General features: G+C 56.3%; 45 protein-coding genes, 2 tRNA genes, 2 pseudogenes and 1 riboswitch. Of the genes and pseudogenes, 35 read left to right on the forward strand and 14 right to left on the reverse strand.

Features of this window, described 5'->3' with window-relative positions; genetic code table 11:
* The first annotated feature begins 462 nt into the window (after positions 1-462).
* The 4 genes from ACR0A2_RS21590 (at position 463) to ACR0A2_RS21605 (ending at position 3,465) form a co-directional block, all read left to right on the forward strand.
* Positions 463-1,656, forward strand: coding sequence for a tyrosine-type recombinase/integrase (locus ACR0A2_RS21590; protein WP_480837233.1), 1,194 nt, complete (start codon positions 463-465; stop codon positions 1,654-1,656).
* 127 nt (positions 1,657-1,783) lie between these two features.
* The gene (locus tag ACR0A2_RS21595) at positions 1,784-2,479 is read left to right on the forward strand and encodes a hypothetical protein (RefSeq protein ID WP_480837235.1); all 696 of its coding nucleotides are present in this window, start codon (positions 1,784-1,786) and stop codon (positions 2,477-2,479) included.
* Positions 2,480-2,579: 100 nt separating this feature from the next.
* Positions 2,580-2,750, forward strand: a complete 171-nt coding sequence (locus ACR0A2_RS21600) for a helix-turn-helix transcriptional regulator (RefSeq protein WP_480837237.1) — start codon at positions 2,580-2,582, stop codon at positions 2,748-2,750.
* A gap of 82 nt (positions 2,751-2,832) precedes the next feature.
* Positions 2,833-3,465, forward strand: a complete 633-nt coding sequence (locus ACR0A2_RS21605) for a hypothetical protein (RefSeq protein WP_480837239.1) — start codon at positions 2,833-2,835, stop codon at positions 3,463-3,465.
* Positions 3,466-3,700: 235 nt separating this feature from the next.
* Here the strand turns inward: ACR0A2_RS21605 and ACR0A2_RS21610 are convergent, their stop codons facing one another.
* Positions 3,701-5,044: a metal-dependent hydrolase family protein gene (locus ACR0A2_RS21610; protein WP_480837241.1), complete on the reverse strand. Its 1,344-nt coding sequence runs from the start codon at positions 5,042-5,044 to the stop codon at positions 3,701-3,703.
* 405 nt (positions 5,045-5,449) lie between these two features.
* On the opposite strand from ACR0A2_RS21610, the gene ACR0A2_RS21615 reads away from it, so the two are divergent.
* The 7 genes and pseudogenes from ACR0A2_RS21615 (at position 5,450) to ACR0A2_RS21645 (ending at position 10,994) form a co-directional block, all read left to right on the forward strand.
* The gene (locus ACR0A2_RS21615; RefSeq protein WP_480837242.1) at positions 5,450-6,844 is read left to right on the forward strand and encodes an alpha/beta fold hydrolase; all 1,395 of its coding nucleotides are present in this window, start codon (positions 5,450-5,452) and stop codon (positions 6,842-6,844) included.
* Positions 6,845-7,179: 335 nt separating this feature from the next.
* Positions 7,180-8,067 carry a LysR family transcriptional regulator gene (locus ACR0A2_RS21620; protein WP_480837244.1) on the forward strand — a complete coding sequence of 296 codons (888 nt, stop codon included), beginning with the start codon at positions 7,180-7,182 and terminating at the stop codon, positions 8,065-8,067.
* A 107-nt stretch (positions 8,068-8,174) separates the two neighbouring features.
* Positions 8,175-8,798: an NAD(P)H:quinone oxidoreductase gene (gene wrbA, locus ACR0A2_RS21625; RefSeq protein WP_171169357.1), complete on the forward strand. Its 624-nt coding sequence runs from the start codon at positions 8,175-8,177 to the stop codon at positions 8,796-8,798.
* The gene (locus tag ACR0A2_RS21630) at positions 8,798-9,436 is read left to right on the forward strand and encodes a DsbA family oxidoreductase (RefSeq protein WP_480837246.1); all 639 of its coding nucleotides are present in this window, start codon (positions 8,798-8,800) and stop codon (positions 9,434-9,436) included. The genes wrbA and ACR0A2_RS21630 overlap by 1 nt, the downstream gene beginning before the upstream one ends.
* Positions 9,437-9,623: 187 nt before the next feature.
* Entirely contained in the window at positions 9,624-10,523 is a 900-nt protein-coding gene (locus tag ACR0A2_RS21635; RefSeq protein WP_480837248.1) for an EamA family transporter, read from the forward strand.
* A gap of 101 nt (positions 10,524-10,624) precedes the next feature.
* Positions 10,625-10,699: pseudogene (locus tag ACR0A2_RS21640) on the forward strand (hypothetical protein); the annotation flags it as partial.
* A 109-nt stretch (positions 10,700-10,808) separates the two neighbouring features.
* Positions 10,809-10,994 carry a hypothetical protein gene (locus ACR0A2_RS21645; protein WP_480837250.1) on the forward strand — a complete coding sequence of 62 codons (186 nt, stop codon included), beginning with the start codon at positions 10,809-10,811 and terminating at the stop codon, positions 10,992-10,994.
* A 496-nt stretch (positions 10,995-11,490) separates the two neighbouring features.
* On the opposite strand, the gene ACR0A2_RS21650 is transcribed toward ACR0A2_RS21645, so the two are convergent.
* Positions 11,491-13,989: a hypothetical protein gene (locus tag ACR0A2_RS21650; RefSeq protein ID WP_480837252.1), complete on the reverse strand. Its 2,499-nt coding sequence runs from the start codon at positions 13,987-13,989 to the stop codon at positions 11,491-11,493.
* A 286-nt stretch (positions 13,990-14,275) separates the two neighbouring features.
* The gene (locus ACR0A2_RS21655; protein WP_480837254.1) at positions 14,276-14,848 is read right to left on the reverse strand and encodes a carboxymuconolactone decarboxylase family protein; all 573 of its coding nucleotides are present in this window, start codon (positions 14,846-14,848) and stop codon (positions 14,276-14,278) included.
* A 461-nt stretch (positions 14,849-15,309) separates the two neighbouring features.
* On the opposite strand from ACR0A2_RS21655, the gene ACR0A2_RS21660 reads away from it, so the two are divergent.
* From ACR0A2_RS21660 to ACR0A2_RS21675, 4 genes are all read left to right on the forward strand, one after another.
* Positions 15,310-17,280, forward strand: coding sequence for an alpha/beta hydrolase (locus tag ACR0A2_RS21660; RefSeq protein WP_480837256.1), 1,971 nt, complete (start codon positions 15,310-15,312; stop codon positions 17,278-17,280).
* A gap of 27 nt (positions 17,281-17,307) precedes the next feature.
* Positions 17,308-17,604, forward strand: a complete 297-nt coding sequence (locus ACR0A2_RS21665; protein WP_171230200.1) for a hypothetical protein — start codon at positions 17,308-17,310, stop codon at positions 17,602-17,604.
* Between the two features lie 51 nt (positions 17,605-17,655).
* Complete coding sequence (locus ACR0A2_RS21670; RefSeq protein ID WP_171230201.1) at positions 17,656-18,681, forward strand: hypothetical protein; 1,026 nt, start codon at positions 17,656-17,658, stop codon at positions 18,679-18,681.
* A gap of 395 nt (positions 18,682-19,076) precedes the next feature.
* A complete protein-coding gene (locus ACR0A2_RS21675; protein WP_480837258.1) occupies positions 19,077-19,787 on the forward strand; it encodes a hypothetical protein in 711 nt (236 codons plus the stop codon).
* A 310-nt stretch (positions 19,788-20,097) separates the two neighbouring features.
* Here the strand turns inward: ACR0A2_RS21675 and ACR0A2_RS21680 are convergent, their stop codons facing one another.
* Positions 20,098-22,479, reverse strand: coding sequence for an autotransporter family protein (locus ACR0A2_RS21680; RefSeq protein ID WP_480837260.1), 2,382 nt, complete (start codon positions 22,477-22,479; stop codon positions 20,098-20,100).
* 189 nt (positions 22,480-22,668) lie between these two features.
* Here ACR0A2_RS21680 and ACR0A2_RS21685 point away from each other — a divergent pair, with 189 nt between their 5' ends.
* Positions 22,669-23,289 (forward strand): hypothetical protein, encoded by a 621-nt coding sequence (locus ACR0A2_RS21685; protein WP_480837262.1) that lies wholly within the window; start codon positions 22,669-22,671, stop codon positions 23,287-23,289.
* A 242-nt stretch (positions 23,290-23,531) separates the two neighbouring features.
* Here ACR0A2_RS21685 and ACR0A2_RS21690 read toward each other — a convergent pair.
* Positions 23,532-23,607: transfer RNA gene (locus ACR0A2_RS21690), tRNA-Thr, on the reverse strand.
* Between the two features lie 235 nt (positions 23,608-23,842).
* Between ACR0A2_RS21690 and ACR0A2_RS21695 the strand changes: the two genes are divergently transcribed.
* From ACR0A2_RS21695 to arsB, 4 genes are read left to right on the forward strand one after another with little or no spacing between them, the layout of a single operon-like run.
* Positions 23,843-24,670 carry an arsenate reductase/protein-tyrosine-phosphatase family protein gene (locus ACR0A2_RS21695; RefSeq protein ID WP_480837264.1) on the forward strand — a complete coding sequence of 276 codons (828 nt, stop codon included), beginning with the start codon at positions 23,843-23,845 and terminating at the stop codon, positions 24,668-24,670.
* The gene (locus tag ACR0A2_RS21700; RefSeq protein WP_480837266.1) at positions 24,667-25,665 is read left to right on the forward strand and encodes an ArsJ-associated glyceraldehyde-3-phosphate dehydrogenase; all 999 of its coding nucleotides are present in this window, start codon (positions 24,667-24,669) and stop codon (positions 25,663-25,665) included. The genes ACR0A2_RS21695 and ACR0A2_RS21700 overlap by 4 nt, the downstream gene beginning before the upstream one ends.
* Positions 25,662-26,927: an organoarsenical effux MFS transporter ArsJ gene (gene arsJ, locus ACR0A2_RS21705; RefSeq protein ID WP_480837268.1), complete on the forward strand. Its 1,266-nt coding sequence runs from the start codon at positions 25,662-25,664 to the stop codon at positions 26,925-26,927. The genes ACR0A2_RS21700 and arsJ overlap by 4 nt, the downstream gene beginning before the upstream one ends.
* On the forward strand, positions 26,924-27,943 hold the full coding sequence (arsB, locus tag ACR0A2_RS21710) for an ACR3 family arsenite efflux transporter (protein ID WP_480837270.1): 1,020 nt from the start codon (positions 26,924-26,926) through the stop codon (positions 27,941-27,943). The genes arsJ and arsB overlap by 4 nt, the downstream gene beginning before the upstream one ends.
* Before the next feature lie 74 nt (positions 27,944-28,017).
* On the opposite strand, the gene cobO is transcribed toward arsB, so the two are convergent.
* The 5 genes from cobO to ACR0A2_RS21735 form a co-directional block, all read right to left on the reverse strand.
* Positions 28,018-28,617: a cob(I)yrinic acid a,c-diamide adenosyltransferase gene (gene cobO / locus ACR0A2_RS21715; RefSeq protein ID WP_480837271.1), complete on the reverse strand. Its 600-nt coding sequence runs from the start codon at positions 28,615-28,617 to the stop codon at positions 28,018-28,020.
* A gap of 56 nt (positions 28,618-28,673) precedes the next feature.
* On the reverse strand, positions 28,674-29,609 hold the full coding sequence (locus ACR0A2_RS21720) for a DMT family transporter (RefSeq protein ID WP_480837273.1): 936 nt from the start codon (positions 29,607-29,609) through the stop codon (positions 28,674-28,676).
* 45 nt (positions 29,610-29,654) lie between these two features.
* Positions 29,655-30,317, reverse strand: coding sequence for an HD domain-containing protein (locus tag ACR0A2_RS21725; RefSeq protein ID WP_480837275.1), 663 nt, complete (start codon positions 30,315-30,317; stop codon positions 29,655-29,657).
* Entirely contained in the window at positions 30,301-31,401 is a 1,101-nt protein-coding gene (gene aroC / locus ACR0A2_RS21730) for a chorismate synthase (protein WP_480837277.1), read from the reverse strand. Before aroC ends, ACR0A2_RS21725 begins: the two co-directional genes overlap by 17 nt.
* A 118-nt stretch (positions 31,402-31,519) precedes the next feature.
* Positions 31,520-31,960 carry a 6,7-dimethyl-8-ribityllumazine synthase gene (locus ACR0A2_RS21735; RefSeq protein ID WP_171640293.1) on the reverse strand — a complete coding sequence of 147 codons (441 nt, stop codon included), beginning with the start codon at positions 31,958-31,960 and terminating at the stop codon, positions 31,520-31,522.
* A gap of 119 nt (positions 31,961-32,079) precedes the next feature.
* Positions 32,080-32,279: riboswitch (FMN riboswitch) on the reverse strand.
* A 54-nt stretch (positions 32,280-32,333) separates the two neighbouring features.
* On the opposite strand from ACR0A2_RS21735, the gene ACR0A2_RS21740 reads away from it, so the two are divergent.
* Entirely contained in the window at positions 32,334-32,945 is a 612-nt protein-coding gene (locus ACR0A2_RS21740) for an FMN-binding negative transcriptional regulator (protein ID WP_480837280.1), read from the forward strand.
* A gap of 19 nt (positions 32,946-32,964) precedes the next feature.
* On the opposite strand, the gene ACR0A2_RS21745 is transcribed toward ACR0A2_RS21740, so the two are convergent.
* Positions 32,965-33,411, reverse strand: a complete 447-nt coding sequence (locus ACR0A2_RS21745; RefSeq protein WP_171640289.1) for a c-type cytochrome — start codon at positions 33,409-33,411, stop codon at positions 32,965-32,967.
* A 462-nt stretch (positions 33,412-33,873) separates the two neighbouring features.
* Here ACR0A2_RS21745 and petA point away from each other — a divergent pair, with 462 nt between their 5' ends.
* The 3 genes from petA to ACR0A2_RS21760 are packed head-to-tail and all read left to right on the forward strand — an operon-like array spanning position 33,874 to position 36,614.
* Positions 33,874-34,458 (forward strand): ubiquinol-cytochrome c reductase iron-sulfur subunit, encoded by a 585-nt coding sequence (petA, locus tag ACR0A2_RS21750; RefSeq protein ID WP_152459513.1) that lies wholly within the window; start codon positions 33,874-33,876, stop codon positions 34,456-34,458.
* 15 nt (positions 34,459-34,473) lie between these two features.
* Positions 34,474-35,805: a cytochrome b gene (gene petB / locus ACR0A2_RS21755; protein WP_152459512.1), complete on the forward strand. Its 1,332-nt coding sequence runs from the start codon at positions 34,474-34,476 to the stop codon at positions 35,803-35,805.
* A 17-nt stretch (positions 35,806-35,822) separates the two neighbouring features.
* A complete protein-coding gene (locus ACR0A2_RS21760) occupies positions 35,823-36,614 on the forward strand; it encodes a cytochrome c1 (protein ID WP_171233949.1) in 792 nt (263 codons plus the stop codon).
* 146 nt (positions 36,615-36,760) lie between these two features.
* Here the strand turns inward: ACR0A2_RS21760 and mtaB are convergent, their stop codons facing one another.
* Entirely contained in the window at positions 36,761-38,017 is a 1,257-nt protein-coding gene (gene mtaB / locus ACR0A2_RS21765; protein WP_480837283.1) for a tRNA (N(6)-L-threonylcarbamoyladenosine(37)-C(2))-methylthiotransferase MtaB, read from the reverse strand.
* Entirely contained in the window at positions 38,014-38,856 is an 843-nt protein-coding gene (dapF, locus tag ACR0A2_RS21770) for a diaminopimelate epimerase (RefSeq protein ID WP_480837285.1), read from the reverse strand. Before dapF ends, mtaB begins: the two co-directional genes overlap by 4 nt.
* Positions 38,857-39,066: 210 nt before the next feature.
* On the opposite strand from dapF, the gene ACR0A2_RS21775 reads away from it, so the two are divergent.
* The 11 genes from ACR0A2_RS21775 to ACR0A2_RS21825 all read left to right on the forward strand — a co-directional run bounded on the left by ACR0A2_RS21775 (position 39,067) and on the right by ACR0A2_RS21825 (position 46,745).
* Positions 39,067-39,142 (forward strand) — tRNA-Lys (locus tag ACR0A2_RS21775).
* Positions 39,143-39,354: 212 nt separating this feature from the next.
* A complete protein-coding gene (locus tag ACR0A2_RS21780; RefSeq protein ID WP_480837287.1) occupies positions 39,355-40,713 on the forward strand; it encodes a tyrosine-type recombinase/integrase in 1,359 nt (452 codons plus the stop codon).
* Positions 40,710-41,174, forward strand: a complete 465-nt coding sequence (locus ACR0A2_RS21785) for a hypothetical protein (protein WP_480837289.1) — start codon at positions 40,710-40,712, stop codon at positions 41,172-41,174. The genes ACR0A2_RS21780 and ACR0A2_RS21785 overlap by 4 nt, the downstream gene beginning before the upstream one ends.
* Positions 41,175-41,317: 143 nt before the next feature.
* On the forward strand, positions 41,318-41,521 hold the full coding sequence (locus ACR0A2_RS21790; RefSeq protein ID WP_170340876.1) for a helix-turn-helix domain-containing protein: 204 nt from the start codon (positions 41,318-41,320) through the stop codon (positions 41,519-41,521).
* Positions 41,518-41,676 carry a hypothetical protein gene (locus ACR0A2_RS21795; protein ID WP_480837291.1) on the forward strand — a complete coding sequence of 53 codons (159 nt, stop codon included), beginning with the start codon at positions 41,518-41,520 and terminating at the stop codon, positions 41,674-41,676. The genes ACR0A2_RS21790 and ACR0A2_RS21795 overlap by 4 nt, the downstream gene beginning before the upstream one ends.
* A complete protein-coding gene (locus ACR0A2_RS21800) occupies positions 41,673-42,248 on the forward strand; it encodes a hypothetical protein (RefSeq protein WP_480837293.1) in 576 nt (191 codons plus the stop codon). Before ACR0A2_RS21795 ends, ACR0A2_RS21800 begins: the two co-directional genes overlap by 4 nt.
* Positions 42,245-42,616 (forward strand): hypothetical protein, encoded by a 372-nt coding sequence (locus ACR0A2_RS21805; RefSeq protein ID WP_480837295.1) that lies wholly within the window; start codon positions 42,245-42,247, stop codon positions 42,614-42,616. The genes ACR0A2_RS21800 and ACR0A2_RS21805 overlap by 4 nt, the downstream gene beginning before the upstream one ends.
* 108 nt (positions 42,617-42,724) lie before the next feature.
* The gene (locus ACR0A2_RS21810; RefSeq protein WP_480837297.1) at positions 42,725-43,660 is read left to right on the forward strand and encodes a bifunctional DNA primase/polymerase; all 936 of its coding nucleotides are present in this window, start codon (positions 42,725-42,727) and stop codon (positions 43,658-43,660) included.
* Positions 43,660-45,090 carry a DUF5906 domain-containing protein gene (locus ACR0A2_RS21815; protein WP_480837299.1) on the forward strand — a complete coding sequence of 477 codons (1,431 nt, stop codon included), beginning with the start codon at positions 43,660-43,662 and terminating at the stop codon, positions 45,088-45,090. The genes ACR0A2_RS21810 and ACR0A2_RS21815 overlap by 1 nt, the downstream gene beginning before the upstream one ends.
* 374 nt (positions 45,091-45,464) lie before the next feature.
* Positions 45,465-45,896 (forward strand): hypothetical protein, encoded by a 432-nt coding sequence (locus tag ACR0A2_RS21820; RefSeq protein ID WP_480837301.1) that lies wholly within the window; start codon positions 45,465-45,467, stop codon positions 45,894-45,896.
* A 258-nt stretch (positions 45,897-46,154) separates the two neighbouring features.
* Positions 46,155-46,745, forward strand: a complete 591-nt coding sequence (locus ACR0A2_RS21825; RefSeq protein ID WP_480837303.1) for a hypothetical protein — start codon at positions 46,155-46,157, stop codon at positions 46,743-46,745.
* Between the two features lie 702 nt (positions 46,746-47,447).
* On the opposite strand, the pseudogene ACR0A2_RS21830 reads toward ACR0A2_RS21825, so the two are convergent.
* A pseudogene (locus ACR0A2_RS21830) lies at positions 47,448-47,695 on the reverse strand (hypothetical protein); the annotation flags it as partial.

Here is a 47,695-nt window from a genome sequence, read left to right on the forward strand (position 1 = left end):
TCTTCCGTCGCACTGGCTGCCGTCGTGGAAATTGATAGAAGGAGAGTTGAGACTAACGCCAGTGATCGCTGCATCTATGACCTCATAGGACAAACTAGTGCTCTGAATACCAGCATCTGCATCCACCGGCCACTGAGGGGCAATAAAGATGCCCTTTCAAACATCCGCTATGGGCTCGAAGCGATCATTCGCTACAGAGCGTGCGGATGTCCGTTTTAACTGCGTTATATAAATCCCGGCATAAGAACATAGTGGGAACATTTTTTCTTAGCAGAAGTTTTTCCATACGATTTCGATGAAATCTGATGCCGCTGAAGGGCATCCTAAACTAAAATCTTGGAGCACCACGGAGCACTCATCTTGTTCTAACCATATCTGAAATAGACCTTTATTTGTTTCACGCTATACCATTCTGTACCACCATACCCCATATCCAGGGGTGGATAGAAAGGTGGATACAGAATGGCACGGCCAAAACACAAACTTTCCAGCGCTGAACTCAAGGCTAAAGTCCCAGGCAAATATTCGGACGGGGGCGGTCTATGGTTTCACAAGCGGCCCGATGGCGGCGCGCAATGGTTTCTGCGCTACACCCTGTTCGGGCGGCGGCATGAAATGGGGCTTGGCAGCTTCCCGGCGGTTTCGTTGAAAGCAGCGCGGCAAGAAGCCGAGAAATGGCAGGCCGTGGTACGTGACGGTAAAGACGCCATCAAGGAGCGGGAACGCCAGAGCCGTGAAGCTCAACGCAATCTGAACATTCTGACCGATATCGCCAAGGACGCCTTTGACAGCCGCAAAGCCGAACTGAAAGGCGACGGAAAGGCCGGGCGGTGGTTCAGCCTCTTGGAACTGCACGTACTGCCAAAGCTGGGCAAAATGCCAGTATCGCAGATCGATCAGCGTGATATCCGAGACACCCTTGCCCCCATCTGGCACACCAAGGCCGATACGGCGCGCAAAGCCATGAACCGTCTGTCTATCTGTATGCGCCATGCGGCGGCGCTGGGCTTGGATGTGGATCTGCAAGCGACGGATAAGGCCAAGGCCCTACTGGGTAAGCAGCGGCACACGGCAACTCATATCCCGGCCCTACCGTGGCAAGAGGTGCCAGCATTCTATCAGTCTCTTGATTGCGGAAACACTGTGGAACTCGCACTACGCCTTTTGATACTGACGGCGGTGCGTAGCTATCCCCTGCGTTACCTGCACCTTGACCAGATCGACGGCGATATCTGGACAATCCCCGCAGAGGCCATGAAGGGCCGCAAGGGCGCGACAAGTGATTTCCGAGTGCCGTTGTCGAAAGAAGCCCAAAGAGTAATTGCTGAGGCCACTCCGTTTGCGAGAGATGGCTTCCTATTCCCCGGTATCCGCAAGGGCGTGATATCGGAAATTACCATGAGCAAGCTTATGGAGCGGCGCGGCATGGTGGAGCGTCCGCACGGGTTTCGATCCAGCTTCCGCGATTGGGTTGCCGAGGCGACCAATACCCCGCACGATGTTGCAGAGACGGCGCTAGGCCATGTTGTCGGCGGAGCTGTGGAGCGGAGTTATCGACGAACGGATTTTCTTGAGCAAAGGAGTGCAATAATGGAACGCTGGGCGAAACACTTGTGCAGAAGTGATTTTCACACTTCGAGAGTGGTGCAAATGTAAAAGAAACCGTTTACGAAATACAATTTGAAAGCGTAAGTACCTAATGTTCAGCCCTCCCGGTTATGTTCCTTTTTCCAGAGTCGCATCACATTTTCACGAATGGGTTTTCCATCTAGTCAAAGAAAGTTTGGAGCATGGCGACCCTCTGTCCGTTGGCAGCTACGGGGCGGAGGGTATCAACTTTAACCGTTATTGCACCAACTTGGCCTATCGACACTCGGCAAACTTCCTGACTGATTGCCAGTCAACAGTTATGTGTGGTTTTGATGGTACTCTGCTCCAACCTGATAGCCTCGGTATACTTCAGCGAATAGACAGCTATTGGGACTTGGATTGGTTTCGACAAGAATTGATTTTCTCCGATATTCGGTTTCTTTTCGTAGATCCGGACTATTTTACAATCACACTTGGTCACTGGGAAAAAATCTACTCCGAGATATTTGAACTCAATGTCCGTGACGACTGGTTCGACTATCAGTTTTGCGCAAATTCGGCGTCGAATTTTGAGGGGTGGGCGTTATGCATTTCCGAAAAGGACAACGAAAGTGTTCCTGACTATATCGTTGAGCAGTTTGGGTTGCCTTCGGCGGTGCTGAACAAGGACATGGAAGAATTGGGAATACAAGGACGTCATAAAGGCGGCGGGCGTCCACCATTGAGCAAGGCGAAGGCGGAGTTCTCAAATATGAACTTCGACAAAGGCGATAGATCTTGGGAACAATTGTCACGCCTATTGGAACAAAAGACCGGCGAGAAACCTTCGCCTCGAACTCTAAGAACTTGGATGGAAGAAGGCAGAAGAGACCTACCCCCTAGGGAATAATGGGGGGGAAGTGCGGGGAAATAGTCGTAGGTTTCCCCTCGATTGTGCGCGTGTTTTGAAGTGCTTAGCAATACCCCATCGAACACAGATGAGGTAGAAAATGAAGTATTTAACCTTCCGCGACCTGCAAGAAAAACTCGGTGGCCGAGGCCGCACCACGATCTACCGCGACGTGGAAATGGGCCGATTACCCAAGCCCGTGAAAATCGGTTCGCGCCTGTATTGGGCCGAAGCTGATATAGACGCTGCAATCGCGGCACATAGGCAATAAGACCCACCCCACCCAGACCTGGCGCCTGGGCGTGGGGCGGGAATGTTCTTTGCGGGAACGTCTGCACCATACGCCCAGCGCCTTGTTTGCTCAACAACGAAGGGCACACGGTTTTGAGCAGCAATCAATGGTATTCAAACCAGAGACGGGTTCTCTGGACGTGCAAGGCGCTATCGGACGGGCGCATAATTTCACACAAGACCGAAATCCGCGAAGTGAGCGTTTGGCTGGTCCTGATGGCCCAGCAAGTTTGCAAGTAATGGCAAGGCCGTACAAACGTCAGAAAAAGGGGACTGGGCGTCATGTCCAGCTTCCTGAGTGGCTGCAAGCGTCTGAAGCCTGGGCAACCCTGCCACCGGGTCCAAGGGCGCTCTACGTCGAACTGAAACGCCGCTACAACGGATCAAACAACGGCGATATCATTCTAAGCCATCGCGACGCGGCAACGGCGTTAAACGTTCACCGCAACACGGTTGGCCCTTGGTTTCGTGAACTTCAGGAACGCGGGTTCATTACCATGACAAAAGCCCCGCATCTTGGTCCGTCTGGTATCGGCAAGGCATCAGTCTGGGCGCTGGGCGAAGTGCCGACACGCGACGGAAAACCAGCAACGAAGCGTTTCGTGTCTTGGCGGCAAAAAAAGAAGCCCCGCACAAAAAACAGGACACTCCGTCCCAATGGTTGTGACGGTTGGGTGGTGGTTGAGCCAGTTTAAATTGAGGCCGTCCTAAATACTGTGATGCCAAACCGGAAATTGATCCGAAAGGTGTCACAAGAAACAGGACACATATACATATAGCCATGGGGCTCAGCACGGGGGCAGCGTCTGCTTTGACGTCCCTCTGACTGCTTATGTGGGGAACCGGACTTTGGTTTGAACAGGACCATGGTCCGAGTAGCGGGACTTATCAGTCATTAGTCGCAATCGCTCTATGCAGCTACCAAATGGCTCAAGCCAGATTGTTCTTATGAACTTTGCCGTTCTTCATAATCACATCGAAATTGTCCGCAGAGGCCATGACCGTAAGGTCCGCAATCGGGTCTCCGTCCACGAGCAGAATATCGGCGTAGGCTCCGGGTTGGATGACACCGACTGGACCAGCCTGATAGGGATTTCGCGGGCCGGTCAGGGCCCAAAGCTGACCATTCAAACCTGTCGCCTGCCGCAGAATCTCGGCGTTGCTGAACCATGGCGTCCTGAGCTGCAATTCATCCAATTGCGTTGCTTTCGTTTGCCTCGATCCGACGAAGTCTGTTCCGAGTGCAATCTTGGCGCCAAACTCTCGCGCTAGTCGAAGCATAGCGTCGAGACCATCAAACGCCATCTGTTGGCGCTCTGCTTGGGCGGGCGTGAACCCTGCCGGAATGTCTGCCGCGAAAAAGCCAACCTGGGTTGAAAGCCAAACCCCTTTTTCCACGGCCAACTCCATCGACTCAGGCGTCATGAGGTTGCAATGTTCGATGCATTGATAACCTGCCTCAATGGCAGCCCGAACTGATGTGTCCATGTATGCGTGAGAGGTCGCGTAAGTGTTCCAACGTTTGGCCTCGTCTACTGCCGCTTCGAGTTCTGCCGGCGAATACTCGTTGATATCCAATGGGTCGTAGAGGCCGGTCACGGCGCCACCTGAAAAGACTTTGATGAAGTGCGCACCCTGCCGAAACTGCTCACGTGCAGCCGCCAGAACTTCAGGAACTCCGTCTGCAAAAAGTGTGATCCCAAGTCGCTCCGCTTCTGTGAACGGCGGCCCGCCGAAGGCTCTCGGACGCACGGATCGCGGCCGAAGGTCGCCATGACCGGCGGTCATTGAAATCGCAGCGTTTGACGCCTGAATGCGCGGACCGGGGTGAAGGCCCTCGTCTATGGCGCGCGCCAAACCGAGAATGCCGCCACCAGTATCACGGACACTGGTAAAGCCACGCATCAGGGTGGCTTCACTTTCGCTCAATGCCAATGCAGAAATGTAATCTGGACGTGCTGTCAGGAAGCCAGCTGGGTCCTGGTTCCACTGCAGGTGCACATGCATGTCGAGGAGCCCCGGCATCAAGGTCCGTCCATCTCCATCGATGCGCGGCACCTCTTGCGCGGCATCGGCAGCGGGTGAGACATCTTTGATCATCTCCCCTTCGACAAGGACGTTCGTGAGTTCGGTCAATTCATCGGACATCCCGTCATAAACACGCACGTTCGTGAAGAGTGTGGCATCTGGGGCTTGAGCACGAACTCGCGCCGGGACCAGCGCCAGCGCAGTGGTCGATGCGAGACCGGATAAAAATACGCGTTTGGAGATCATATCTTAACCCTCAAGATGACGAAGATGTTGTTGGAAGATGTTGTTGAAGGCTAACTCACGCGCGCGTGTAAAACCATCCGGTAAACCCGATGAAGAGGGTGACGTAAGGTATAGAGTTTTTAGGGCGTTGAACTGCAGGTCATCCTGCTTTACGAGAACGCCCGCTTCGGGCTCGATTTGGAAATTCGACACAATGCCGCGAGTGTCCACTCTACGGACAAACCCGCCGTTCTCTACGAAAACGGATAGGCATACCTTTTGAATAATCGCTTCCACGGTCTTTGGTCAATTCGAGATCTTAGTTAACGATCATTCCACGGCACGTTTACAGGTATTAGGCAAGTTGCCGGTTCTAACAATCTATGAACGTGGTAGTGTTTTCGAGCCAACTTGCGGGAAGTAAACATGAGCCAACGTCGCCTTGCTGCAATCATGTCTCTGGATGTCGTCGGCTTCAGTCGGATGATGCAGGGCGGCTCCAAGCTACTTCTCAAAACACTGAACGCCTTGTACCGCGATCTGGTAACGCCGATCGTTGAACAAAAATCTGGCCGGTTGGTCAAACTGTTGGGCGACGGAGCATTGATTGAATTTCCGTCAGCAGGGAACGCTCTAGAAGCGGCAATTGCGATTCAAACCAAGTTAAGAGAGCCAGACCATCCCTATCTGGTTCCAGAACGTATCCAGCTTAGAGCGGGTTTGCATGTCGGCGACGTCACCGTCGATGGGGGCGATATCTTCGGAGACGGCGTAAACATCGCTGCGCGGCTCCAATCGGCAGCTGAACCCGGGGGCATTCTGGCTTCAAAGGTACTTTGTGATCTTGCCGGAGCGGATTATGCCAAACGTTTGCGCCGAGAAGGGCTGCATACGTTCAAAGGCATTGAACAGCCGATCGAAGTGCTGTCGTTCAACTTCACCGATGAACATGTGTCCAAATCGCGCGCTAACTTCGCCAAAACACAGGAAATTCGTTACTGCAAAACTGACGACAACATTAGTCTGGCCTGGAGCTCAGTTGGAGACGGTCCTCCGGTAGTAAAGGCGCCAAGCTGGATTGGACACTTGGAACTTGACTGGCGCAATCCGGGGAAAGCTCCAATTTACACATCCATCGCTAATCGACATCGTTTGGTCCGTTTTGACGCCAGGCTCAACGGTCTATCCGACTGGGACGCCGAAACTTGTACGTTCGAACGGTTCGTTGATGACTTGGGAACTGTTTTCGACGCAGCGGATATAAGGCGCGCGCCGATCCTTGCGATATCGCAGGGGTCCGCAGTGGCAGCCGCCTTCGCAGCGCGCCGACCTGACCGCGTGTCTGCGATCGTAATGATAGGTGGGTTCCCCGTTGGTCGGGCAAAAAGAACATCGCAAAAAGATGTGGAACGCGCCAACGCAATTAAGCAAATGATGACTGCCGGGTGGGACGATGATTATCCGTCTCTGCGTGACTTAATGGCGCAAATCATCGTGCCGGGCGCAAGCCAAGAAGAACGGCGGCAATATGCCGAAGATATGCGAAAGATGATTTCACCCGAAAACATGGGGCGGTATCGCAGCGTGATTGATAACATCGATATCTCACCGATATTGTCCAAGGTCGAGGTCCCATGCCTTGTTTGCCATGGGACCGGCGACAGGATGCAACCGGTCGAACAAGGACGATTGTTTGCAAAGGGATTGCCCAACGCGAAGTTCATCGCCTACGAAAGCTCGAACCATACCATCCCTGACAACGACCCGGAATGGCCACGTTTTGAGAGGGACGCCTTGGCTTTCTTGGCTGAACACAGCTGACTTATTGCTCCAAGTGCCTTCGGGTTTGGCGCTCTATCTCTCAAAACAAATGCTACAAGAATACTTCGCCAGAATAATGGAACACAGAGTTGCGATAAATGCAGTCAGGCTATCCTACGCACAATACGCCGAAGGTGAGCCTGTGGTCTTTGTTCATGGTTCGAATGCGGATCATGGGATTGGCGGGTTTTGCAGATATGGTATCCTTTTAGAGGGAGGCGAATTGACAGCCGAGCAGTCTTGCGGCCTGTTCGCACGAGATCCGCATTCATGGTATTCCTCGACTTGATCGCTCGCACAAGGCAGCGTTTCAGTTGGACTGGTCGAAAGCAACAATGGACAAGCTCTCTGTCATGAACGCCTTCCGCCGCATTGTCGAGCGAGGTAGCTTTGCGCGTGCAGCGGAGGATCTCGGGGTTTCTCCCGCTCTTCTAAGCCGCGAGATAAAGCTTTTGGAGGAGAGCCTTGGCACGGTATTGCTCACCCGCACAACGCGTTCAATGTCACTCACCGATGCTGGCCAACTCTTCTACGAGGAAGCATCAGGTATCCTTGATGCCGTGTCCCAGGTCGAGACGCGCATCCGTGACGGCGCCGGGGTGATACGCGGCCATCTCAAGGTGAACGCCTCCAGTTCCTTCGGTCAGACCGTCATTGCGCCGATCCTGCCGGAGTTTTTCGACGCCTATCCCGATCTGCGCCTAACGCTTTCGATGGATGACCGGGTGATCGACATGGTGGAGGGAGGCTTCGATGTGTCGATCCGGATCCGGGCGGCGATGCCGGATTCCGCGCTTGTGGCCCGCAAGCTGGGGACGATGCGGCAACAGGTCTTTGCCGCGCCGTCCTACTTGGACAGCGTCGGTGCTCCAGAAACGCCGCTGGACGTTGCCGATCACCGTGTCATCGGCTTTTTGCTGGCCGATCACCTCATCGCCTGGACCCTTCACGGTCCGTCCGAAACGGTGACCGTGGACCTTGATCCGCCCATCCGCGTCGGCAACAGCCTTGTCCTACGCGATCTGCTGATTGCCGGCCAGGGCATCGGCACCTTGCCGGATTTCGTGTCAAAGGATGCGGTCGCGCGCGGCGAGCTGGTCCGCGTACTGCCCGATTGGGAACTGCCAGCGCCTGAAATCTACGCATTGACGGCCTCGCGCCTCGGCATGGATGCGAAAGTGACGGCGTTTCTCGATCACCTGCGCGCTGCGCTGTGCCCCTGATATTCTTCAATCCACGTAAAGAGTGAATTGAGAGCGGTCCGGTTATTCAGGGCCGCCTCATCGCCGATCTTCTCAGGTGACGAAACCCGAAACACTGAGAGGATCCCATGACCCGTGTTCTTGTTCTCTACTATTCCAGCTATGGCCATGTCCGCGCGCTTGCCGAGGCCGAGGCCGAAGGCGCGCGCTCGGTGCCCGGCACCCATGTCGATCTGCGGCGCGTGCCCGAAACCGTCCCCGAGGAGATCCGGCAGAAGGCCGGGTTCGCGGCCGACGAGACCCCGGTTGCGTCTCCCGCCGATCTGGAAAGCTACGACGCCATCATCTTCGGCACCCCAACGCTGTTCGGGATGATGGCCGGGCAGATGAAGTCTTTTCTCGACCAAGCGGGCGGCCTCTGGGCGCGGAACGCGCTGGTCGGCAAGGTCGCGGCCGTCTTCGCCTCTACCGGCTCGCAGCATGGCGGGCACGAGGCGACGCTGCTCTCGACCCAGATCCCGTTGCAGCATTTCGGAATGCTGATCGCGGGCATGCCCTATACCTTTGCTGGTCAGAAGGCGGGCGAGGAAATCGTGGGCGGCGCGCCCTATGGCGCGGGCACCATCGCCGGAGCCGACGGGTCGCGTGCACCATCCGGGACCGATCTTGCCGGGGCGCGCTTCCAGGGCGCGCATGTCGCTCGGATCGCCGTGCGCCTTGCCGGGGCGGATTGGCAAGAGGAGGCCGCGTGATGCCGTCCCTTACAGTAGATTTCTTTCACGACGTCGTCTGCTGCTGGTGCTTCAACATCTCGTCGCGGATGCGCGGGCTTGCGGAGGAGTTCGATCTCGATATCCGGCACCGGACCTTCGTCCTGCAGGCCAGCCGCGCCGAGATGGCCGCACGCTGGGGCGCACCCGAAGACGCCCGCGAGACCATCCTTGGCCACTGGGACGCCTGCCGCCAGGTCGGCGACCGGCCGGAGCTTGTCGATATCGACGCCATGCGGGCAGCGCCCTTCGACTATCCCCACGGTATGATCGCCGCCCTCGGCTGCAAGGCCGCCGAACGCATTGGCGGGCAAGCCGCACATTGGGACATGTTCGACTGCCTGCAACGAGCTCATCTGGGCGAAGCCCGCAATATTGCCGACCCCGAAACCGTTCTGGCAGTGGCACGGGATCTCGGGTTCGAGGCGACTGTCTTTGGCGATGCGTTCGACGATCCACACACGGCCCGGGTTGTCGAAGCCGATAGGCAACTGGCCCGCGCTCTTCAGGTCCACTCCATTCCCACGCTCATCGTGCGCGAAACAGGCGCGCGCCTCGTCAACGGACCGCGGGAAGACCTTGCGGCACAGCTCCGCGCCGCCCTCCGCCTTGTCGCCTGAAAGGAGACCCTTATGACCTCTTTCGCCCGTCTTTCGCGCGGCCGGACCCACCGCCGCAGGTTGTGCGAATTGGCTCAGGATCTCTCGCCGCACATGCGGCGCGATATCGGCCTTGATGCCTGCTCCAGACCACCCCGGCTGCCCCGTCACCTGCTCTGGTGAGTCCCGAACAAGGAGATACGAATCCATGTCACGCACCAGCGACATTCTTCTCACGGCGCTCGCCCCGGCGATCTGGGGCAGCACCTATATTGTCACCACCGAGGCGCTGCCGGTGGGCTATCCCGTGACCCTTGCCGCGCTGCGTGCGCTGCCCGCCGGCCTGCTCCTGCTTGCCCTCACGCGCTGCCTGCCGCCACGCGCATGGCTTGGCCGCGCTTTCCTGCTCGGCAGCTTCAACTTCGCCCTGTTCTGGGTGCTTCTGTTCGTGGCCGCCTATCGGCTGCCGGGCGGGGTCGCGGCGACGCTCGGATCGCTGCAGGCGATGATGGTCATTCTCATGGCGCGCGGCTGGCTCGACACACCGATCCGGGCTGGCGCGGTCGCCGCGGCGGCAACCGGCATACTGGGCGTCGCACTGCTGTTGATCGGACCCGAGGCCGTATTCGATCCCATCGGTGTCGCCGCGGGTCTGGGCGGTGCCGCCTCCATGGCGGCGGGTACCGTGCTCAGCCGCAAGTGGCAGCCGCCCGTCTCGGCGCTGAGCTTCACTGCGTGGCAGCTGACCGCCGGGGGGCTTGTCCTGTTGCCGTTCGCACTGATCATCGAACCGCCCTTGCCGCCGCTGACGGCAACGAACCTGGCCGGGCTGGTCTGGCTTGGCCTCATCGGCGCGGCAGCCACCTATGCGCTCTGGTTCCGGGGTGTCGCCCGGATCGAGCCCGGTGCCGTCGCCATGTTGGGCATGATGAGCCCCGTTACTGCGGTTTTCCTGGGCTGGGTGGTGCTTGGGCAGTCGCTCTCACCCCTGCAGGGCTTGGGCGCGGTCATCGTCCTTGCCTCCGTCTGGGCGGGGCAGCGCGCGAACCGGACCAGCGCCCGTGCTACATTCGCGCGGCACAGGCCGGTGCTTGCAAGAAATGTCTGACCAGGTGTCAATAAAGGACGGTCCCAATGCCCAAGCTTAACCTCACCCCCGATCTTGCGTGCGAGATACGGCTCGCCGGGCTGTTTTACCTCGCGATCATCATGAAGGGCCTTGGTGCCGAACTCGGCCTACGCGCGCCCCTGATCGATCTCGGCGATGCCGGGGCCACGGGCGAGGCGATCCTAGCCGCGCCGGGGCGGTTCCGGCTGGCCATCGCCGCCGATCTCGTGATGGTGCATCAGCGATGTCGCTCTGGCCATTCTGCTCTACCGGATCTTTCGCGCCATGGCGCCGGGCCTGGCGCTTTCGGCCATGGTCTTCCGGCTGATCCAGACCGTGTTGATCGCTGTCAGTCTCATGGGGCTCATGACCGGGTGGCTGGTTTTGGTCCGCGGCCGATGCGTCCGCGCTCGCCTTTCTTTTGATGATAGTCTCCAAAGCCTGCCGCGGGTTGTATTTGGTTCTTCTTAAGAAATGGCGCATGCACCCTAAGCCAGATGAAGATTTATTCGTGATTTTCGTTGTTGGCATTGTCGTCCTGCTGCCGTTCATTGTGATAAATGAAACTGGTACATCTCAGCCATTGGACTACTCTTGGCGGGTTTAGGGATCGATCCTGTTCATTGATGTTGGCATGAGTGCTATCTACCTCCACCTGATAAATTTTTGTGCAAACGAAGTCGGTGCTTCGACAGCTTCTATATTTGCCTATCTCGTGCCGATATTCGTTGCGGTCGAAGCCGTGGCTGCAAAGGGCATGGACATTCAGACCTATCAAGGCGTTGGTGGTGCGTTAATTGTCAGTGGTGTTTTGATCGCAACCCGTTTGCACCATCGGCCAACGGCTGCGGACCATCCGCCTCATTGGTACATGCGTTGCCAGAGGCACGGGGCCTGGCGTCTTATCTGGCTGAACGATTCGAAAGAAGTGCTCTTGCGGCACCTGGCAGACCGAAAAGGACCAAGCTCAATCCGGCAACCCAGCTTCCCGAAGATCTTCAACGAACCTGTCAATATCGCGTTGTTGCAGGTTTTCGAATGCCAGACGGACGCGGGAACAGGTCATGTCGGGGCGTTTTTCTTGGCTCTGACGAATCATTCGTCTCGCGGCGCCTATGGCTTTCTGCCGAATCAGTATTGCCGCCAGTACATAGCGACCGAACGGATCAACCGATTTTCCCTCCAATGCTGTTCTCGCACAGCTTTCGGCGTGGCCAAAACTGTCGAGAACATAAAGGCAAAAGGCTTTAGCCAACAATTTCACCTTGAAATAAGGACCCGATGGCCCAAACCGGGTAGCGGTCTCGAAATGCGATAACGCGAGCTTTGCCTGCCCGTTTGCGAGACGCGCATACCCAAGAACCAAATGAGCGTTTGCCGCGCTTGGATTTAGACTGACCGCGAGCTGAGCCTCTGCAATCGCGGTATCGTGTTTGTTGAACTGAGTGTAGGCACGGGCAAGACTTGCGTGCGCAAAACTACTTTGTTCATCCAATGCCACGGCCCGCTCTGCGTGATATAGCGCGCGTTCCTTCGCCTCTTCCCGATCATCGACCTGGACGAAGAACAGTTTCCGAAGCTCGGCGTTCGCAATCACCGCGTGCGCAAGTGCATAGTCTGGCGCGATGTCGATAGTTCTGGTTAGAATGTCCTTTGCCTTCTGTGTATCTTCATCTGTGAATTTGAAGAGATGCCATAGCGCTTTTTGAACCCTGTCCCAAACGTTGACCTCACCACGTTTCAACCGGGCTTGTTCGCGCAAGTCGAATCGTAACTCCCAATCTATGTGCCCGACAACGGCTGACGCGATCTCCTCCTGCAAGGAAAAGACATCTTCTGTCTTGTGATCCAGGCGATCAGCCCAAAGATCATGCCCGGTTGATGTATCTACCAGATGGGCAGTCACGCGAACACGCTGATCGTCATAACGCACGGAACCCTCTACCAAATAGTGGGCCCCGAGACGTTGTGCGATCTCTTCTCCAACCAAAGAAGCATCCTTGAGGAGCTGGGTGGAGGTTGGTGAGACGACTGACAGCCAATCCACTTTGGCAAGTTCGGTTACAAGTTCATGGTTGATGCCAGCCACAAACCCGTTGGTGTCGCTTTGCCCACTAAGGCAGTCGAAAGGTAGCACTGCGATTACTGGTTTTTGCGGCGCTGGAAGCTGAGTGATCATCTGATCAAACAGACGGTCTTTTTCGGGTGGAGGCTCGGTTATTGGTGCAAGCGTTTCGGCCTTAGATTGAGAATCAGACATAGCTCCCCGTGTCGCTGGAAAACGGAACACTGGACCGTGTCTGGGCCATTCAACATTGTTGAGTGTCATGTAGTCTTTGAGATTGTGAGCTGCATACAAGAATGCGTGGCTGCGTGCGCCGACGTTGAGGTTCTTGTGTGCAAAATTCAGGCCCACGGCGACACGGGCCAGCAAGTATTGGCTTTCCATAAAGCTTAGCCGATGGCTTTCGTGGCGCTCGACCCAACTCATAGCGCCTCGCCGAAGAGTTCTGACGAACTCGACGAGGCCGACGTCATCCTGCCAAAGCCCCATTGTGTGGTGTTTCGAATGAAAGAGGCCTAAGTCATCTAGTATGGCATCCCATTGGGCAGGTATGCAGTTTCCGCGCCGCGCCAGAAGGTACGCCATCTCGAAATACGCATGATCGTAAAACAAGAATTGCTTGTCTTCGTACAAGGCCAAATCGATCAGAAAATAATCAGGATCGCGGGACTGGTGCGATCGAACCAGTACATTGTAGCCATGGAGGTCCCCATGCACCCGTCCCTTTGCCGCTCTTACGCTCAACCGGCCCGGCAGGTTCTTTTCACAGGCAAAGGCCAGCGGGTTTGGGTACCAATGCCCTTCAAACATAAGACAACGCTCGTGCGGGTCATGTCCGCAAACATCCAAAAGAAAGTGATGTAGCCGGCCTGGCTCAGGATCCAACCTGTAGCCGAGCCATCCAGCAAGCAGATCCTGAGGCGAGTGCAAGCCAGGCGCCATCTTGTAATCGATATTCCAGTCATCAAGCAGGCTTCTCGACAGCCGCTCTAGAACGTTCAAGGCCGGCTCATAGCCGCAATCGTTCCAGGGAAGTGAGTATTCAAGCCCTTGCGCCACAACGGTGGAAAGGATCGCAATCTTACCCTCGTGTTCCAAAGAGTGGACGACGCGCGCCAGGTGCTTTGATCCAAACGCGGGAACCGCTTCAAACGCTTCCAGATGCCTTTGGTTTTCGGCCTTTTCATTCCATTCCGGATCGGGCAGGGCGTCGAACTTAAGAATGGCCTGGCCGCTGAACGTGTCGCATGTAATGTCGACAATATAAACTAGAGCTCCGGACTTACCGGCACTTAGCTGCCGGTGAAAATAAATCTCATCCTTTACCAACCAGCGGTCAGTTATCAGCGGCAGAAGCTCAATGTACGCTTCGGGCCATCCGAGATCATCGATGGCGTGCATTAACGACACTCCGCAGATAGGCGATTTCAAGAAATCTCGCTGTTTCAGCGTCAAACTTAAGCACCTCTCCCCCCCCTTGCAAAGCCCACAAGTCTCCAAACCTTATCAGAAAATGGGCCATCTACGAAAAGCAGGCGGATCATTAAGGCTTGAACATGGATCTACCAAAATAACTGAAGTTGCCGACTGGTATCGACGAATGATTTAACCCCGAGAGCGAAGGACGCATCTGCCGTTTTATCGGACCAGCTTTTTGTCGTCGTTTGAAAGTTCGAACAACATCAATTCAAGGGATGTCCAGGCCGTTCTCGCGTCCAAAATCGGTATAGAAGCTGTCACTGCGGCATTGGCTTAGCGTGGCCTCGTCCGCATCTCTTGGATCGGTGCCAGGGCTTTGAACACCTGTTCCCTCTATGAAGCGGTTCACGAGATTAAAGACACCACAGACCTGGATAGCATCAAACAATGCGCTCTCTGACCAGCCTGCCGCGTAGACTGCTTTCGCGTCGGCTTCCGTCATTCGTGATGGCGAGACAGTGAGCTTTTCAATGTACGCCAGCAACGGTTTGAGATGATCCTCAACGGGTGCCGTATTGCGGTCTGCCATCAGCGCCTCGATTGTCTCGACCTCGATGCCATAGGCTTTGGCGAAAACGATGTGCGCCCCATGGCAATACGCACAAGCATTCAAGCCCGAAACATAGGCTGCAATTAATTCACGTTCCGCAACCGAGAGGTCGCTTTCACCCCTCATCACAAGGCTTTCGTATGCACAAAGCGGAGAAAGCTTGTCTGGAAAGGCTTGATAGACACTTCCAAGTGTCGCGTCCTCCGGCAGAGATGGAAAAAGACGTTTCATTCAGTTTTCTTTCAATCTTGCTATGGATAGCTTGGCCTCAAAGTGAGGAAGCAACGATGTGTACGCTACCTTAAAGCAATTCCGGGTTCCGCACAGAGATTCCGCTGGAATACTGCGAACGGCAGGTTTGCCTGACGACACCCCAGGACGTTCGTCGTTTGGAGAAGGGAGATTTCGTTTGAGCCGCTCTCGTAAGTCTGCAATGTCCGGCTTGATCCCAATCCGGAGCTTCAAATCCAAGCGTGGCGATTTCTGTGTTACGGACAAAGCTGTCGTTGGTTGTTTAGTTTTCGATCTCCGGATTCTACAGGGTGGTGCCCTTTGCAAAGATGCTCTGACACAACCTCTCAATCCCTAGTGTTTGGATTTGAAGCGACGGAAGGACAACTTCCAATCGGTTCGCAAATGCAGCCCACTGATCTAAGGTTATAGAAAAATCAACAGCCTTATGCGGTGTGACCATGACTCCCGAACAAATTCTTGCCGTCCTATCTGCTTTGCTTGGAGAGCCTTCTGATCCGATGGCTTTTGAAGCTCAATTCGCGGGTGGAGCAGATACGCGCTATCCGGTCGAAGTCACTCCGTGCACGCGCCCCGTCGTCCCCGATGAGATTGACGGAGAAACTGTAATCTGCGGTATCGTGGCAGTACCTGACGACCACAGAGATGCTCAAAGCAGGACCCTGGACCTGAGCTTCATCGTTTTCAAGGCTCATTCACTGGCACCCGTGGCAGACCCGGTTGTTTACCTTCACGGTGGGCCGGGCGGCGGCTCAGTTGAATCTGTGCGCTCGCTCAGTCTGTTTTTTGAACATTTGCGGGGGCGAAGGGACGTCGTGGCGTTCGATCAACGCGGCGTCGATGCAAGCGCCCCGGATATGGATTGCTTCGGGACTCTGGCAAAAAATCTGGAGCCAATCGTCGATCAATTGGGCGGCGCAGACCTACCTCAGCTGGAGACGGCACTTGTTCGCGACTGCATTTCGGAATTGACCGAACGAGGCTTCGATCTTCCGCAGTTCAACACGACCCAAAATGCTTTAGATGTGCGAGCCGTAATGTCGGCTCTTGGCTACGCTGAGTACAATATTTATGGCGTTTCATATGGCACCAAGCTCGCGCTAGAAGTTATGCGCTCTGCGCCAGAAGGCGTGCGTGCAGTCGTTTTGGACAGCGTCGCTCCACCCCAAATCGCGCTTTACGACACTTTGTTCGTCCCACACACCGAGGCCATTTTTAATACGTTCGCACCGTGTGAAGCGGATCCTATCTGTGCGAAGGCGTATCCCGATATAACGCAGCGGTATTTTGACCTCCTTGAAGACTTAGAGGCACGTCCATTGGAGGCTGCGGGGATCGAGATATCCGGGCAAGTGCTATTCAGCATTTTTTCCGGCAGAAACGATTGGTCCGACCCAACGATCCGGGGCTTCACCACTTACGCGCCGGCACTGGTCAGAGAGCTTGAGGAGGGAACGGTCGACCTCATTACGCAAATCATCAACGGTGACCTTCCACCCCAGCCCTCCGCAGAGGCGTTGTTGGCGGGTACGTTGGACCTGAGCGCCGATGAAAAGGCTCTGGCGCAAGCTGCAATCAACGCCATGTCGCAAATTGAAATTGCTTCCGACACTGCGTCCTTGGCTTTGGAGCAGCTTGAAGCGGATCGCGACCGAGATCTAGAACCGGCTTCGTTGGGAGAGTTCTTTGACGATGCTCTTGAAGATGCTCTGGCCGGGTTGCCTGAACGGGCGGATCGCTTGATGTTTGCGCAAGATTATCTAAACCTCCGGTTTGAAACGCCGCGTGCTGGAGCGTTGCTGGATCTAGTCCGCGCCCATTTCAATGAGGCGACAGCAGGACGGTTGGCCTCATTGATCGCTTTGCTCAGCCCCGAAGATATCGAGCGTGTTTTCAGCTTGATCGCGACAGATAACGCAGCTTTGCAAACCATTATGGAGGGTGAGTTCGAGCTCTTACTTTACGCATGTCAGGAAGATTTTGTAGACGGTTTCAACTCAGCGGCGGGGTTTGGCGCTTTAGTAGCAGAGTTGGGGTACGGTCCATTGATGACAGCGGCTCTAGCTGAAATACCGAGCCTATTTGCAGATTGCAGCGAGTTCACACCGGTACCGCGAGACAACTACCTTGAAGCCGTAGTTTCCGACATCGCGGTATTGATCCTGTCTGGCGAGATTGACACACAGACCGCATCTTCTTGGGGTAGGCTAGCAGCAGGTACTTTGCCCAACAGTCAGTCGCTCCTGTTCCCGGAGACCGGGCACGGGGCCCTTGTGTTCAGCCAGTGCGCCCGCGATATTGGCGAAGCGTTTCTGGAAAACCCCGGGGCAGGCATCGATGGCTCATGCGTCTTGGATCTACGGCTACCGTATTTGATGCCGGACGGCAGCCTGCATAGTGTCGAGAATTGAAGACCGCTTAAGCAAATGGAGAGTCCAATGAAAGCCCTGCTCACGGCAACGATTTTGGCGATTGGCTTTGCATCGTCTGCCCATGCATTCGACCGTCAAACGACTGACGCGCTCCAACTGTGCCACGACTATTTGTGGGACGTACCCGAATATTCTGACCTGCCAAACGCCGCGATTTCCGTGTTTCCAGGCATTTTGAACGACCAAAGTATCGTCGTTTTCTGGAATGTGTATTGGGACGACCCAACAATGCGCGCGGCAGGTAACTGCACGATCATTGACGGCGCCGTGAAGGGTTTTGAAGATTATCTGGCGCAGGAATAGGACAAGACGCGTGACGTCTTCTGAAAAAACGTGGCGCGGGTCGGAAACTTCATGAAGCGGTCAGCGTTTCTTTGGCTAGCGGCTGCGCTTCTTATCGCGGCGGGCATGACGTGGCTTGTATCTCGCCCACTGTTAACGATTGAAACACTAAGGGACGTGGCGGAGACAACGCCGCCTGAACCGACGCTCCTGAGCGCATCAGAGTTGGAGCAACGCCTTCTGGCAGTCGGCCTTCACCCGACCGGTCAGCTAAGCGATCTCGGTATCGATGACCACTTGTCTCGACTGAAAGCAGGCGAGGTCGACGCGGCTACACTGAGCGCGTATGCCAATGCCATAGAGGTATTGTCGGCAGCCAGCGCGGATCGCGGTCAAGCCTTGCCACCGACGCTTTGGGATGTGAGCACGCCAGCGCTTCGTGAGGCGGGCTGGACTGTGTATACACTCACCGAAGCAATGGCATCAGATGCTGGAGCAATTCACGTCGCTCTTCTATCCGATGCTTACGCGGCTTTTCTTGAGCACAGGCCCAATGCCTTGGAAGGCGCATTGGCGCTGCTGCCGCTTTCGCGTAACTATATCGAAACGCTGCCAGAGAGTACGCGGGCAGAGCGCGAACGCCATGCCCAGACGGAGGGACAGGCCACTCTGTTGATCTGGCAAGCTCTGTTATCAGGCACAAGCAGGCACAATCCCTTAACGCATCGCCCCCTGTGGAGCCACGGCTACATCGGCCACTTTAGCGTGCCGCACATCCATCAATACGCAACGGGCGAAGGCCTTACCGCGAGCCAGGTCTGGGGAGTTGACGGGTTCAATCCCGTATTCGTCGGCCCCCCTACTAATAGCAATCAAGTGGAACATTTGGGCATTAGCGCATTGCTGCAGGGCGTGGCGCATGTGCCGGGCGCAGTCTTAACCGCCACTGAAGCATTCGAAGTCTTCGTCGATCACGATGACCCAGCCGCTGCCCAAGCGGATAGGGCATTGAACGACGTCGTGAGAACAGTACTTCTCCCCCGCATGGAGGAAGATCCGAACGCGCTGGTCTCTGCATTGACTAAAGCACTCCAATAGCATTGCCACTTTGTCAGGCGGACTTTGATGCCGTTCGCCGCATTGTCGAGATAGTCTGTTTCTTAACCCTGGGCGGCAGTCCGGAAGCGGATATTCGAAGTGGGTGCTGCAATCTGCTGGTTTGGGCTCAAAGCAGTCGTTCGCTGCGTTCCGTCTGAATGACCGCTCTGCGGGACCAAGCCGACGTTTACGGCGGCGCTCTATCAAACTGAAAGTGATTGAAAAACGATTCTCTTTAGAAGCCGGATAAAATGACTCCGACCACAACCAATAGCCGCCGCAACCACATCCGCAACCGACGATCTGCTGGCAATGGCGGATGCGGGCTATCCACGTTTCTGCCCAACTCAGGACACATAGACATGGGAACGAGGAGAAAATGCGGGGGTATGAATATGAATACGGCACAATTCAAGAGACTGACAATTGTACTGGCGTTTCCGCTGTTTCTGTGCGGTGTCGCTTTCTACCACACAGTCCTGCCGTCTTCCGGTTTTACTTTCATGATCTGCTCTCCAGATGGGTCGTGCCGCGAGATGCGCTACATGGAGCGTGAAAGAGTCGAAAGCGACCGCAAACACTACCTAGACATCTGGTTTTTCGAACAGAAAGCGCCGGTGGACTTCTACATGGAACCCATCAGCACCGAGGGCAGAATCATCTCCACCACCCCCTTGTTCGGCGTCGACACCGACTTTGAATTTGAAGACCGCATGGCACAACGCCTTCTCGGTCAGGACGCAGCCTTTCTCTTGGGCGGCAACAGGGATGCCCTTTCATCCATTCACGGGCAGGACATCTATCGTCGGTGCAACAACATGTCTTTCGAGCAAGGAGCTGAGGTGATCTCCGCGCGTTGCAGCGGTGACGGGTGGCAAAAGATCGTTCATTTCACGCCGGTCAGCGATCAGACGACTTTCTTTACGAACCTGTATGCGAACATAAAAGCCACCACTCGAGCCAAACAGGCCACTGAAATGGCCATTCAAGTCGCAACTTATTTCAGCGTCTTGCTAATTTACGGCCTACTCTCTGCGGTCACTGCCGCCGCGATTCTCGGCTATAGATACGTGCGGCACGGCGTAGTTTTTCAAGACCTGCCGTGACAGAACACACTCTTGCAGTATGACGGTTAGCCGGCCAACTCGGACGTCCGTATCCCATAGTTCGCTGCGCTTTGAATTAACGTCCGCTTTTCTTTCTGCGGCGCAGCCACGGGCCTTTATGAAAGGTCTGCTGCGTCCGCGAAGGACTGTATGACAGCACTTCCGCTTCGGGCTCGAAGCAACCGTGCGCCCAAATTCGTTGAATGCCTACTTTTGGACAAAGCGGACGTCCAACGGGCTCGTTTGTGAAGGCCCAACAACGATTGTCGGTGTGTGTGATCCCTAATTTTGAAACAACCGTACTGCCAATTCAGAACCGAACACTTAAGTTTGCACCGAGGCCGTGTTCTTGGCCATTGGAGCGAACCGAATAGCCATATCCAGCCGTTAGTCTGGCCAGCTCAGATAATTGATAGCCCAGTCCTAGCCCAAGAACGAAGCCGTTTGCTCCTCGGTTTTGTCCGACTTGTGTAAATGTTCCGAATAAGGGGCTTGTAACTGTGATTTCGTGCTCACGGTCTTTGTTGGCAAAGAAGTCATACTCGTAACGAGCAAAGGCAATTGGGGTTAGCACACCGTTCTCTGTCAAGAAGTCCCGTTGGTAGTCAACTCCAATGGAAGCGACCAGAGACTCCGCGTTCGCTTTTCCTATCGAGTAATTGAAATCACCACCGCCGGTCTCTGTGCCTGAACCTTGTTGGATACGCCCGTAGTTCAATCCAAAAACCGTAGAAACCCTTGCACCGTTGTCCATGTTAACCAGCTTCCGGGCTTGGACGCCGGCATGAATTCCCTCTTGGTCCAAATCCGATTTTGCCTCGCCTCCCGTAAAGCCATCAACAGAAGGGTTATTCCGTTTGGCGTCAGTTTCACCGAACATGTAACCGATCAGCCCGGAAAACTCCCACGTTCCTGTTGTTGTACGCCCATAGACGCCCACGTGATAGCTATCGGTCGAAAAGTCCTGATCGACTTGATCGTGCTCATCCATGGAGGATGTCCCAAAGCCTGCGTACACTCCGACCACACCTCTATCGGTACTTGCGACATCCGCTCCGACCAAAATAGTGCCGAGCGAATAGTCGAATGTCCCAAGACCATTACTTCCATCAACGTCCCCGCTCACATATGCCGTGTCGATCCACCAACGCCGATCTGAGCAGTCGATTGCGCCACTAGGGCTGCGGACCGTGTCGATGTCACCTGATGCAACGGGTTGATCTTCATTGCTGAAGCCGACCGCTTGATACTTGCGGCAGTCAGCGTGGCTCAGCACTGTGTTGGTTATCAGGTCTAGTTGTTCAAGACCAACGGTCAGGTTGGATGAATAGGGCTCGGCGTGCACACGGTTAAACCCAGCCAACCCTGAATTGGTAAGCGTGTTAACGGTATTGCCCAAGGTTGAGCCGTTGGACAGACTGGTTCCGGGTGACATGATTGTGGTGTTGGCCACCGCACCAGCGAGATTGCTGGCATTTGGCGAATTGGTAACTGCGGGGTTCTGGGGTAAGCTTGAGACAGGTTGAGCGGTGAATGCGATATCAATCTGACCATCTGTAGTCGGCGTGTTTGAGATACTCAGACTGGAAAGAGCAGGCAGCGATCCCCCAGCGACAAGAGTCGGGGAGTTTCCATCAAAGCTCGAAGCTTGAAAAACCGTGTAGTCGTTGCCAGAAACATAGTCCTGCGCAGTCAGGCCGGGACGAGCGGCTTCGACTTGTATGGTAGCGCTGTTAATCCCTGTTACCGGCCCGCTGGATGAAACCAAGTCAGCCTTCTGTCCGGCCGTCGGATCGACTTCACTTAAGAGCCTTGACCCGGCTTCGAAGGCGATTCCGCCACTATTGTCGAGTGTACCAATTGAAAAGCCCGGCGAAAGCACCCCCCCGTTCTTAACCTTGAAGTTGAATGCGTTAACGGTTCCCGTTCCGGCCAACGTGCCAAAATTCTCAAAGTTTACGGTGTTTAAACTGCTTGTCGCATCAAGCCGAACAGTCGTGCCAGCCGCTATTGTCATGTCACTGGTTGAAGAAATCGAACTACTCGTCAGTGTGAAATCAGAAGCCTCAGTAACTCGGGTCTGGATATAGTACGCTCCGAAAACCACTTCGGTGGCCCCCATAACAGTCAGATTGTCGTAAGTTAACGGTCGGTCTGACTGGAAGTAAACTTCAGTGGGGTCAATATTCGCGCCGTTGAATGGAGCGAACGTCATTGATCTGCCAGAACCAATCGAAGTTCCAATCAGGTTCACCCTGAGCTTCCCGTTGATGTTTGTTGCTAAGGCTCTCCGGGAAACAAAGTCTCCGCTACCCGCCGCGACATCAACGTTCAGAAGAGTTAATACTGAAGCATTACTTGGAACAGTATTTTGGCCAGGAACATACAGTTCGATTTCACCAGTGGACGTGATTGAGGAGTTTCCAATTGTAAGTCCAGTAATGGGTCCGTTTGGAATCGGTAGGCACGTACGTTCAGTAGTTGAAATTGTTTGATTAACGCGAGTGCTCTGAGATCCAGATGAATACTCAATTCGAGGAGAACCCAATTCTACGCAACCCTGTGCGGTTTGGGCTTGTGCGTGGTCCACCACCAACACATAAACCAAGACCCCCAGTGTTAACTTAATGAAAACTGGGCACTGAGCATACTGAGCATATAGTGCAGCAAGTGCCGGGCCTTTTGTTTCCATCAGCTTCCTCCTCTTACTCCATAAGCGAGAGTAAACCCACTTGTGATACACGGTAAGTTTTTTGGAGTGCTCAAGAAAAGTAAAACGATTGACTGCGTTATATATATCCCGACATCAGAACATAGTAAGAACATCTATTTCTTAGCGGAAGTTTCTCCCTTATGATTTCGATAAAATCTGGAGAAGCAAATGGGCGGTATTGGAAGTGGAAGGCACTGGCATTGGGGAGCAAAGAACACGACTTCCGATTATCGCAGCATCGATGCGCGGCGCTGGGCGCGTGAGGGCTTTCTGATGCCTGGACGCCGCTTTTCTTGGCAATGGTCTATCGAAGGCAAAAAAGTCGCCAGCATCGACGTACTGGCCGAGCATGGGTGTGTGAGACTAATCTATCGCAGCCGGGACCACGGCGACGAGTGGGAGAGCCTCGACTACCCGGTGCGACTGCTTTCTCAGCCATGTCATTACGGGGGTCATCGCGATTGGTTCGCTTGCCCAGCGCGCGGTTGCGGTCGACGTGTCGCTAAGCTCTATGGTGGGCGTATTTTTGCGTGTCGTCATTGCCACCAACTCTCATATCCGTCCCAGCGAGAAACTACTTTTCAACGTAACCAAAGGCGTGCAGAAAAAATACGCGAACGCCTGGGTTGGTTGAACGATCCGGATCTGATGGAAGGAACGAAGCCGAAGGGGATGCACTGGCGCACGTATTATCGCCTTGTTGCGGAGTTGGAGCATTGGGAGGAAATGCCGAACAAATCGCTGCTGCGATACTTGGGCAGGCTGACAGCTAACTTCAAGGCAATGTGAACTCAGAGCACTTCGGGGGCGGTGAATTCTTCACCGTGCTTCTTTCGCTAGACCCGCCGTTCAGGCTTTCGCGTGCTTCCGCAATTTAACATTTATTTACACCAACAGTTACCAACCTTCGGAGTCCCTAAATATCCATCGGAAAACGCGGACACGGTGTTTCAAAGGGTGGATATCGGGGTGTATAAAAAGGGAAGGAAAGCTGAAAATATCAGTTAAATCAAATACTTAAATCTGATATGTGGTGCCGCTGAAGGGACTCGAACCCCCGACCCCATCATTACGAATGACGTGCTCTACCAGCTGAGCTACAGCGGCACCGTAGGTCATACCGAACACATTATGACCGGATGCGAAGCTTCGTTTAAACTGTCAGTCTGGCGCCTGCAAGCCCGGTTGTAACCGTTTTGGCGTTGCTCAGTGCGGCCGGGCCTCAAGTTGTGAACCGAAATCCTGCGGCCAATCTTTCAAATTGGCGCTCTGATCCGTGAATTTTTTGTGACGACGCGGAATGAAATTGACTCACTCTCTATATTTCAATATTTCATGAAATATGATAGAACAGATAACCGATCAATTGACCACCCTTGGCCACCCGCAGCGCATCACCGTGTTTCGTATGTTGACGCGACGGTTTCCTGACAGGGTTCCCGCGGGCGAGCTGGCGGCGGAGCTGGATATCAAACCCAGCACCATGTCAAACTACCTGAATGCTTTGCAACGGTCGGGGCTGGTGAAACAGGAACGATCCGGGACGTCTCTGCTCTATTCGATTGAAATGAAAACTGTGCAGCAAATGCTCGATTTCCTGATCTTGGATTGCTGCCGCGGCCGCCCGGATATTTGCATGCCCTTTCCCAAAGACACCGCGACGAACCGAAAGTTCAATGTGCTGTTCATTTGTTCCGGCAACTCAGCCCGTTCGATTTTTGCCGAATCCTTGCTGCGACAGATCGGCGGCGACCGGTTCAACGTTTATTCAGCCGGGACGCGGCCCAGTTCAGAACTCAATCCCTTTGCTGTGCAGGTTCTGCGCGACAAGGGGCACGATATCTCGGTCCTGCGGCCGAAGAATCTGTCCGAGTTTTCGGCGCCGGACGCGCCCGTCATGGATTTTGTCTTTACTGTCTGCAATCAGGCCGCCAACGAGGAATGCCCGGCTTGGGAGGGTCAACCGATAAGTGGCCATTGGGGCGTGGAAGATCCGGTCAAGGCCGAAGGTACCGACGCCGAGAAAAGCCTGGCCTTTCAAACCGCCTACGGCGCACTGAAGCGCCGGATTCAGGCCTTTTCGTCATTGCCGGTCGAAAGCCTTGACCGGATCGCATTGCAATCCGCCGTTGATGAAATCGGGCGCACGCCTACCGAGGAAACGAAATGACCACCTACGCACTGAACGGCCTTGGCCGTACGGGAAAACTGGCCCTGAAGCCCTTGCTTGAAAAAGGCGCAAAGATAGCCTGGATCAACGATGCCGTCGGTGATCCCGAGATGCATGCGCATCTGCTGGAGTTCGACACAGTCCATGGGCGCTGGGACGCGGAATTCGACCATGATGCAGACAGCATCACGGTCAACGGTACCCGCCTGCCGTTCGTTGGCACAAAAGACCTGAGCGCGTTGCCGCTGGACGGTGTTGATGTGGTGATCGACTGCACCGGCGTGTTCAAGACCGAAGCGAAGCTGGCACCGTATTTTGACGCTGGGGTGAAGAAGGTTGTTGTCTCTGCTCCGGTCAAGGACGGGTCGACGGCCAATATCGTCATGGGTGTGAATGACGGAACCTACGACCCCGCGGCGCAAAAGATCGTGACGGCGGCCTCGTGCACGACAAACTGTCTTGCGCCTGTCGTGAAGGTCATTCACGAAAACCTGGGCATCCGCCATGGATCGATGACGACGATTCACGACGTAACCAATACGCAGACAATCGTGGATCGGCCTGCCAAGGATCTCAGGCGCGCACGCTCGGCCCTGAACTCTTTGATCCCGACCACGACCGGGTCGGCCACGGCCATCACTCTGATCTATCCGGAACTCAAAGGTCGTCTGAACGGCCATGCGGTTCGGGTGCCGTTGCTGAACGCCTCGCTGACCGATTGCGTGTTCGAGGTTGAGCGTGAAACCACCGTTGAAGAGGTCAACGCCTTCTTCAAAGCCGCTGCCGAGGGCGAACTGAAGGGCATTCTGGGCTATGAGAGCCGCCCGCTGGTGTCCGCCGATTATACCGATGACGAACGCTCTTCGATCGTCGATGCGCCCTCGACCATGGTTGTGAACGGGACGCAGGTGAAGATCTATGCCTGGTACGACAACGAGATGGGCTATGCGCATCGGCTGGTGGATGTCGCGCTGATGGTCGGGTCATCATTGTGACGCAACGCCCCGAAGGACTGTCGGCCTATATCGCGGTCACGGCTGCCTATTGGGCCTTCATGCTGACCGACGGGGCGCTCAGGATGCTGGTGCTGTTGCACTTCCACACCCTGGGATTCTCGCCGGTGCAGCTTGCCTATCTGTTTGTACTCTATGAGATCGCCGGGATTGTCACCAACCTGTCCGCCGGCTGGATCGCCGCACGATTCGGGCTGACCTCGACCCTCTATGCTGGGCTGGGGGTGCAGATTGTCGCGTTGCTCGCCATGACGCAGCTTGACCCGAACTGGACGGTCGCGGCTTCGGTCACTTTTGTCATGATCGTGCAAGGGGCCAGCGGAGTGGCCAAGGATCTGGCCAAGATGTCTTCGAAATCGGCGGTCAAATTGCTGGCTCCTTCCGAAGGAGGCGCGTTGTTTCGATGGGTTGCGGTTCTGACGGGTTCGAAAAACGCGGTCAAAGGGCTGGGATTCCTGTTGGGTGCCGCCATGCTTGCAACACTGGGCTTCATTCCGGCAGTGCTTGCCATGGCCGCCGCTCTGGCGGTGATCCTGGTCGCGGTGATGTTGTTCATGCCAGCGGGCCTGCCGAAGGGGCGCAAGGGCGCAAAGTTCTCTGAGGTTTTTTCAAAATCCGCAAATGTGAACTGGTTGTCCGCGGCGCGTGTCTTCCTGTTCGGTGCGCGGGACGTCTGGTTCGTGGTCGGCATCCCGATCTATTTCTATGCTGTTCTTTCAGATGGCACCGAAGAGGGCAATCGGGCCGCGTTCTTCATGATCGGAACATTCATGGCGGTGTGGATCATCCTCTATGGCGCCGTGCAAGCCAACGCGCCAAGGATTCTTCGTGCGTCGGATCGAACCGAAGGTGATCTGATCCGTGCCGCACGCAGCTGGGCGGCGATCCTGTTCTGCGTTCCTGCGGCGCTGACACTGGCAGTTTTGCTGTCAAATGGGCCCGAGACCTGGCTGACCCTGACGCTGGTCGCCGGGCTTTTGGTCTTTGGTGCGATCTTCGCGGTCAACTCATCGCTGCATTCCTATCTGATTCTTGCCTTCACCCGGTCCGAGCGTGTGACGATGGATGTCGGCTTTTATTACATGGCAAACGCGACGGGGCGGTTGGCCGGCACCATCTTGTCTGGCCTGACCTATCAGGTCGGGGGGCTGCCCATGGTGCTGGGCACGGCGGCCGTGATGGTCGGGCTTGCCGCGCTGACCTCTGGCAGACTTACGGATCAAACGGCTGAGGCGCTGTCATGAGCATTTTTGAACGATATCTCACGATCTGGGTTGCACTTGCGATGATCGGTGGCGTCCTGATCGGGCTGGCCGCGCCGGGGCTGGTGCAGCAGGTGGCAAGCGCCGAAATTGCCAGCGTCAACCTGGTGGTGGCAGTGCTGATCTGGGCAATGGTCTACCCGATGATGGTCAACGTCGATTTCGGTGCAGTCGCCGGAGTCGCCCGCCAGCCACGTGGTCTGATTGTGACGCTGGTGGTGAACTGGCTGATAAAGCCTTTCACCATGGCACTGCTGGCCGTCCTGTTTTTCGACTATGTCTTCGCACCCTGGATCGTGCCCGAAGATGCCGCGCAATACACTGCCGGTCTGATCCTGCTGGGGGCCGCCCCTTGCACCGCCATGGTGTTTGTATGGTCGCAGCTAACCAGAGGCGACGCGACATACACGCTGGTTCAGGTCTCGGTCAATGATCTGATCATGGTCGTGGCATTTGCGCCGATCGTGGCCTTTTTGCTGGGTGTCACCGACATCGAAGTGCCGTGGCAGACTTTGGTTTTGGCCACGGTCCTTTATGTGGTGCTGCCGCTTGTCGCCGGGTTGATCACGCGCCGCAGATTAGGCTCTAAACAAGCGATAGAAGCCTTCTCTTCGCGGGTGAAACCGTGGTCTGTCATGGGATTGATTGCAACCGTGGTCATCCTGTTCGGCCTGCAAGGTGAGACCATTCTGGCGAAACCTACGGTCATCATTCTGATCGCCGTTCCCATTCTGATCCAAAGCTATGGTATTTTTGCCATTGCCTATGGTGCCGCTTATGCGCTGAAGGTTCCCCACCGGATCGCAGCGCCCTGTGCCATGATCGGGACATCGAATTTCTTCGAATTGGCCGTTGCCGTCGCAATCAGCTTGTTCGGTCTTCATTCCGGCGCGGCACTGGCGACGGTTGTGGGGGTCCTGGTCGAAGTGCCGGTGATGCTGTCGCTTGTGGCTTTCGCCAACCGAACACGCCAGCGTTTCCCGGAACCTGCAACATGACAGAACCGGTCAACGCGGTAGGGCGATGACCGGAATTGGCGGCTATGCACCGCCAGCCTTGCAGCAACGTTGCTTCAGAAATCCACGCCGCGCTGTGCTTTGATGCCCGCTTGGAACGGGTGTTTCTCCTCGGTCATTTCCGTGACCAGATCAGCATAGTCACGCAGCGCGTTCGGCGCATCGCGGCCAGTCAGGAAAACGCTGGTCTTTTCCGAACGCGCGTTCAAACCTTCGATGACCTGTTCGACCGACAGGTATTCGTAACGCAGGGCGATGTTGATCTCGTCCAGCACAACCAGATCGTATTCGCCGCTGGACATCAGGGCGCAGGCCTTGTCGAAGGCGGCATTGGCAGCTGCAATATCGCGTTCCCGGTCCTGTGTGTCCCAGGTAAAACCTTCGCCCATCGTATGCCATGTCACCAGATCACGCTCTTCGAAGAAACGGCGCTCGCCGGTTTTCCATTTGCCCTTGATGAACTGCACCACGACAACCTTCTGGCCCCAGCCCAGGGCGCGAATGACCACGCCGAACGCGGCCGAGGACTTGCCTTTGCCCTTGCCGGTATTGATCAGGACCAGACCGCGGCCTGGATCCACGGCCTCGGATACTTTCTTGCGGTGCTGGGCCTGCACCTTCTGCATCTTTTCCTTGTGATCCTGCGCGTCGCTCATTTGGGCACCTCTTTGACTGTTCGGCCCAACCTAGGGGAAGATTGCAAAAGGTAAAGTCATGCTTTGGGGTCTGTAACCGATCGGGCCTTGCCGCGCTCCAGCCCCAACTGGTGTTCGCGCCAGATGACGACAACATTGCCTGCAATCACCAGCGCGGCCCCGATCAGGATTGCAAGCGTTGGCAGTTCGTCGAACCAGACATAGCCGATCACGATCGCAAAAAGCATGGTTGCATAGTCATAAGGTGCCAGCATCGAGGCCTGGCCAAACCGATAGGAAGATGTGACCAAAATCTGCGCGACGCCGCCGATCAGGCCCATCATGACCATGATCAGAGCCTGATTCCAGGTGGGCATCGTCCATCCCCAGAATGCTGTCAAAGCGGACAGAAGCGTCGCGGTCATCGAGAAATAGAACACGATGGCCGCAGGGTGATCGACCTTGACCAATTGCCGGATATGGATCTGAACGAAGGCACGGGCGAGGGTTGCGCCCAACACGCACAACGCGCCGATGGTGGCGGCGACCTCCATCTCGGTGGTGCCAAGACGTGGCCAGATCATGATCAGGACGCCCAGCAGACCCAAAGCCACAGCGCCGATACGGATAAGCCGAATCCGTTCGCCCAGCATGACGGCGGCCAGAATTAGGGTGAAGATCGGTGTCGCGTAGCCGATGGCAGTGACTTCCGGCAGGGGCAACAGGCTGAGGCCGGTAAAGGTAAGCCCCATGGCGCTTGTCCCCAGAACACCGCGCCAGAAATGGCCCATGGGTTTCTTGACCACAAAGCCTTTCGACAACTCCCCCCGCGCGATGAGCCAAAGAATGATCACAGGGATTGCGAACAGGGACCGAAAAAACACCAATTGGCCCGGCGGGAATTCATCTGAAAGTGCTTTGACCAGCGCGGACATCGACGTGAACAGAAACAAGGCGCACAGCTTCAGCGCTACGGCAAGCAGAGGTCGATGCGAAGTTAAGGGTTTTGTCATCGGCGCGAACCTGCGTCTTTGACGGGCAAAGATCAACGGGTGGATTCAGCAATTCGCCCAGGATTGCGGCAAGGAACAGCCGATCTCGTCGGCGAATTCTTCAAGAAAGCGGATCATGCGCGCGGTGCGTTGTTCTGCAATCCGCCTTCCGGTCTCGGTCAACATGTCACCTGGCAGGCGCAGCAGTTTCACCTTCCAGTGGTCGAGCGAGAAATGAAGGTCATCCAGGGGCCGGGCTTGGGCAAAAGGGTCCGCCGGATCGTAAAGAGTACGCCCCAAGGCTCCGGAAACGGAAAAGTTGCGGGCGATACCGATGGCGCCCAGGGCATCAAGGCGGTCCGCATCGCGCAGAATGCGCGCCTCGATGGTTTCAGGGGGGATATCGGCCGAAAAACTATGGGCTTCGATCGCGTGCTGGATCGCGCGGACCTGATCGGCCTCAAACCCGATTTCCTTAAGAATAGGCTCTGATTCAGCTGCGGATCTGCGCGAGGCAAGATGCCGGTCGGGATCGTCCTTGGGCAGATTCACAAGATCGTGCAGGTAACTTGCGGCCAGCAGCACGGACATATCGGTTTGATCATCTGCGATGGCCCGGGCGTTGGTCCAGACACGATCCAGATGGGCCAGATCATGGGCCGGATCCGTTTCCATGCGATGTGCGACCACAGCCCGCAGGCGGGTGAGCAGATCAGCCGATCCGTCCACGGTTCTCTCCGATCTGGCCGCGATGCAACAGCAGGTGGTCGAGGATCACGCAGGCCATCATCGCCTCTCCTACCGGGACCGCGCGAATACCAACACAAGGGTCGTGACGGCCCTTGGTGATGATCTCGGTCTCTTCGCCTGATTTGGTGATGGTTTTGCGTGTGGTCAGAATCGACGAGGTCGGCTTGACCGCAAAGCGCACGACGATGTCCTGCCCGGTAGAAATGCCGCCCAGAATCCCGCCGGCGTGGTTCGAGCTGTATTGCGGGCCGTTCTGTCCCATGAATATTTCGTCGGCGTTGGCCTCGCCCGTCAGTTCAGCCGCGGCCATGCCTTCGCCGATCTCGACGCCTTTGACCGCGTTGATCGACATCATCGCGGCAGCAAGATCAGTGTCTAACTTGGCATAGACCGGCGCGCCGATCCCTGCGGGCACGCCGCGGGCCACAACTTCGACGATTGCGCCAACCGAGTTGCCGGACTTGCGAAGATCGTCCAGATAAGTGGCCCACTTCTCGGCGGCTTGCGCATCCGGTGTCCAGAACGGGTTCTGTTCGATCTGGGACCAGTCGAAATTGTCGCGCTCGATCTTATGCGGCCCGATCTGGGTCATGTATCCGGTGATCTGCACGTTGGGTGCGATCTGTTTGATCGCCTCACGCGCCAATCCACCCGCAGCCACACGCGCGGCTGTTTCGCGTGCAGAACTCCGCCCGCCGCCGCGATAATCCCGGATCCCGTATTTCTGCCAATAGGTGATATCGGCGTGCCCCGGGCGGAACTTGTCCATGATATCGCCATAGTCTTTCGAGCGCTGATCGGTATTCTCGATCATCAGCTGCACAGGCGTTCCGGTGGTCTGCCCTTCGAACACACCGGACAGGATTTTCACCTGATCGGGTTCGCGCCGCTGGGTGGTGAACTTGTTCTGCCCCGGTTTGCGCTTGTCCAGCCAGTGCTGGATCATGGCCTCGTCGATCGTGACACCCGGTGGGCAGCCGTCAACAGTGGCACCCAAGGCGGGTCCATGGCTTTCACCCCAGGTGGTAACACGGAATAGATGGCCAAAACTGTTCATCGACATGGGGCGGGCTCCTTTGGGATCGTGATTAGCGGGGAGCGCCTTGAGCCTCAAGGGGATTTGCGAATTGGTGGGCGCCACCTTGCGGTGGCGCGAATGAGTATTTTTGAAAAGATGAAGATCAGGCGGCCTGCGTCAGCGCCGTTCGGGTTGCTGTGATTTTCAGCGCAGCTTGTGCGGCTTCGCGGCCTTTCTCAACAAAATGCGTGCGGTAGATGGCGTTGTGGTGATCGGTTTCCTGATACTGGTGCGGCGTCAGGGAGACGGACAGGACCGGTACGCCGGTATCCATGCCGGCGCGCATCAACCCGTCCACGACGGCCTGCGCCACGAAGTCGTGCCGGTAAATGCCGCCATCCACGACAAATGCGGCGCAGGCGACAGCCGCGTAGCGGCCGGTTTGGGCCAGATCGCGGGCCAGCAGCGGCATCTCGAACGCGCCGGGAACGTCGAAAACATCGACCTGATCGGCCGGGATCCGTTCAAGAAAACCGTCAAGCGCGCGGTCGACGATGTCGGAATGCCAGTTGGCTTTGACAAAAGCATAGCGGGTGTGTGTCATCGTGATCTCCTTTCAGTTCGGTGGCCTGCTGGCGGTCGCGAAAACCTTCGCCGCCAGCCCGGCATGACACGTCACCCAAGGCGATCACGAGCAGGCGCGCCGGTTCACCGGCACGGCTTGCACGTTCTCTTCCATCCGGACTTTGACCGTCGGCTCTGGCCTCTCACCAGATCTGCTGACACTCTTTCGTGGTTCCACACTTTGTCCGAATACCGGCCTCTGCCGTTCGGATGGTGGACACGGCTGAGCCGCTCGCGGGCTTGCGGGTCATGGCCCGCATACCGCCGGTGGGGAATTCCACCCCGCCCTGAGAACGAGGCAGACCTTGCCAAGAACCAACCCCATCTGCAAGAGATTTGGCAGGAGGTCGCCCATGCACCCAAATCCAGCCTTCCGCGCCGAGGATCGTGCGCGTCATATTGAATTCGCCCGTGACCGGGCTTTTGGCGTTCTGGCGATTTCCGGCGACGGCGCGCCATTGATCAGTCACGTGCCCTTTTTGCTGTCTGAGGACGGTGCGGTGGTCGAACTTCATCTGGTGCGATCAAACCCGATTGTCCGTATGCTTCACGGGCCGAAAGAGGTCAGGATCGCGGTGCAGGGGCCTGATGGCTATGTCTCGCCCGACTGGTACGGTGTCGCCGATCAGGTTCCGACTTGGAACTATGTCGCCGTGCACCTGACCGGACGGCTTGAACTGCGCCCGCAGGACGAGCTGCGTGATTTGCTGGATCGACAAACCGCATTCTTTGAAGATCGACTGCTACCCAAAGCGCCATGGGTCACCGGGAAAATGTCTGATGACGCGTTGGCCAGAATGATGCGGATGATCGTACCATGCCGGATGCAGGTAGAGGATATCCAAGGCACCTGGAAACTGGGCCAGAACAAGCCTGAGGAGGCAAGAATCGCTGCCGCCGACAAAGTGCCCGGCGGATTTGGCAGTGAAACCGGTCAGCTGGCCGCCTTGATGCACAAGGCGTAACCAGCACCGGGAAACAGGATTACTCGGAACTGAAAGTTGCCAGATAGGCAGCGATATCTTCCGCGCCTTTTCTGAGCTTGACGCTCATGTTCGGGCGGGCGGTTTCGTCATCCAGATACTCTTTGATGAAACCGATGGGGTCTTTGGAATAGGCGGCGATGTTTTCTTCGGTCCAGATCAGACCTTCTTCGCCGGCGCGGATCATGTCATCGGTGAACATGCCGACCGGCAGGCGCTCGCTGCCATAGCGATAGTCTTTTTCGGACCCGGCGACACGTCCGACGACGCCATAGAGATTCGGGCCGGTGATTCCGCCTTTGACCAGTACTTCGCCGTCCTTGATGATCGCATGACACGAGGAACAGCGGTTGTACATCGCCTCGCCTTTCGCAGGATCACCTGCTGCAAGTGTTTGCGAGGACAGGGCCAATGTGAACATCGCAGTGGCCAGGGTGATTTTTGACATAGGGGTCTCCTTGCAGGAGTTCGCGCGATTTTCGCGCTGTCCGGTATTCGCGCAAAAAGTGCAACTGCGATATTGCGCTCAATTTTCAATTTAAATCATCTATTTGGCGTATATGATTTGCCCCGCAAACAATCGCTGCTTTGTGTTGTTGATTGTCAAGAATACGTTCTCAAATGATTGGCCGCCCGGTGTTCAGAATCGGACCGGATTGCGGCTGCAAAGCGGGGTTCGAATTTCGAATCAACCCCCGTTGATTCGAAGCCGCAGGCAAAGTTGCGGACGAGAATCACCAAAAAAAGCCCCTCGTCACGTGCATGAAGGGACACATGCGGCGTATTGCGCGTTTATGAACGCTGGACGAACACTATTCTCCCCGATAGTAAGCGCGGTTAAGACACCGCATTCGTGCGGTGCGCGAGCTATTTGCCCGTCCGCGGGCGCCAGATAATCGGAGATAACCTCGTGTCCCACGCAGAAGACCACGAAGGCACCCGCAGAGATTTCCTGTACTACGTCGCTGGCGGCGCAGGTGTCGTTGCAACGGGTGCAGCCGTATGGCCACTGATCAACCAAATGAACCCGTCGGCAGACGTTCAGGCGCTGTCCTCGATCCGTGTGGATGTGAGCGGCGTCGAGCCGGGCACGCAACTGACGGTAAAATGGCTGGGAAAACCCGTTTTTGTCCGTCACCGCACCGGTGCCGAGATTCAGGAAGCCCAGGAACAGGACGCCGAAGGTGTTGATGCGCTGCCAGATCCGCTTGCACGCAACTTCAACCTGAGCGCAGATGCGCCTGCGACTGACGCAAACCGCGTCATGCCGTCACCGGAAGGCGAAGCGCCGGGTGCTTGGATCGTTCAGATGGGCGTTTGTACGCACCTCGGCTGTGTGCCTTTGGGGGATGCCGGCGACTTCGGTGGCTGGTTCTGCCCGTGCCACGGTTCGCACTACGACCTCGCCGGTCGTATCCGTAAAGGCCCCGCGCCTGAGAACCTGCCTGTCCCGCCCGCAGAATGGGTGGACAACAGCACAATCAAACTCGGCTAAGGGAGACCCAAACTTATGTCCGGAATTCCCCACGATCATTACGAGCCGAAGACAAACGGCGAGAAGTGGCTGAACAGCCGCCTGCCGATTGTCGGCCTGCTGTACGATACCCTTATGATCCCGACCCCCAAGAACCTGAACTGGTGGTGGATCTGGGGCATCGTTCTGGCATTCTGCCTGGCGCTGCAAATCATCACCGGTATCGTTTTGGTGATGCACTATACCCCGCATGTTGATCTGGCCTTTGCCAGCATCGAGCACATCATGCGCAACGTGAATGGCGGTCACTTTATCCGCTATCTGCACATGAATGGCGCATCGCTGTTCTTTGTGGCGGTTTACATCCATATGTTCCGCGGCCTGTATTATGGCTCGTACAAAGCCCCGCGTGAGATCACGTGGATCATTGGTATGCTGATCTACCTGATGATGATGGGCACCGCCTTCATGGGCTATGTTCTGCCTTGGGGTCAGATGTCCTTCTGGGGTGCAACCGTGATCACCGGCCTGTTTGGTGCGATCCCGTTTGTTGGTGACGCGCTTCAGACCTGGTTGCTGGGCGGGCCCGCCGTGGACAACGCCACGCTGAACCGCTTCTTCTCGTTGCACTATCTGCTGCCGTTTATCATTGCGGCATTGGTTGTGGTGCATATCTGGGCCTTCCACACCACCGGCAACAACAACCCGACAGGTGTTGAAGTGCGCCGGGGCTCGAAAGCTGAGGCCGAGAAAGACACGCTGCCGTTCTGGCCGTACTTCGTGATCAAGGATCTCTTCGCCCTGGCCGTGATCCTGGTCGTGTTCTGGGCCGTCGTGGGCTTTATGCCGAACTATCTGGGCCACCCCGACAACTACATCGAAGCCAACCCTCTGGTGACACCTGCACACATCGTTCCCGAATGGTACTTCCTGCCGTTCTACGCGATCCTGCGCGCGTTTACCGGTGAGGTCTGGGTCGTTCAATTCGCCAGCTTCATCACCGGCGGTATCATCGATGCCAAGTTCTTCGGTGTTCTTGCGATGTTCGGCGCGATCCTGGCCATGGCGCTGGCGCCTTGGCTGGACACGTCTAACGTGCGTTCGGGTAAGTACCGTCCGATGTTCAAATGGTGGTTCTACCTGCTGGTCATCGACTTCTTTGCCCTGATGTGGCTGGGTGCGATGCCCGCGGAAGAGCCCTATGCGACCTTCTCGCTCATCGCGTCCGCCTACTGGTTCGCCTATTTCTTCGTGATCCTGCCGATCCTCGGAGTGATCGAGAAGCCTCTGGCACAGCCCGAGACCATCGAAGAAGACTTCAACGCGCATTATGGCAAGGCTGACGCCAAAGCCACGCCGGCCGAGTAAGAAGAGGGACCGGAAACATGTTCAAGAAACTTGCAATCGGCGCCGCGTTTGCCTTGGCCCTGACCCCTGTTGCATCCAATGCAGCAGGTGGGGGTGAGCAGCATATCGAAGACTTTGACTTCTCGTTCGAAGGCCCCTTCGGTACCTGGGACCAGCATCAGCTGCAGCGCGGCCTGCAGATCTATACCGAGGTCTGCGCGGCCTGCCACGGTCTGCAATATGTGCCTCTGCGCGATCTGGAAGCGCTGGGCTATTCGGAAGAAGAAGTCATCGCCTATGCGGCCGACAACTTCGAAGTGTTCGATCCCGAGCTGGACGATTTCCGCCCGGCGATTCCGACTGACCACTTCCCGGCCAACAACGGTGTCGGCGCACCGGACCTGAGCCTGATGGCCAAGGCCCGCGCGGGCTTCCACGGACCTTACGGTCTGGGCATCAATCAGCTGGTCAAAGGAATGGGCGGAGCCGAGTACATAGCCTCACTGTTGGACGGCTATACTGGTGAAGAGAAGGAAGAGGCAGGAACTGTCCTCTACGAAAACAAGGCCTTCCCCGGCGGCTGGATTTCGATGGCACCGCCGCTGGCGGATGAACAGGTCGAGTTCGCCGACGGGCACTCGAACTCTGTCGAACACATGTCAGAGGACGTCTCGGCGTTCCTGATGTGGGCAGCCGAGCCGAAGATGATGGAGCGCAAGAACGCTGGCTTTGTTGGCGTGATTTTCCTGACCGTTCTGTCGGTGCTTCTCTATCTGGTCAACAAGCGCCTGTGGGCTCCGCATAAGGGTAAACTTCGTAAAGAAGACTGAGACCCTTTTCAGTAAGCATAAATTGAAACCCCCGCGCCATCCGGTTGCGGGGGTTTTTGTTTCCAGAAGGGGTCACAGGGCCCTTGCCCCTCTTCTTGGCCATTGGCCAGTTCTTCCCCGGGGTCTTTCTTGCCTGATGAAGGGAATCAGGCCGTGAGTTGGGTCATGGTCCGCCCGGTTATAGCAGCGCGCACGATCTGGCCTTCGGGTTGAGGTGCTTTGAACGAAACCTCGGTGAACTGTTCGGTCCGGCCCATATGGGCGTTTTCCATCAGGATGTGATGGGTTTTGCCGATTTGTTGTGACAAGTGCTTTGCGACCTGAGCGTCGCCTGCCGCGCGCAGGCGGGCGGCGCGATCCTTGATGACCGTTCCATTCACCTGCTGAGGTATGCGGGCTGCCGGTGTTCCTTCTCGCTTGGAATAGGGGAAGACATGCAGCCAGGTCAGGTCGCAGTCGGTGATCAGCTTCAGCGAGTTTTCGAAATGCGCTTCGGACTCGGTCGGGAAGCCTGCGATGATATCCGCGCCAAAAGTGATCTCAGGGCGCAGCTTGCGTGCCTCTTGGGTAAAGCGGATGGCGTCGTCGCGTAGATGGCGGCGTTTCATGCGCTTTAGAATCAGATCGTCGCCGTGCTGAAGCGACAGGTGCAGGTGCGGCATCAGGCGCGGTTCGGTTGCGATGGCCTGCATCAGATTCTCATCAACCTCGATCGAATCGATCGAACTGATGCGCAGGCGTGGCAAATCCGGCACCAGCTTGAGGATGCGCATCACAAGATCGCCCAGCTTGGGGCTTGCGGGCAGGTCGGCACCCCAGGATGTCAGATCGACCCCGGTCAGCACGACCTCGTTATACCCCTTGTCGACAAGCCGCTTGATCTGATCCACCACCACACCGGCCGGGACGCTGCGTGAGTTGCCCCGGCCATAGGGAATGATGCAGAAGGTACAGCGGTGGTCACAGCCGTTCTGAACCTGCACATAGGCGCGCGAGCGGGTGCCGAACCCGTCGATCAGATGGCCGGCCGTTTCGGTGACCGACATGATGTCATCCACCTGCACCGCCTCGGTCTGGCCGATGAAATCGGCAGCCATGCCTTGCCAGGTCTCGGGGCGCATCTTTTCAGTGTTGCCGATGACCGCATCGACCTCGTCCATCCGGGCAAAGGTTTCGGGCTCGGTCTGGGCGGCACAGCCTGTGACGATCAGACGGGCATTCGGATTCTCGCGCCGTAGCTTGCGGATCTCCTGCCGGGCCTTGCGCACGGCCTCAGCAGTCACTGCGCATGTATTCACCACCACAGCGTCTGTCAGACCGGCCTGTTGCGACAGCTCTTTCATCGCCTCGGTTTCATAGGCGTTCAGGCGGCAGCCCAACGTGGTGAACTTGGGCGGGTTCATCCCAGCGACCTCAGAAATTCAGGCGTCAGAGTGCCAGAGAAAACGTGACATGTCGGGCCGGTCATCCAGACACCATCGTCGCGCCAGTCGACCCAAAGCGTGCCACCATCCAAATCAATCCGCACCTTGCGACCGGTCAGCCCCCGTCGCGCGGCAGCCACGGCTGTTGCACAGGATGAAGACCCAGATGCCAAAGTGATGCCTACTCCGCGCTCCCAGACGCGCATACGGATGTGATCCGGGCCAATGACCTGGGCCACCTGGACATTAGTGCGTTCGGGATAAAGCGGGTGGTATTCGTAACGCGCGCCGAATTCTGCCAACGGGATCGCTTCGGCGTTTTCAACGAAGAATGTGCAATGCGGGTTGCCCATTCCCGTTGCCGTCGGGGTGCCTTCGATTGGCAATTCCAGCGTGTCCATCTCTTCTGCCAGAGGAACTTCGCGCCAGTTCAGCTGCGGGTGCCCCATGTTGACCGAAGTGAGCCCATCGCCGGCATCCCGCGCATGAAGGGTTCCCCGTTCCGTGGTGAGCTTCAGGGCAGAGCGCCCCGTCTCATCCATAAGCAACCGTGCAATACAGCGGGTGGCGTTGCCGCAGGCGGCCGAGGTTGATCCATCGGAATTGTAGAACACCAGATGCGCGTCGGCTTCACCTTTTTCGATAACGGCCAACTGATCGAATCCCACACCAAATTGCCGATGCCCGATTCCCCGGGCCAGTTCCGGCGTGATCGGGGCATCCTGCGCGCGTGCGTCAACAATGACAAAGTCATTGCCCAGCCCGTGCATCTTTATGAAGGGCAGTCCGGTGTCGAGTCTCTGTTGCATGGCGGGCATATAACGTCGGTCCGAACATGAATCCACCCTGTCGCGAAGATTCCTCAAAAAAGGGGTTGACCCTCCAGCGCCACCTGCCTAATTAAGCCGCCTATCGGGTCGCCGGAAACACGCGTTGTTACGGTGAAACGAGGCGCGAAATAAGGGCTTGAACCCGGTCGGGGAATTGCCGTAAAGAGCGCCACGGATCAACAGATCCAACAAAAGAGTGGGCCGTTAGCTCAGTTGGTAGAGCAACTGACTTTTAATCAGTGGGTCGCAGGTTCGAATCCTGCACGGCTCACCACTGCAAACATCGGTAATATATGAAAAAAGTCCCTGTATAGAGGGGTTTTTCTGTCGTCTATCTGTGGTGCGCAAAGTGCGGGTTTGTGCGGGTTTAGGCGCAACAATGCAGGCAAATCTGGAAAAAACATGGAAGAAACTTTAGGTTTGTGGTGGGGCCAGCTGCTGGAACAGCTGACCCCGACATCGCCTAACTCTTGAGGAATCCCGGCAATGCCTGAGTCGAACCTATCAGCACGAGAGCGTGCTTCAAATCACATCCAAGCTGCTTTGGACACCGGTGTCCGCGGAGAATTGCGGGAAGCCCTTCGCAAGGCGGCCGCATTGGCCGCGGGTGACCGCGTAACGGATGTGTCCGATTTGGAGTACCGCCAGTTGGCAATAGGCGGCAAATTGGTGGACAAGGATCGACCGGGTCTGGTGATGCGTCATGGGAAACGCACCGGCAAAGTCTGGATCTACCGGTACGAAGACCCCGCCACAAAGAAACAAGTGGAACTCCAATTCGGGCGCTACCCGAAAATGTCGACGGCGGACGCTCGTGAAACGTGGCGCGACCTGCGTGCCCAACGGCTCGAAGGTAATGTGCCGACGCTAGCTACATCTAAATCTCCTAGTACCCTAACCATGGGCAATTTGATCAAGCGATACATCGCCGACTATGCGCGGGTGACCAAAGCCGCGTCTTCGTCGAGGGAGGATGAACGCCTCCTGGGCAAGTTCATTGTTCCATACTATGAGGATCTGCCGGCAACGGAATTTGATCATGAGGTGGCCAAGGCTGTCTTGTCCAACATCGTGAATGCTGGCGCATTGCGTGAAGCCGAAAAAGTTCGTTCGGTCCTTTCGACGATGTTCAACGTGGCCAGCGGCCGTACACGGAAAATCTCGACGCTCGACGGAACCTGGCTGCCGCCAGATCATCCCAATCCTGTCGGAGCGGTGACGCTACCCAAGCGTAACCCGCGTCAGCATACTCCGCGGACGCGCGAACTCCGCAAATACGTCCGCGGCCTCAATCAACTGGGGCAACATGGCGAGGTCCTTCGTATCCAGTTGGAGACTTTCGCCAGGATCGGCGAGGTCTCGTCCATGGAGTGGGCCGAAGTCGATTTGGAAGCCGGCACTTGGACGCTGCCTGCGGCGCGGTCGAAGAATGGGAAAGCGCATGTCGTGATGCTGGCACGCCAGACTATTGAGCGCCTTAAAGCCCGGGAGGCCGGGTCGACATCCCACTTGGTCTTTCCCTCGGTGCAAGACTCAAACCGGCCGACCGACAAGCATCTCGTGATCAGGACACTTGCGCGTAAACGGCAGGCGATTGGTATCTCGGAAGAGTTTACTTCCCACGCCACCCGCAGAGCGGCGCTTACTTGGGTTGCCGAGAATGGTGGGGGTCGTGATATTCGCGACCGCTTGTCGAACCACACGCCGCCGTCTGACGGCGCTGACCATATCTATGTATCTGCGGAGCATAACGATGCTGCGCGCCGGTACACCCAAGCGTGGGTCGATCACCTGGCCGGCCTCGAGGCCGGGAACGTAACGTCGATCGGCGAGGCGCGAGCATGAGCCAAGTGTACGAGATCGGCGGCCTATATCTTCGGCGCAATAGCGATGGATCTTTTGTTGTAATCAATGACAATGAGCAGGCAGCCGCCCCGTTCGATTTTGACGACGAAGAAGCTGTCAAATGCGCACTGATATCGGTATCGATTGCGCTTCAAGAGTTGCGCTCTGAGAAAAACCACCTGGAGCAGCTGCGTCTTGAAGGCCTAATCTCTGAGTACAGTCTGCGACGTCGCCAGTGGAGGCTCGACGACGGAATAGAGAAAGCCAGGTCAAAAAACGAGATCAAAAGTGAAGCTGCTTGGGCCGAGGCCGCGAGGCTTTGGCCGAAGGCCTTTTCTGACTCGGGGCATAACAAGGACCGTGCCCGCGGTCTACTAAAGTTGCGCCTCGATTCGTGGCAGGCAGAAGATCCAGAAAACCGCAGAACGCTCGCTCTCAGCACTCTTTTAAAGAGATTCTGACACCAAACACTGCGTGATCTACCGGCAGGCTGTACAGCTTGTCCGACACGCTGTGTAGCTTGTCATTGTTCGTTGATCGTCAACTACATGGCATGAAACCTTTGTTCCTGAACTCGCACTAATGCGGGCTGAAAGGAGCATCTATGACCACTACTGCACGTGAACCAGATCTTCGGATCAAGGAGGCGGCGGCTGAGATTGCCGTATCCCCCAGAACAGTTTGGGACCTGATCCGGGAGGGCGAACTTCGTTCCTACAAGATCGGTCCGCGCGGTCGACGCGTCACTCGTGAGAGCCTTGATGCGTTTCGGGAACGCCGGTTGGTTCGCCCCGGAGGTGTGGTATGAGAGGCGCGGCAGTTTACAGTTATCGTTGGTCCCGCCCCGGTGACGATGAAGTTGGGAGCTACTTCTGCGCCGTATCAGAGGGGATGTGTCAGAAGGTCGATTATGACGGTAACCGCGCCATCGGCTACAGCCTCTATGATGGGGGCGACAAATGACAATCCACGATTCGACTTTCGACCGCCGCGAGAGCGACTACTACCCGACCCTCGATGCGCCACTCGTCGTGCCACTCCTCCTCGATCTGATCGATTTGGAGAGCGTCTGGGAACCCAGTAGCGGGCTCGGCCATATCGCCATCGAACTGAAGAAACGAGGCAAGTTGTTCTATGCCTCCGATCTTTACGATCATCCTCACAAGCTTTGTTCGATTTCGGCAGGCGTCGATTTCTTGAAGCAGGATGCCGGGCCGCCTGGGTTCAGAGATATCGTCATGAACCCGCCGTACTCAGAAGTTGACGCGCACGTAAGTCATGGCTTGGGACTCCTGCCGGAAGGCGGATACCTGGTGGCCCTGTTGCGGTCTGACTGGAGTCACGCTCGCTGCCGGCAGAGCCTCGTGACGAACGAGCGGTTCTTCATGGAGCTCAAGCTGACATGGCGGCTCCGGTGGATTGAGAATACGACAGTGAGCGGGAAGCATAATTATAGCCTTTACGTCTGGCGCAATGGTGAGCCTACGATCCCGATCGTCGCTTTCGGATACAAGCCCGGAAAGGTGGCGGCATGAGTGAGAACAGCCTCCTGCAAAGCTCGCCCTACGAGGTCGATGAGGGGCAACTCATCGGTCGCGATCCGCGCGAAATCTCTTCTGATACGTGGGAAAGCACCCCCTATCTGGTCGGCATGAAAGCTATCCGAGCCAAATGCCTCGAGTGCTGCAATGAAAGCGCCGCCGAAGTTCGAAAATGCGTCTGCACGACCTGCCCGCTTTGGCCGCTGCGCATGGGGGCCGTTCCCAAGGGCTTTCGCATCCACGGAGAGCAACAAAATCCGCATTATGGGACGTCCACAGGCGCAACTCGCTCTTCTATGGGGGAGACCACCGGAGACGTAGAAGAGGGGTTGAAAAGCAGCTCAGGAGGCTCCGATGAATGACCGATGCAGTGACTGCGGCAAGCGTGTCGACCACTCACTGATCGCCCTCCGTCAAGTCGAGGAAATCCTCGTCGCCGTGCTCCGTAGGTGAGCGATGGATCGACGCTCATGATTGATGTCGAAAAATTGGCCTTTGCTACAGGGCTGCCGACCTTCCCGATCCGGATCTACTGGGATACCAGTAAACACCTCGGCAAAGGCGGATGGAACAAGACGCCCCTAAAAGGCACACGAGGGCATAAGGATGCCCAATGGCCCCAGTTCATTGACCGCCTCGATTGGCACGGCGCTAATGGCTTCGGTATCCCGATGGGGGCAACGACGGGCCTCTACATGCTCGACGCCGATGATTACAAGGACGGCGGCGAAGCTGACCGCTGGATGAACGAACGCAAGCTGCCGCCGACTCGCACGCACAAGACGGTCAGCGGCGGCCGCCATTTCATCTACGCCCTCTCAACCCGCTTTAAGACACTAAGGAGCCGTAACGACATCGTGCCCGGCCTGGACAGTCGCGGTGAGGGCGGCTGGGCTGCGTTTGGGCCTGGATATGAAGTCATTGACAGCCGAATGCCCGCGATCCTGCCGTTCGAGATTTGCGAGGAGTTAATGGCCGGGCACAGCGGCATTAAACAGTTCGTCGGCGTCAACTCTTACTCCCCACCCACCGATCCGACAGACATCGACCAAAGGCTGATGCGGATGTTGAAGCGGCAACCGGCTCTCGCGCGGCGATGGTCGGGAGATGACAGTGGGTTAGTATCGGGCCGGTCGAGCCTCGATCTGGCAGTGGCGCAACTCCTGTCGATGGTCGGATTTAGCTACGATGAAATCGTCTGGCTGCTTATGCAGAGGTTCGAACACGGGCAGGCCCGGCACCTCGCGACCGGCGGGGAGAGGGCCGCCCAACGCTGCGCCCAACGCGCCATCGATACGCGCGAGGAGGAGAGCGCCACCGCTCGGGCGATCCTGAAGCGGCAGGAAACTCCATTGACCGAGAGTGAGAGAGCTAAGATGCGCGCGCTGGTGCGGGGTGCCCTTTGATGACCGATGAGGAGTTTAATTCCGAGGCGGAGCGCATTGCCGGGTTGCCAGACATCGACCGGCCTGGGCCAATCTACGACCTCTGGCAGAAGATGAAGCCGAGACGGACCAAGAAGCAAGTTGAGGAAGCCGTGAAGGCCTATTCCCGCGCTGCTCGTGAGGCGAAGATGGACAACACTATCAACCGGATCAATGAGGAGTGGTTTGTTCTTACCCCCGGTGGAAAAATCAGGATCGGTAGGTTCCGAGAAAACCGGTTGCAGTTGTCTCCGCGTCCGGACTTCGCGGCAATCGTTGGGAATATGACCGAACACGAGACGGGTGCCAACAGCGCCGGTGAACGCTGGCTTCGGTCCCCTGACAGACGGGAGTTTGACGGGATCATCTGTGACCCCCGCCATCCACCCGGAAGCGCCGTCGGGAACAAGATCAACATCTGGCAAGGGCTGGGCGTCGAACCCAAAGCGGGCGATCCCAAGCCATTTCTGGATGTCGTGCGGCTGGTTTTGACAGACCCTGTTGTCGTTGAATACTACTTTAACTGGGCGGCATGGACGGTCCAAAACCCCACCAAACCCACCGGCACCGTGATCCTGCTCACAGGTCCACCGGGAACAGGCAAGACGACGCTCTTCCGCGTGCTGCGTATGATATTCGGACCTGTGCACGGGTATGTTTGCTATGATAGTAATCAGCTCTACCAGAAGCATACTGGATGGCAGGAAAGGGCGATGTTCGTGCAGGCGGATGAAGTCACGTTCCGCCATGCCCGAGGGGGCGCAGCAATTCTCAAAGCCAAGATCAATGGCGACAGGCTCCATATCGAACCCAAGGGTGTCGACGGATACGAGGTGGACAACATGCTCACTTTCGGCATGACCTCGAACGAAGAACACGCGGCACCCATTGATGCCTCGGATCGTCGATATGTCATTGAAGACACAACTTTAGCATCGGTCATGCAAATTGATTACTGGGAAAAATTCAATGCATGGCTCGACAATGGTGGCCTCGCAATTGTCTACCACTACCTCCTCAATCGCGATGTTTCTAAATGGAACGCCCAAAGGGACCGGCCACTGACTGAAGCGTATCTGCGCCACCGTCAGCAAAGCCTTGTCGGCGTCTTTCGTTGGTGGAAGGAATGCATCGAAAGCGAGGAGATCCTCTACGGTCAAAGGCTCGATAACAAGCCGATTCCCGATATGAATGGGACATACGACAAAATTGAAGTCTTCCGCGCCTATTGCGGGTGGCTGGAGCAGAAGAGCCGCGATGAAGCAGCACCGGATCAGACACGGTTTTGGATGAGCATACGCGAGATGGGAGCCGTGCAAGAAAACCGTCGCCCAAGCGGCGGAGGACGCAGAGTCAAACTCGTCGATTGGAGTGAGGCTCGGCAGAGCCTGCGGGCCGCTTTAGGGTTCTGAAGTGCTGGATTGGTTGGATCAGAAGGCAGCGATCCGACCAAACCGCCCAAAGTGGCTACATCATTCCTTAACACACAGCTCTCACTTTCCCAAAAGAGAGCCCGCCATACGAGAAGGATTTGCCCAGTTTGGTTGGATTGGTTGGATTGGAAGCATAGGAAAATAATGCTGTATTTGGCTTTGGCGGAATGATTGAGCCGATATTTCCAAGTGCGGGAGGTCAGCGGCTCGACCAAGGCCAAGGTCTCTGCCGCCGCCGGCCCGGCCGCCGTCCGCGTGGACCAATTTAGCCAGCACCTGGATGCGCAAAAGGGTGTTCAAAAGAAGCGGTCTGTGGAACTTTGCACATATGGAAAGTGCAATCGAGCAAACCAATGGTCGCTACTGACCCGAAAGTCCTAGCCAAGCAAATGGCCAACCTGCGTCCGGTCAGCCGTGACCCAGCACTGGCTCGCGAGATGGCTCGCAAGAATGGCTTCGGAAGCGGCAAACACAAGCGGTGCAACGCGATTAAGCGGGACGGCACACCCTGCCGAGGTTGGGCCATGTACGGCACGCCAAGGTGCATCAAGCACGGGGCGCGGAGACTGGCGGGAAGGCCGAGCCCCAACCGCGCAGCGCGCGCAGCACGCGAATGGCTCGTCGAGAACCGACCACCGCTAGACCTGACCCGAACGCCTGAATGGCTGGAAACTGACACCATGGGAGTAACGAACGGCTTACTTCGGAAAGCTGCTCTGGTGGCTGCTTGGTCCAAGGCCGAGAACGGCGATTGGACGGCATGGCGTAAGCTGTCACGAGCGTAAGTATAGCTTGGCAGCGGACCTCTGGCCGCACTGGTCAAGACAATGTAGCGCGGATGGAAATTATCACAGGCTGCTTTGTCGCACCGGTTGCCAACAACTCTGCGATGGCTCCAAGTCTAGCGCTAAGCATCGCTGATTTTCCAAGTTTCACCACTGTGAGCCCGAAGGATAACAGTGGTGAAACTTAGGTATCATTTACTCCGACATAAGCTAGTCAAACTCTAGCGTTGCCAACGAACCGCCGTTAAGTTCTGCGATATGGACGAACTAACGATTTCCGACTGCCAGACCGACGCAAAGTACTCCTGGCGTCCAGAGTTTGAGGACAATGAACCTAGACTTAGAGTCGCCGTGTTTGATGATCGGTTTACGGTGACCTCATTTGATGATGCAAGCGAAGGTGTCACCGAGGCAACCACGCTGTTTGCCGGTCCCGCATCTTCAAATTGGCGCGATATTGTCCGTTCAATTCTAAAGAGCGAAAGTTTTCATTCGGCGAATCCATTTTGGCCCGAGAGCTTTTCTATCGTTGTCCCCTCGGACCTGCACTTCTCATCCCTACCGAACACTGCCCAAAAGTTGGTAGCGCTAGTCTGGTTGGGCTCTGAATGGACGCAAGCGGTTGAGTATTTGCTTGATTTTGCCGACGATCAAATTGTCGAGCTCGATAAGAGGGCGGATTTGTTATCAGTCATGCAGACAGCCAGTAGTGAGACAAGCGTTGCATTTATGACGCCTTCAGTGGACTTGTCAGCAGAAAAATTCTTTCATTTCCTCATTGGCGCGGCGGTATCTGGCGAACCGCTACAAGACACGGCTCAAAGGCTGATTGCAGAACATTGGGAGTGAATTGGATTAGGTTGTCCCGAGATCTAACCGACATTGGCCGGCGCCCCGCTAGGCCCTCGCATTCTTCCCAAAACGTAATGGGTCGTAGCAGTAAGCCAAGAGTCAATGTAATTGGACAAGGTCGATCTTCGAAAGGAGCCGCGTTTTGACCACTGGCGCGATAGCCTTTGCCGTCAAAAGACTGATTGACTGTGCCAGCTTTACACCCACAAGATTTGCTGTAAGAGCTCCCCAGCTGCCAAACATCGAAAGAAAACTGATGAATTATTCAATAACAGTATGAAAAGCAACAACTAAAAACGGATTTCGGATCAGTTGCGTCGCATTCTGTTCTTGCGAGATGAATTCGCCAACTGGATCTACCTTGGCAAGTGAGGCCGACGGCTAGCTTCGCACCCACTCCATAACAACACTCATCCCACCCCTGCCTACCCCCCTTGCCAAGTTGCTCAACTGCTCGCGAGGCTCCCGCACTTTCTTGGGCACGTCGTTTATTGGGTTCACCCTCTCTAAGGGGGGACTATATATGCTTGGAACCAGCCGTTCGCTGCGGTGCCATCAAACGTCCGAATTGCAGACAAACCTGCCTTTCGTTGAGGCTTTGCTCCAGATACAAACATATTCTGAAGCTCGTGCCAAAGATTACTGTTCACTCAAGCACGGCCTTCAACAATTGATTACCCTAAGAAAAGACAAGACCACTTATGGATCTGTAACGCCAATCTCGGTTAGGGTTTCACCAGCAGCACTGCTAGGTTGGCTGATACCCAAAACAGTGCTCAGAGTGACGGCGACGTCCACCGTGGAAACAGGGCGGCTCACACGAGCGGGTTTGATGCCTGGACCAGCGAAAATGATCGGAACATGTGTGTCATAGCGCCAAGGCGATCCGTGCATTACGGCAATTGGACCATCCTCAAAGAGAAATGAATAAGGCGTTTGCACAACGT

Source organism: Ruegeria sp. H8 (genome assembly GCF_056532905.1).

Bases quoted from the DNA above. Each gene is read 5' to 3' on its own strand.
- ACR0A2_RS21590 (WP_480837233.1), top strand. From the start codon at position 463: ATGGCACGGCCAAAACACAAACTTTCCAGCGCTGAACTCAAGGCTAAA.
- ACR0A2_RS21600 (WP_480837237.1), top strand. From the start codon at position 2,580: ATGAAGTATTTAACCTTCCGCGACCTGCAAGAAAAACTCGGTGGCCGA.
- ACR0A2_RS21610 (WP_480837241.1), bottom strand. From the start codon at position 5,044: ATGATCTCCAAACGCGTATTTTTATCCGGTCTCGCATCGACCACTGCG.
- ACR0A2_RS21615 (WP_480837242.1), top strand. From the start codon at position 5,450: ATGAGCCAACGTCGCCTTGCTGCAATCATGTCTCTGGATGTCGTCGGC.
- ACR0A2_RS21620 (WP_480837244.1), top strand. From the start codon at position 7,180: ATGGACAAGCTCTCTGTCATGAACGCCTTCCGCCGCATTGTCGAGCGA.
- wrbA (WP_171169357.1), top strand. From the start codon at position 8,175: ATGACCCGTGTTCTTGTTCTCTACTATTCCAGCTATGGCCATGTCCGC.
- ACR0A2_RS21630 (WP_480837246.1), top strand. From the start codon at position 8,798: ATGCCGTCCCTTACAGTAGATTTCTTTCACGACGTCGTCTGCTGCTGG.
- ACR0A2_RS21635 (WP_480837248.1), top strand. From the start codon at position 9,624: ATGTCACGCACCAGCGACATTCTTCTCACGGCGCTCGCCCCGGCGATC.
- ACR0A2_RS21645 (WP_480837250.1), top strand. From the start codon at position 10,809: ATGGCGCCGGGCCTGGCGCTTTCGGCCATGGTCTTCCGGCTGATCCAG.
- ACR0A2_RS21650 (WP_480837252.1), bottom strand. From the start codon at position 13,989: ATGCACGCCATCGATGATCTCGGATGGCCCGAAGCGTACATTGAGCTT.
- ACR0A2_RS21655 (WP_480837254.1), bottom strand. From the start codon at position 14,848: ATGAAACGTCTTTTTCCATCTCTGCCGGAGGACGCGACACTTGGAAGT.
- ACR0A2_RS21660 (WP_480837256.1), top strand. From the start codon at position 15,310: ATGACTCCCGAACAAATTCTTGCCGTCCTATCTGCTTTGCTTGGAGAG.
- ACR0A2_RS21665 (WP_171230200.1), top strand. From the start codon at position 17,308: ATGAAAGCCCTGCTCACGGCAACGATTTTGGCGATTGGCTTTGCATCG.
- ACR0A2_RS21670 (WP_171230201.1), top strand. From the start codon at position 17,656: ATGAAGCGGTCAGCGTTTCTTTGGCTAGCGGCTGCGCTTCTTATCGCG.
- ACR0A2_RS21675 (WP_480837258.1), top strand. From the start codon at position 19,077: ATGAATACGGCACAATTCAAGAGACTGACAATTGTACTGGCGTTTCCG.
- ACR0A2_RS21680 (WP_480837260.1), bottom strand. From the start codon at position 22,479: ATGGAAACAAAAGGCCCGGCACTTGCTGCACTATATGCTCAGTATGCT.
- ACR0A2_RS21685 (WP_480837262.1), top strand. From the start codon at position 22,669: ATGGGCGGTATTGGAAGTGGAAGGCACTGGCATTGGGGAGCAAAGAAC.
- ACR0A2_RS21695 (WP_480837264.1), top strand. From the start codon at position 23,843: ATGATAGAACAGATAACCGATCAATTGACCACCCTTGGCCACCCGCAG.
- ACR0A2_RS21700 (WP_480837266.1), top strand. From the start codon at position 24,667: ATGACCACCTACGCACTGAACGGCCTTGGCCGTACGGGAAAACTGGCC.
- arsB (WP_480837270.1), top strand. From the start codon at position 26,924: ATGAGCATTTTTGAACGATATCTCACGATCTGGGTTGCACTTGCGATG.
- cobO (WP_480837271.1), bottom strand. From the start codon at position 28,617: ATGAGCGACGCGCAGGATCACAAGGAAAAGATGCAGAAGGTGCAGGCC.
- ACR0A2_RS21720 (WP_480837273.1), bottom strand. From the start codon at position 29,609: ATGACAAAACCCTTAACTTCGCATCGACCTCTGCTTGCCGTAGCGCTG.
- aroC (WP_480837277.1), bottom strand. From the start codon at position 31,401: ATGTCGATGAACAGTTTTGGCCATCTATTCCGTGTTACCACCTGGGGT.
- ACR0A2_RS21735 (WP_171640293.1), bottom strand. From the start codon at position 31,960: ATGACACACACCCGCTATGCTTTTGTCAAAGCCAACTGGCATTCCGAC.
- ACR0A2_RS21740 (WP_480837280.1), top strand. From the start codon at position 32,334: ATGCACCCAAATCCAGCCTTCCGCGCCGAGGATCGTGCGCGTCATATT.
- ACR0A2_RS21745 (WP_171640289.1), bottom strand. From the start codon at position 33,411: ATGTCAAAAATCACCCTGGCCACTGCGATGTTCACATTGGCCCTGTCC.
- petB (WP_152459512.1), top strand. From the start codon at position 34,474: ATGTCCGGAATTCCCCACGATCATTACGAGCCGAAGACAAACGGCGAG.
- ACR0A2_RS21760 (WP_171233949.1), top strand. From the start codon at position 35,823: ATGTTCAAGAAACTTGCAATCGGCGCCGCGTTTGCCTTGGCCCTGACC.
- mtaB (WP_480837283.1), bottom strand. From the start codon at position 38,017: ATGAACCCGCCCAAGTTCACCACGTTGGGCTGCCGCCTGAACGCCTAT.
- dapF (WP_480837285.1), bottom strand. From the start codon at position 38,856: ATGCCCGCCATGCAACAGAGACTCGACACCGGACTGCCCTTCATAAAG.
- ACR0A2_RS21780 (WP_480837287.1), top strand. From the start codon at position 39,355: ATGCCTGAGTCGAACCTATCAGCACGAGAGCGTGCTTCAAATCACATC.
- ACR0A2_RS21785 (WP_480837289.1), top strand. From the start codon at position 40,710: ATGAGCCAAGTGTACGAGATCGGCGGCCTATATCTTCGGCGCAATAGC.
- ACR0A2_RS21790 (WP_170340876.1), top strand. From the start codon at position 41,318: ATGACCACTACTGCACGTGAACCAGATCTTCGGATCAAGGAGGCGGCG.
- ACR0A2_RS21795 (WP_480837291.1), top strand. From the start codon at position 41,518: ATGAGAGGCGCGGCAGTTTACAGTTATCGTTGGTCCCGCCCCGGTGAC.
- ACR0A2_RS21800 (WP_480837293.1), top strand. From the start codon at position 41,673: ATGACAATCCACGATTCGACTTTCGACCGCCGCGAGAGCGACTACTAC.
- ACR0A2_RS21805 (WP_480837295.1), top strand. From the start codon at position 42,245: ATGAGTGAGAACAGCCTCCTGCAAAGCTCGCCCTACGAGGTCGATGAG.
- ACR0A2_RS21810 (WP_480837297.1), top strand. From the start codon at position 42,725: ATGATTGATGTCGAAAAATTGGCCTTTGCTACAGGGCTGCCGACCTTC.
- ACR0A2_RS21815 (WP_480837299.1), top strand. From the start codon at position 43,660: ATGACCGATGAGGAGTTTAATTCCGAGGCGGAGCGCATTGCCGGGTTG.
- ACR0A2_RS21820 (WP_480837301.1), top strand. From the start codon at position 45,465: ATGGTCGCTACTGACCCGAAAGTCCTAGCCAAGCAAATGGCCAACCTG.
- ACR0A2_RS21825 (WP_480837303.1), top strand. From the start codon at position 46,155: ATGGACGAACTAACGATTTCCGACTGCCAGACCGACGCAAAGTACTCC.